Here is a 56,689-nt window from a genome sequence, read left to right as displayed (position 1 = left end):
TGGGAAATCGAATCGTTGAATAAGGAGTTGGAGAAACGAGTCCAGGAAAGAACCGATGAGCTGTACCGGGCCAATGAAGAGCTGAAAAATTTTGCTTACGTGGTATCGCACGATTTGAAGGCGCCGCTGCGGGCGATTAATCAATTGGCAGGATGGCTTGAAGAGGACTATGCTGGGCAATTCGATGAGGAGGGGAGGGAGCAGATGGCTTTGCTCAGGGGCAGGGCCAAACGCATGCACGAAATGATCGATGGCATCCTGCAGTATTCGCGGGTGGGAAGGGTCAGGGACATGCTCGAACCGGTCGATGTCGGTCAATTGGTCGAGGATGTGATTCAACTCATCTCGCCGCCGGAAAAAATAAAAATTCGCATAAGGCCGCCCTTACCTGTTATAAAGGGGGAGAAAGTCAGACTGTATCAGATTTTCCAGAACTTGCTCGATAATGCGGTTAAATACAACGATAAGGAGCAGGGGTTGGTCGAAGTCAGTTGTCGGGAGGAGAGGGATTATTGGCGATTTTGTGTCGCCGACAACGGGCCTGGAATCGACAAGAAATATCAGGAAAAAGTGTTCCAGTTGTTCCAAACCTTGCAGCCCAAGGATCAGAGTCAAAGCACCGGCATTGGCCTGAGTTTGATCGAAAAAATTGTCGATAGTTGGGGCGGAAAGATCTGGATAGAGTCCGAAGCGGGGCAGGGATGCTCGATTTTGTTTACCATCCCGAAAATAATAACAATAAAAGATGAATAAAATTCAACCTATTCTATTGGTCGAAGATGACTTGGTCGATGTGATGACGGTCAAACGTGCCTTCCGGCAATTGGCGGTGCAAAATGAATTGGTGGTCGTCAATAACGGCGAGGAAGCGCTCGCTTATTTAAAACAGCCCACAAAGGGCTTGCCTTGCGTCATTTTATTGGACATCAACATGCCGAAAATGAACGGGCTGGAATGCCTCGACATCGTCAAGGAGCATGCCTTGTTCAAGGCCATTCCCGTCGTCATGATTACCTCGTCGAAAGAACAGCAAGACGTCGACCAGGCATTCATGAAGGGGATTTCGGGCTATATTCTTAAACCGGCAGATTATGACCAGTTTCTGGCATCCATTCAGGTACTGGCGCCCTATTGGACGCGCAACAGCGAACAGGATAGCGCGTAATATTGCCTTTCTGCTAGGGCGACGGGTAGCGGCGATAAAGCCGCTACCCGTCGCTTGCGTTCATCCCAATGTCACCAGCTACCGCTATTCTTCATCGATGCCCAAGGCTCCTGTGGCTCCAGTTTTTCGCCTTTTTGCAACAACTCGATCGAGATATTGTCCGGAGAACGGATGAAAGCCATCCAACCATCGCGTGGCGGGCGGTTAATGGTGACACCGGCATTCATCAATTTCTGGCAAATGGCGTAAATATCGTCGACCTCATAGGCCAAATGACCGAAATTACGTCCGCCGTCATAGTCTTCGGGGTCCCAGTTGTAAGTCAGTTCCAGTTCCGGCGCCTGGACCTTCTCGGCATTCTCCTTATCCAGCGGTGCCGACAAGTAGACCAGGGTGAAACGTCCGGCTTCGCTTTCCATCCGGCGGGTTTCCACCAGCCCTAATTTATTGCAATAGAAATCCAGGGATTCATCCAGGTCCTTGACCCGGACCATAGTATGTAAGTAGCGCATATTATTTACGATTGCTTAAAAATTTTCTGCTATGTTTAGACTTCAACGATTTATCGAGAACGATTACTTTAACCCGAGAAGACAACGAAAACAATGACCGAGTATCCCGAGAAAACCTGTGAAATAGACCGTTTGATTCGCCATCCTAAATTGGTCGAGGCCGCCCTGGCCGGACGCAAAAACCAACAACGGCGGGACGGCCTCTATGCCTATCCGGGTGAAACTTTCCAATTGGAAGGGGTGACGTTTAAGGTGACGGCCGTAACCAGACAGCTACTGGGCGAGATGACCGATGAAGACGCCCGCGCGGAAGGCTATCCCAATATGGCGTTTTACCGCGATTTGATTTTAAAAATGCATGCCGGCATGGACTGGAATGAAGACCATCCGGTTTGGGTGCACTATTTCAGTCGCATTGAGGAACAATGATTCCCTTAGCGGCCATCTCGCGCAAAATCTGCAGACCGCCTTCCTTAACGGCCGCCGGGTTGGGGTGGCCCAGCTCTTGCGCGAATCGAGTCAGCAACGCATCGGTCAAAACGCCGTTGCTTTGTTGGATTCGCTGCAGCAGCGAGAAGGTCATCGCATTGATCTGCAGAAAATGCACCTCGTCATCGTAGTCGCGATAAACCACCAGATAAGTCGGTTGCTCGGGCGGTTGTTCCGGTAGGAATTGCGGCGAAATTTGTTGTACCGGAAATTGATAGGCCAGCGGCCAGGCCAGCGGCGACAGAGCAATATGATGCCGCAATAAATTCTCACCAAAGCCGCTTTCGGGCGGTTCGATATGATCCTGGGCGATGGAGAGCGCCATCTCGACCCATTCGTAATGCGCCAATTCAAGCAGGAAAGGGTAATCGTCCGGATCGTTGCGTTCGTTTTGCAGAAAATCCAGAAATTCTTCCGGTATTTCGGAAAAATACGGCGAACGGCAGGCGTGGCTGCTGAAAAAATCCTGGGCTAGTTCGAACCATTGCCGGTCGTCCAGTATTTTCCGCAGTACCGGGAAATTGCTGCTCAGGAAGCTGTCGACATTATTGAAGAACAGTTCGCGATAAGTCGCCATGCGCTGCCGTTTGACATCGGCCGGGCAAGGATTGTTGGCCGGATCGCGAATAAAGGCGGCGAATTCGGCCTGCTTGTTTTTGAAATCCGATTTAGGCTGAGCGTTGTTCATGCTGATTTCCCCAGGCCTTTTGAATGGCGCGGATGGTGTCGACTTCTTTCAACAACACGTCTAACGGCGGGATATTGAAGTCGCGTTCCAGCAAGGCCGGAAAGACGCCGTAGAGTTCATAAGCCTTACCCAGCAGTTTCCACACCGGATCGATCACCTCGGCGCCGTGGGTGTCGACCAGAAAATCGTCGGCCTCGACATAATGGCCGGCGATATGGGCATAAGCGATGCGTTTTGCCGGAATCGCGCGCAGAAACGCTTCGGCGTCATAGCCATGATTGACGCTGTTGACATAGATATTATTGATGTCGATGAGTACCTCGCAATCGGCTTCCTCGACCACGGCATTGAAAAAGTCGATTTCATCCATTTCCCGGCCGGGAGCGGCGTAATAGGAAACATTCTCGATGGCGATTTTCTGTTCCAGGATGTCTTGCACCCGCCTGATGCGGGCCGCGACATGCTTGACCGCATCGCTCGTGAACGGTATCGGCATCAGGTCGTACAGATGGCCTTCATGGCTGCAGTAACTGAGATGTTCGCTATAAAATTTGATTCCATGCGCTCGCATGAAATTTTTGACCGCACGAACGAAGTCTTCGTCCAGCGGATCGCTGCTGCCTATCGACAATGAAAGGCCATGGCAGACAAAAGGGCAGCGTTCCGTCATGGCGCGGAATTGTTTGCCGAGTTTGCCGCCGATAGTCATCCAGTTTTCCGGCGCGACTTCGTAAAAAGCCACGTTTTCCGGCGGATGTTCGATAACTTCGCTGAGAAAAGACCGGCGCAAACCCAGGCCGGCATCGTGAACGAGATTTTGACACGTGTCCATAAGAACACCTTACTGTTTCAATGTCGGGGCGTGAAATCGGCCATTTCATGCCCCGACTGGTTCGATTTACAAGAAATAAAAGAGGCGGTTATTCGCCGGCCGCTTTATCCGGGTCGACCTTGGCGCCGCAGGACATTTCACCGCCTTTCATCATGGCGCCGCAGGACATCTCGCCCCCTTTCTTGTCGCCTTGCATGCCTTTCATCATGGCGCCGCAGGACATCTCGCCTCCTTTCATGCCGCCCTGCATGCCTTTCATCATGCCACCGCAGGACATCTCGCCTCCTTTCATACCGCCCTGCATCCCTTTACGTTTCATCATGCCGCCGCAAGACATTTCACCGCCTTTCATCCCTTCGTCTTGCTTGCCCTTCATGCCGCCCATTCCCATGCCACAGGACCCTTCCTTGCCCTTCATCATCGCGCCACAGGAATTTTCCATGCCTTTCTTCATCTTGCCGTTTTCCATCATGTCGCCGCACTTGCCTTCGCCGCATTTCCCTTCGGAAGTTTTGGGCTTGGTCTCGCCCATGCCACAGGCGCCTTCCTTGCCTTTCATCATCGCGCCGCAGGAATTCTCCATGCCTTTCTTCATTTTGCCGTTTTCCATCATGGCGCCGCATTGGCCCTCGCCGCAGCTGGCTTCCTTGGCCTTAGTTCCGGACTTGGAGAAGGGTTTGACGGTATAGCCGGGGTTCGACTCGGCTAATTGCATATAACCGTTGTCCAGTTCGGACATTGCAAAAGGATTGGACTCGGCTTGTGCCGAGGACGCGGATAAGGACGTGACCAGTGCGGTTCCCATCGCCGCAGCTAAAGGAGTTTTAGACATTTTATTCATTAGTAATCCTCTTTGTTGGTTTTTATGAAAGAAGCAGATAAAAACGCGTCCAATGCTTTAAATGGAATTATGGGTTATTTGCATGACAAACGTATCATCGGGGACAAGACCGATGCTTTAGCCGGTTCCGGCTTAAACAGGGACAAGGCCTGTTTACCGTTAGCGAACCATCTCTACTAAATATTGTAAGCGTGAAAGCCCTTAGGACTATACAGGAAAATAAAAGGTTCATCCAATCAGGGCGCGCATTAATCCGCTGTTTTGTCTTTATACTCGCACAGGTCGGCAATTACGCAGCTTTGGCAGCGCGGCTTTCGCGCGATGCAGGTATAGCGGCCGTGCAGAATCAACAAATGATGGGCATCTTTTTTATGTTGTTTGGGGACCCATTTTTCCAGTTTCCGTTCCACCTCCAACACCGTTTTGCCGGGGGCGATTCGGGTCCGGTTGGAAACCCGGAAGATATGCGTATCGACGGCGATGGTAGGATGATCGAAGGCCGTGTTCAGGATGACGTTAGCGGTTTTTCGGCCGACACCGGCCAATGCCTCGAGGTCCTCACGCGTTTGCGGAACTTCGCCGTGGTGCTTCTCCAATATAGTTTGGCAAAGTTTGATGATATTCGCGGCTTTGCTGTTAAACAGGCCGATGGTTTTAATATATTCCTTCAGCCCATCCTCGCCTAGCTCCAAGATGGCTTGCGGCGTATTGGCGACCGGAAACAATTTAGCGGTCGCCTTGTTGACTCCCTTGTCGGTGGCCTGGGCGGACAGCACCACGGCAATCAATAGTTCGAACGGGGTGCTGTAGTTCAGTTCGGTGGTCGGTTCGGGTATCGCTTCGGCCAAGCGGTCGAAAATGGCCAGACGTTTTTCTTTGTTCATGTCCTGTTATTGCAAATTGAGAGTAGGTCGTGCCGGGCGCAGCATGTACGACGGCCGAAATGAATGAGTGTCGTCGCCGTTAATTATTGTTATGCCAACATATTCTTCAAATGCGCCAGACTTGCCTTGCCGCGTTCCTTGGCCACTTCCGGGTCCAACTGTTTCTTGTTGGCCCATTCCAGGTCTTCTTCCGGCAATTCGCTCAAAAAACGGCTAGGTTCGCATTCGCTCATTTCGCCATAGCGTTTACGGTGCGTGCAGTAACTGAAAGTACAGCTTTGCTGGGCGCGGGTGATGCCGACATAGGCCAGGCGGCGTTCTTCCTCGATATTGTCGGTTTCGATGCTGTTTTGGTGCGGCAGCAGGTTTTCCTCCATGCCGATCAGGAACACATGGGGAAATTCCAGGCCTTTCGAGGCATGCAGAGTCATCAGGCTGACCTGGTCGCCGGCCTCCTGCTCCTGGTTGCGTTCGAGTATGTCCATCAGCATGATCTTGCCGATGATGTCCGCCAGCGACCGGTCCTCGTCCGGTTCCTTTTCGGCCATGCGCTGCAGCCATTCGATCAGCTCGTAGACATTGCCGATTTTGCGCTCCGCCGCAGCCGGAGTCTTGCTATTTTCCTGCAGCCACTGTTCGTAATTAATTTGCTTGATCATGTCGTGAATCACGGCGAAGGTGTCTTCGCGTTCGATGCGTTCGGCGGTCTCCCCGATCCATTGGCAAAATTTATGCAGCCGTTGCAGCGCCTTCTCCGGCAAACGCTGTTGCAGGCCGAATTCGGTGCAGGCGGCGAACAGGCTGATATGGCGTTCGTTGGCGTAATCGCCCAGTTTTTCCAACGTGTTCGGCCCGATTTCGCGGCGCGGCGTATTGATGATACGCAAAAAGGCGGCATCGTCGTCGGGGTTCGCGATCAGTCGCAGGTAGGCAAGAATGTCCTTGATTTCCGCATAGGCGAAAAACGAGGTGCTGCCGCTGATGAAATAAGGTACGTTGTTTTCCCGTAAACCGCGTTCGAACAAACGCGATTGATGGTTGCCGCGATAAAGGATGGCGTAGTCGGAATACTGATTGCCGTGGCGAAATTTGTGATGGATGATCTCGGAGACGATCTGCTTGGCTTCGGCGATATCGTTTTTATGGCTCAATACCCTGAGGGGCTCGCCGAAACCCAGGCTGCTCCATAGCTTCTTTTCGAATGCGTGGGGGTTGTTGGCGATCAGGTGGTTGGCCACCTTCAATATCCGGCCGGTGGAGCGGTAGTTTTGCTCCAGCTTGATGACCTGTAGCCGGCTGTAATCTTTCTGCAATTGCGCCAGGTTTTCCGGTTGGGCGCCGCGCCAGGCGTATATGGATTGGTCGTCGTCGCCGACCACGGTGAAGCGTCCCAGGTTGCCGGCCAGCAGCCTTACCAACTGGTATTGCGTGGTATTGGTGTCCTGGTATTCGTCGACCAACAGGTAACGGATGCGGTTCTGCCATTTTTCCAGGGTCTTGGCATCTTGTTGGAACAACAGGACCGGCAGCAGAATCAAGTCGTCGAAATCGACCGCGTTATAGGCCTTCAGGCTGCGGTTGAAGTCGTTATAAAGCCGCGCCGCCGGCAGCGTGTCGGCGGAGGCGGTGGCGAGCGACTGTTCCGGCGTGACGAAGGCGTTTTTCCATTGGCCGATCTGCCAGTTGTAATTTTCCACGGCATCGATATCGTAATCCTTGGGAGAGTGGCCGATCAGGTTGCGCAGCAAACTCAGTTTGTCTTGTTCGTCGAACAATGTGATGGCGGATTTGTAGCCCAGCGTTTTATGTTCCTTGCGCAGGATGTCCAGGCCCAGCGAATGGAAGGTGGAGACCCTGAGTCCGCGGCTTTGCGAGTCGCTCAGCAGGCGCGCCACCCGTTCCTTCATTTCCCTGGCAGCCTTGTTGGTGAAGGTGAGCGCGGCGATATGGCGGGCTGGAAGGCCTTGTTGTACCAGATAGGCGATCTTCTCGGTGATGACACGGGTTTTGCCGCTGCCGGCCCCGGCCAGTACCAATAACGGGCGATCGATGGTTTTCACAGCGGCGAGCTGTTGCGGATTCAATTTGGCCATAAATTAAACGCTACGGTCCAGTTTGCGGTAGCCGATGGCTTCGCTTAAATGGGGGATCTCGATGTTAGGGCTATCATCCAGGTCGGCAATGGTTCGGGCCAGTTTCAGGATGCGGTGATAGGCGCGATGAGACAGGCCGAATTTTTCCAGCGCTTGTTCCAGCAGGTTATGGCTGGCGTCGCTCAAGGCGCAGAATCGTTTGATTTCGGCCGCGCTCAGGCGGGCATTGGTTTTGCCGCAACGAGCCAAAGCAATATCGCGAGCGTTGACGACCCGGGCTTTGATCGTCGCGCTCGTTTCCTCGCCCTCCGGAGCGCCCCGACGCAATACGTCCAAAGCCACCCTGGGGACTTCCAGATGCATGTCGATACGGTCCAGCAAAGGCCCGGAGATACGGCCGCGATAGCGGTTGATTTGTTCGGAAGTGCAGTGGCAACGGCCGGAGGAATCGCCCAGGTAACCGCAAGGGCAGGGATTCATCGCCGCGATCAGTTGAAAGCTGGCCGGAAAATCCGCCTGGCGATTGGCCCGGGAAATGGTGATGTGGCCGGTCTCCAGCGGTTCCCGCAGAACTTCCAGCACACGCCGGTCGAATTCCGGCAGTTCGTCGAGAAACAGCGTACCGTTATGCGCCAGCGAGATTTCGCCCGGTTTCGGGTTGCTGCCGCCACCGACCAATGCGACCGCCGAAGCGGTATGGTGGGGGGCGCGGAATGGCGGCCGGCGCCAATGGGCGATATCGAGCCCCTGGTCGCTGATCGACGCGATCGCTGCGCTTTGCTGGGCCTGCCGCTCGGTCAGGTCGGGGAGAATGCTCGGCAGGCGCGAAGCGAGCATCGATTTGCCGGTGCCGGGCGGGCCCAGCATCAATAGATTATGGGCCCCGGCGGCGGCGATCTCGAGTGCCCGTTTGACATGGAATTGTCCATGCACATCGGCGAAATCCAGCGGATAAGCATAAGGCTCGCAGTCTCCCTGGGCGACGGTCGCGCCGATTGGCTGCTGACCACTTAAATGGGCGCATACCTCCAAGAGGCTGTCGGCTGGGATCAGTTCGGTTTGCTTGATCAATGCCGCTTCGGCCAGATTGTCGCGCGGCAGGATCAATTGCCGGCCGGCATCGCGACATGGCATGGCGACCGGCAACGCGCCGCTAATTGCGCGCAGTTCACCGCCTAACGACAATTCGCCGATGCATTCGCAGCGTTCCAGCGCCTCTTTGGGGATTTGTCCGGAAGCGGCCAGGATGCCGAGGGCGATGGCCAGGTCGAAGCGGCCGCCTTCTTTGGGCAGATCGGCCGGGGCCAGGTTGATCGTGATGCGTTGGATCGGAAATTCGAAGTGAGAATTCAAGATTGCGCCACGCACGCGGTCCTTGCTCTCCTTGACCGCCGTTTCCGGCAGGCCGACGATGCTCAATGACGGTAGACCGTTGCTGACATGGACCTCGACGCTGACCTGTGGTGCATCGATGCCGGAGCGGCCGCGGCTATAAACGATGGCGAGTGACATGATCCAATGGTTACACAGGTTTCGGTTCGTGTTTTAGGATTGGTAAAAATATCCTCGAATAACACGTTGGCAGAATTAGGTTAAATACCTCGTCGCGCGACCGTCCAACAAAATGATGCGGAATACGCTGGCGCTTTGTTCGTTTTCCGGTGGGCTTTGGGAGGCCAAACATTATGTTCGGCGATAGAGCAAGGCCCCACGCTGAATACTATGGGTTTACTCGCCCTGATGTTGGTTCAACGGTTGCTCCATCGCCGCGACGCGTTTTTCAAGATCTTCGAGTTTGCTGCGGGTTTTCGCTAACACGGCCTTTTGCACTTCGAATTCCTCGCGGCTGACTAAGTCTAGCTTGCCCAGTGCTCCTTGCAGAATGGCGCGGAAGTTTTTTTCCATGTCTTCCTTCAGGTTGCTGAAACCCGGCGGAACGGCGCCGGCTAAACGGTTGGCGATATCATCGATAGCTTTCGGGTCAAACATGGTCGTCTCTATATGGTTTAAAGTTATGGGGAGCCCTGAATAGGCCTATCCGGGATTATTTTCGACGCTTGAGCAAGGGAAATGCAACTATTACTTGGCCTTTACACTTCGGGCACTGGGTCGTGATCGATGTGGCATATGTTCCACTCTGCTTCGGGAAATACCGAGTAATCGGCAGTTCACAGGCGTTAATCCTCTCGGGAGGACTTATGTTCCCGGCAAATTTTATCGGTGTCGGTCTGTTCCAATGGCAATTGGGTCAATTGGCAATGAAAGTGGTGGTCCACCTCGGTGAAATAGTCGCACGTTCGACACAGACCGAAACTCTTCGAATTATTGGCTCTTTGCAAGGCCGACAGCGTCACATTCAAGGCCGTGCCGATCGAATCGAATTGCTGTGACGTGACCTGCTGTTCGGCCTCGGCAAAGACCTGCAGCGGTTTCAGGCCGGCGATCACTTTTTCCCCTTGTTCGGTCAAAATCAGATGCACGACGCGGCGGTCGTCGGGATCGGGGACTTTTTCGATATATTGCTTGCGTTCCAGTACCTGAATCGATTGCGAAACCGTGCCCTTGGTCGAACCCAGATATTCGGTCACAGCCGCCGGCGTATTGCTGTGTCGGTTGCATTTCGCCAAGTATTCCAATACTTGGCCGTGGACCGGTTGCAGGCCGATAGCGGCGTATTTCTTGCGTTCTTCCGAACGCATTAGCGTGCTGATGCGTTCGATCAATTTAAAGGTGTCTAATTCATGCATGGAGAAATTTTAGCACAAGTCATGCCAAGGTGACGTAATATCGGCCGAAGTTAACTGCTTGATTCCGGGCTCGTCCGTTCTTGGGTTGATTGTTCGACGGGAGCGGCCAAGGCGAGTTCCCGTCTTGCCAAATTTTTCATGAGTTTGATTCGCGCCATGCCGGCACCGGTTCCTGCCGGCGATTATTTCGCTCCCATCGCCTGCTTGAAAAATTCCGGCTGCGCCAGGCTGGCTTTATGGATGTCGCTGTTGTAATAGACGGTAGCGAACGACTTGTCGGCCGCATCCTGTTCGCGGAAAGCGGACAGATCCGACTTGCCGGCGATGGTCGCGCTCCACCAGCCTGACGGATAAACGCATTGCGGGAAAAACAGGGTCTGCAGATGGCCGAATCCGGCCGCGCTCATCGCTTCGCGCATTTCGCCCAGTAATTTTAGATGATACAGGGCCGATTCGCTTTGCTGAATAACCATGCCGTGTTCGCTAAGGCTGCGATGGCAGTCGCGATAGAAGTCCTTGCTGAAAAGTCCTTCCGCCGGGCCGACCGGGTCGGTGCTGTCGACGATGATCAAATCGACGCTACCGGGCTCGGCATCCTTGACCCATTTGATGCCGTCGATGAATTTCAATTGCGCGCGCGGGTCGTCGTTGGATTCGCATAGCTCCGGGAAATACTGTTCGGCGAGGCGGGTGACGCGCTCGTCGATGTCGATTTGCACGACTTCCTCGACGCCGGGATGTTTCAGCACTTCCTTCAACGTGCCGCAGTCGCCGCCGCCGATGATCCAGACTTTTTTCGGGTCGGGATGGGTAAACAGGGCCGGATGGCTCATCATTTCGTGATAGAAGAAATTGTCGCGGCTGGTCAGCATCACGCAGCCGTCGATCACCATCAGATTGCCGAAATTTTCTGTCTCATAGATTTCCAGGTGCTGGAAATCGGATTGTTCCTCGTGCAGTTTGCGTTTGATCTTCAGAGAAAACGCCGATCCGTCGGGCAGCCATTGTTCGGTAAACCATTGTGTAGCGTCAAGCATTGCGGATTCCAGAAAAAGGTAAAAGAATGGCCAGCATTATATTAAAATTTTCGCTAATTTAGCATAGCAGGATGACAAAGTGAGTTCTCAACCATGGTCGATTGAACAATCCGCGGAGGTTTACGCGGTGCAACATTGGGGCAAAGATTATTTTTCCATCAATAGTCAAGGACATGTTTGCGTCAAGCCCCGGGCCGATTGCGACAACGTAATCGATTTGTTCGAGATCGCGCGATCGTTACAGGACAAGAAATTATCGTTCCCGGTGCTGTTGCGTTTTCCCGATATCCTGCGCGATCGGATTGGAAAATTGCAGCAGGCCTTCGATGAAAGCTGCCGCCAGCATGGCTACAATGGCGGCTACACCCCCGTTTATCCGATCAAGGTCAATCAACAGGGTACGGTGGTGGAAAACATCGTTGCCGCCGAACATATCGGCCTGGAGGCGGGCAGTAAGCCCGAGTTGTTGGCGATTCTGGGCATGGCTCCCCGCGGCGGCGTGATTGTCTGCAACGGCTACAAGGACCGGGCCTATATCCGCATGGCCTTGATCGGCCGGCAAATGGGGCAGACCGTCTATATCGTCATCGAGAAACCGTCCGAGCTGGAGTTGATTTTCGAGGAGGCGGACAAGCTGCAAGTGCAACCCCAGGTGGGCATACGCGTGCGCTTATCGACCATCAGCGCCGGTAAATGGCAAAATAGCGGCGGCGAAAAATCCAAATTCGGCCTGCATGCCAACGAGGTGCTGCAGTTGATCGAGCGTCTGAAACAGGCCGACATGCTCGATTGTCTGCAACTGATGCATTTTCACATGGGCTCGCAGATCGCCAACATTCACGACATCAAGCTGGCCTTGAAAGAGGCGGGGCAGTTCTTTTTGCAATTGCGGCGACTGGGCGCCAATATCACCACGGTAGACGCCGGCGGCGGTCTCGGCGTCGACTATGACGGCAGCGCGTCGCGGCGCGACTGTTCCATCAATTACAGCTTGAAGGAATACGCCGAGAATATCGTCAAAAGTTTCGCCGATGTTTGCGCCGTCAACGACTTGCCGCATCCGCATGTCATCACCGAGTCGGGGCGCGCGATCACCGCGCATCATGCCGTACTGATTACCAACGTCACCGAGGTCGAATCGTTACAGGCGGACGGCGAAATGAATGCGGCCATCTTGGCGGAAAGGAACATCGTCGAGGCTTATCATAACGTGCAGTTCGATATCGCCGAGGCGAGGGCCTTGTTTGTGCAAGGAGACTTGACGCTTGCCGAACTGGCGCAGGCGGAAAAGAACTATATTAATGCCTGCCACCAGATCAAGGTGCGGTTGGACCCTGACAATCACAATCAGCGGGAAATTTTGCTGGAACTGGACGAAAAACTGGCCGACAAGGTCTTCTGCAATTTCTCGCTGTTCCAATCGATGCCCGATATCTGGGGGATAGAGCAGATTTTTCCGATCATGCCGATCCACCGGCTGGCGGAACAGCCGGTACGGCGCGCGGTGCTGCAGGATTTAACCTGCGATTCGGACGGCCGAATCGATCATTATGTCGATGAGCAGAATATCGAAAACACGTTGCCAATTCATCCAATCATCCATGACGAGCCTTATCTGATCGGCTTTTTTATGCTCGGCGCCTATCAGGAAATCCTCGGCGACATGCATAATCTGTTCGGCGACACCCATTCGCTGAATATCGAGCTGGATGAAAATGGTTACCGTATCAGCGATTTTCTCGAAGGCGAGCATGTCAGCGATTTATTCGACTATGTGCACATCGATATCGATGGTCTGAAATCGACTTATTACGCCAAGCTGCAGCAGAGCCATTTAAGCAGCGAACAGCGAGAAAACTATTTGCAGGAATTAAGCGCAGGCCTTAAGGCGTATACTTATCTGGAGAAATAACATGAAAGCGGGATTCATTGGACTGGGCGCGATGGGTATGGGCATGGCCCGCAATGTCGCGAAAGCGGGGCTGTTGACGGCGGTTTACAACCGCACCGTCGACAAGGCGCAAGAATTGGTGAACGAATTGGATATCGATCTCTATACGACGCCGGAAGAGCTGGCGGCGCAAGTCGATGTCGTGTTGATCTGCGTCTCGGCCGACGACGATGTGTTGGCAATGGTCGAGGCCGTGGCCGCGACGATCAAGCCGGGTTCGGTCGTGGTTGACCTGTCCACCGTCAGCATCGCCACCGCCGCAGAGGCCGCGGAAATTTTAGAGGAAAAACAGGCGGAATTTCTCGATGCGCCGGTTTCCGGCGGGGTCGAAGGGGCCGACAAGGGCACGTTGGCTATGATGGTGGGCGGCGAGCGTCAGGCGCTGGAGCGCGTCAGGCCGGTGCTGGAAAGCATGAGCTCGCGTTTGATCCATATGGGGCCAACCGGTTCCGGCCAGGCGACCAAGGCGGTTAACCAGATCATGGCGGCCGGCATCAATCAGGCCGTGACCGAGGCCTTGGCATTCGGCCAAGCGCAATGCTTGCAGATGGACAAGGTTATCGAGGTCATCTCCGGCGGTGCGGCGGGCAACTGGTTCCTGGCGCATCGCGGTCTTACGATGACCAAGGGCAGCTTCGAACCGGGCTTCAAGGTGGCTCTGCATCATAAGGATTTGCAGATCTGCCGGCAAATGGCGGAGCAAATCGGTGTCGAAACAACCTTGATCGACATGACATTGGCCGATTACGAAAAGTTGATGGCGCAGGGCCATGGCGACGAGGATATCTCGGCGTTGTATCGCTTAAAACGGAAAGAATAATGACGACGCCTTTTGCGTAATACGCCGGCAGTTAACCCTGCAACTCCGTTTTAACAAGTTGATTGTTCAGAAATAGAGAAAATGGACGCGGGAAATAGGCGATGTTACTCTTGGGTCTAGGTTTCAGAGGGAGTCAATCATGCAAATTTGGGTCGATGCGGATGCTTGTCCGAAAGCGATTCGGGAGATTTTGTTTCGCGCCGCCGAGCGCACTCACACACTAACGACTTTTGTCGCCAATCATTATTTAACAACGCCGCCCTCTCCTCACATCAAGTTTTTGCAAGTCGAGCCCGGCTTCGACGAGGCCGATTTGGAAATCGTTAAAAGAGTGAGGCCTGGCGATTTGGTTGTCAGCGCGGATATTCCGCTGGCCAGCGACGTAATCGATAAAGGCGGCAATGTGATCGACCCCCGCGGCGAACGCTATACCCGCGATAATATCGAAGAGCGCTTAAACATGCGTGAATTAATGGAGACGCTGCGCGCAGGAGGTGTGGAAACGGGCGGGCCGGCGGCATTGAGCTCGCGCGATATCCAGGCGTTCGCCAATCAATTTGATAAGTTCCTGACGCAACAGGGTGTAAATAAATTCCATTGATCTGTATTGACCCTGACATAATCACACAATTTTAAAAGTTGGTTTGAATTGAATTTGACAATGACTGTCCCCGTTTGGCCAGGAGCGGACGGATGGTTTTTCTGACGAACGTCAGTTGATCGATCTATAGCCGCCAGCCGTAATCCCAAAAATTTGCGACTGCCTATAGGTTGTGCCGAGCCATGCGAGGCGCAACGATCGCGAACGGTGCGCCTGACGGCAGCACCCTATATTCTGCGCACCTTATGGCCTTCGGCGAGGATCAGTTCCGAAAAACCCCGGCATCAATATTGTAATGTTTCAATTTCTGATGTACTGCGCGGCGGCTTATGCCGATCTCCTTGGCCACCGCAGTGACATTGCCGTTGTGTTTGGCTAAGGCGTCTTGCAAGATTTTGGTCTCTACTTGGCTAGAGGCCAACCGTTTTTTACTGCGTAGGTTTCTCTCGTCCGTCAAAACACCACCGTCAGAACTTACGTCTACGCTGACCTTGATGATAATTTGTCCGGGTGAAAACAAAAATGCACGTTCCAGTACATTCTCCAGCTCCCTAACGTTTCCCGGCCATTCATAGGCCATAATCTGCTGCCAGGCTTCTTTACTCAGAACCTTCGGCGGCTTGCCATAACGATGGGCAATCTGTTTCAACAGATAATTGACCAATGCAGTAATATCTTCGCGGCGTTCCCTCAAAGGAGATATGTGGATGGTAACGACGTTAAGCCGATAATACAGATCTTTGCGGAATCGCCCTTGGTCGACAAGTTCCACCAAGGGGCGGTTCGAGGCGGTTATGATACGGACGTTGCTATACAAAACCTGTGCGCCGCCGACTCGCTCGAATTCGCCTTCCTGGAGGACACGAAGTAGATTCGCTTGAGAAAGGAGCGGCAAGCTATCGATTTCGTCGAGAAAAAGGGTACCCCCTTCCGCTCGTTCAAAAAACCCGCGTCTGAGGTCTTGCGCTCCGGTAAAAGCACCTTTTTCGTGGCCGAATAAGGCACTTTCGAGCAGGCTTTCCGGAATGGCGCCACAATTAACCGCGATAAATTTCTGTGCGCTCCGATCGCTGAGTGCGTGGATGGCCCGTGCGATCACTTCTTTGCCAACACCGGTCTCGCCGTTAATCAGAACATTGGCTGTGGTGGGGGCGACCAATTCGACTGCCTGCAAGGCTTCCCGCATCACCTCAGATTCGGCGATTAACTCTGGGCGATCCAATCCGCGCTTCTGACCCGAAACAGCCTTTGGATTCCATGTTCGAGCCATTTTTTCCGAAACGCGTGCGGCAACCTCGGCAATAGCAGAACGCGAAACAATCATGCCGCCCTCGTTGAAATATTCATCACCTTCTTCTATCTGGGCGGCTTCACGATCGGTATAGATTGTAACTTCACATTTCCCGTCACCGGTGGCGATGCGCTTGTTGAGCACTACCTTTGCGTAGCCGAAATTTCGGGCCGCAATGCCTCCAAACACCGAAGCGGTGGTGCGACATAGCTCCGGAGCCTCCTTAACGCGCTCGCCGAATGGGCAATGGAAATTTTCCACGCATACGCAGCCTGTCGAGTCGCTTGGAACCTGTGAGAAGCTGCCGCCAATTTGTTTCTTGATATGTGTAATGATCGACGCATATTGTTCAGGGGTGATTTTACCGGGCAGTCTCAACTGACGGCGGGCGTGGGCTTCAAGATAACTGCTGGCAGCCAACCCCAAGTCCTGGATGTGGTTGGCCGTTCCCTTTTCACTGTTGTATTGCCCCGCCAACTTGACGCTTTGGGTAATAAACATCTGTAGGAAAGATATGGCGCTTAGCTCGGGCAATAAGTTGTCGGACATAAATTAAGCTCCTGGGTTTGTTCCTGAACTACTCACTTAAAAGATGGTATTTTAACTTCATGGGCTCAAATGGGCTTGACTAACGCATCCATCTTTCTAAGCTGGATAATCCATAAAGAATCATAGTTTTGTTTAAAATCTGTTATCGTCAGTTCCTCGATCGCATTCTACGGACTGTTTGAGCTTTAACAATCGGTGAATCAGTTCCGCTTTTAGATAATTCCTCCCCAAATTATGTCGTATTATCGAGCCTACGCCTAAAACCTGGTCGGTAAACGTACGGACCGCGTGAAAGATTAACGTTCCGTTCAAGTAAGGCACTGCGCCTAATATATGGTGGGTAGTATTATAAGAATGACTGACATAAAATTGCCTATCAACAACGATTGCCCCTTGCCGTGTTTCTTGAAAAACACGATGACCCAATATAGCGGTAGGCCTATCTTCTAGCGCTCGATTTAACCAATAGTAACTTTCTTCAACGCCTAAAGAAAATCGATTGGGGTGATTGCTTAAATCGTTGAATAAACCGGAAAATAAGCCGGATAAGACTTTGCAACTTTTCAAGGCGCCTTGTAATTCCAGACCAGGTTTAACGTTTTCATTTTCTCTGGAATATTCGGCAATACCCTCGATGCCATGATCTTTGTACTGACGCCAACGGTTGTATAGTATTTTTTGATAGACTTTGGAGATCGAAAAGAGAAGATCTTGCTGTTTAGCGTCGTGTTGATTTTTTCTGATTTCAGACAACTCTTTTATCTCACTTGATGACAAATTAAATTGATCGCCCGACTCGGCATTTAATAAGGCTAACGCTTCAGATGTTTGAGCTTCTTGAAAATAAAAAGCTTTAAATGTGCCTATACTCGCATTATCTGGAATTTTGCCATGGGCCAAAACGTTGTCATGCATGACGGAAAGATAATTGTTTTTTATAAATTCAGTCACCGAGTGTAAAGGGTATTCTAGGTAAATCGTTGTAATGGTTGCCAATTCCTTTTCGCTTTCTTCGCTTATTTCGTGTGAGATGGGTTCTCCACTATTTAATTTCGATATTTGATCGCTATGCAAGCCAATGAGCTTTAATACCTCGTCTGAAGTTGGCATGGCTGCACAAGGAACTAGAGCTGAACAAATTAAAATCGGAAAAATAAAAAAATATTTCATATTACTTTCAGATATTGTATTTTTTATTTTCGCGCAGTGGAGCATGGGCTATTTTTGCTTCCAATACAGGCCCAGATTCCGGCGTTTGTATCGTTTTAGTTTCAATCGCCCCATGGCGACCATGGAAAGCCCCGGCTTCTCCATGAATCCAATACACTAGAAAAACACTGAATGTAATGAGGCCAATTTGCTGAAATACCGATTGTTTTGCAATGGTGGTGCGCTGGTGGAGACTGGGGATAAGATCGGCTATGGCGACATATACAAAGCTTGATGCCGCCAAGGCCAAAATGTATGGCAACAATTCATGCAGATGTGCCAGACTGAAACAGGCCAGCACTCCCCCGACCAGTGTGGATAGACTGGACATCAGGTTATAGCGTAATGCCTCAGTTCGGCCGTAACCGCTTTCAATCAGAATAGCAAAGTCACCTATTTCCTGAGGGATTTCATGAGCTGTTACCGCAATGCTGGTGATGATCCCCAGATGTGTATCGGTAAGGAAAGCCGCCGCGATAAGGACGCCATCGACAAAGTTGTGAATAGCATCACCCAGGATATCAGGGCGCCAGCCGACCGATGGGAATGTCCCTTATTGCGAGCAACGCAACTGCCAGAATGACAGTGCCGCCATAGCAGCAATTTTTCCAGTAGGAAAAAACCGATGATGCCAGCCAAAACCGTCGCCAACAAACTTTGCGCATGCTTTTCTCCGGCAGTGTGTAGTGCATCCGGCAGGAGATCCAGAAAAGCGACGCTCAACAGGGCCCCAACGGCGAAACTAAGCCCATGAGGTAATATTCGTGGGTGGTAGCGATTTGGAATCAGTAAAAATAAGCCTGCCGCGCCGACGCTGAGCAGGCCTCCGGTGAGGGTGAAAATGATGATCCAAACAAGTGTGCTCATGAGCGTGTAGCCTGAATTACTCTCGAACCGGCGATGCGATCCCGACGGCGCATCAGGCGGCAGTTGAAGATGATCTCGTGTTGCTAGTTGCGTGATGATGGCCCCCGCAACATCCACATCCCGGACCATGGCGATGACTAGCCTCTTCGAGGGGGCGTTGAAGCGAAGCCATTGCCTGATTTCTGCCTGCTGCCATGTAACCGTGAATGGCAGGCGCCGATAGAATTCTTTTTTCCATGATGCTGCCGCATTGAAGGCATTGGGGTGCATTACTGTTGACGGAATGGCGAACTTCCATATCAGATCCGCAGTTTTCGCAATGGTAATCATAGGTTGGCATAGAACATTATCTCCAAATATTTAAGACGTAAAAAAGTACGCACGGATTTTGATCGATCCCGGGCTCGCGCCCGGGAAAGTGCTCCGGGATTGAAGCAGATCGATTGTTTTCCCGATCAGCGTTAGGCTGACCAGCGAGAAGGCTGCTTGGCGGTAACACCGAATTGAGCGGCGGTGACATCCGTGCGAGCTCGTTTTTGCGCATCAAAAGTTGGAGCACGCAGACGGCGAGTTTCGACTTCCCACACCCAACCGCTAATCACGACATCTTTCGGAATTAATGGATGGTTGCGAAATGTTTCAACGGTTTTAATGCAGGTTTCGTCGACATCATCCATCATGCCAATCCATTTAGCGAAAGCGCCTTTATCGAGTTTTAGCTCTGACAAAGTCGGGTCTAGCGTTAATGAATCAATATCGACCCCTCTGGCACAAAGCATCTTTTCCAAATCGTTCGCGTTAGCGGAAAGCATGCCGCATTGAGTGTGTTGAACGATAACAATTTCCTTGGTCCCAAAGAAATTGCATGTCAGCATCGCCGAACGGATTGCATCATCGGTAACAATCCCCCCCGCATTACGGAAACAGTGAGCATCCCCACCGCCGACCGGCGAATCCACTTTGATTCCTAGGGCTTCATCAACCGGTAGACGCTCGTCCATACAAGCAAGGACCCATAGACTACGGTCGTTGTGACCATCAGGCCCATATTGACGACGAGAGGCCCAATGATCATAGGCCGCGATACGGGTGGTTAGTTGGTCTTTTAACGATGACATAAACATCTCCTGAATTAGTTATTAGTTCTTGGGTAGGTCCAGACAGCCTGCCCATACCCTCTTTGTTGGCCGTGGCCGTGGTAGCCAGACGGAGATGTAAAATGCATTGAATGTGCCATATCTACATTTAGATAAATATCAATTACTTACGATTCCCTAGCTGCAATAACGTGAGAACTTAAAGCTCCCTATAACCTTATCCGGTTATCCTAAATCATTGGAATCTTGCTGAACCGCTTAAAGTGAGAAGAATAGATTCCCACTGGGAAGCTGTGTTACCTAGCGACTTTTCAAGTTGGGTGGCACTTATTATTATTGAACGCAAAATTTTCGGTAATGAGACGAGAATTTATCGAAAGTTATCATCTCGAATTATTTAAGAGCTACTTTTAGTCAAGAAGGTCATGATTGCTATGGGGCATTGCACCCAACCATAGGCGTCACTGTCTGAAATACGTTCAATCTCCGGCATCACGACTAATTTTTGTCAGTCGGCTTAGGGTCGGTTTTCCCCATTCGACTATGGCGAAGCGTTAACGACCTTTTTTCATAAAAGAGCATGTACTAACTGCTACCTTTTGGTTTGCAAAGCTCGATGTCCAAGAGTTAGCTAGCAAGTGCATAAACTAACGACGGGGGCAGGAGTCGATTAGTCCTAATGGCCCCTACTCTGACGCGTACGGGTGGACTAATGACATACCGGTGCCGACGGCTAATTGATTGTTCCGATGGTCGGTGAGGAGAATGTATGCAGAACCGCTCAGCGGTTTGGGACTCGGAGTGTCTTTGTGTCGGTTCCCACTCAAGAGAGGAAGCCGTGTGGAAGCTAGTTATAACCCAATGTCGACTATTTTGTTGATTTTGTCGTGGTGATTGGGGTCATGGCGATATTGCCCTTTGGTATTTTCACAGCCGTAAAGAAATAGCAAAAGAAAAAGCATCAAGATGGATTGTTTCATGGTCCGCTCCCGGTTTGATACTGACGCAGAGCCAACTTTATCAGTATAGGAAGGTCAAGTGCTAGAGCCAATCATTAGCGGTTCAGGTCATTTAGTCAAGATTTAATTGCCAGCGTGACGATAAAGTCCGTTTCAATTTTCAGTCCTTTGGCGCGCTGAATGTTGCTTTGAGCTTCGCCTTTGGCTCGCCAAGCGAAAGGCGTCATCTGTAACAAGGCCATGCGCTGTTCCTGGTCGGGCGAGATCGTGTAACCGAGGCGCTGGCTTTCGATCTGTTTGAAACCCTCCGGTAAATCGATTTTGACGCTATGCTCTTTGACTTCCCGGTAAATAAATTTCTTCAGCTGCCATAAATGGCGTGGGCCGGGCGTTACCAATAGCAATAAGCCGCCAGTTTTCAACAAACGATCGATTTCGGCGTCATGCGACGGGGCGTAGACGCGGAGGATCAGGTCGAAAAAATGGTCGGCATAGGGCATGCGCTTGTTGCTGGCGACGATGAAACGCGCGTTGGGTTGTTTTTTGGCCGCCGCCAGGATGGCGTTCTTGGCGATGTCGATGCCATGCAGGTCAAGCTGCTCTGGGGACCGGCATAGGGTTTCGATCTGCCGGCTGTAATATCCTTCGCCGCAGCCCATGTCCAGAATATGCATAGGCTGGTCTTTCGTTCTGTGGCTATCTATCAGCGCCGCGATCGCTTGCGCCAAGGGCTGGTAGTAGCCGGCCTCAAGGAAATTGCGCCGCGCGCGCATCATGACCCTGCTGTCGCCCGGTTCCCTGGACTTTTTAAACTGCACCGGCAAAAGGTTCAAATAACCTTCCTTGGCGCGATCGAAGTGATGTTTGTTTTGGCAGTAATAGCCTTGCGACGGTAAATGTTGCCGAAGCGGACTTTGGCAGATGGGGCAAATATAGGGCATGACGATTAATTGCGTTTCGTGGAGCGGCGATTTTAACCGTTTGAGTCGGTGGTGTTAATGGTGTTTAGCCTCGTTTCAAGTTCGCGGGCATTGAAAGGCGCGGCGCATTCGGCGTCGTTGTCAAAATAAACATGAACGCTTTTTTGCTGATGCAACCAGGCTTTAATTCGGCCGGCCCAGTGTTGTAATTGGTCCCGCGTGTAACGGGAAGCATAGGTTTGCGGGTTGCCGTGCAGACGAATATAGACCAGGTCCGTCGTGACCCGTTCCCACAAGGGCCAACCGCCGGCATCGGACAGGCAATTGGCGATATTGGCTTCTTTCAGGCAATCAGCGGTTTCGTCGCTGAACCAGGAAGGATGCCTGAACTCGATGGCATGCCTCGCTTCCGGCCAGCGCGCCAGGGCTTGCAGGAATTCTTGCAGCCTGTCGGGGCTGTCGGCCACGGTTTTTGGCAGCTGCCATAGTACCACGGCCAGTTTCCCCCGTAATGGTGCTGCATGCGTTCGTTCGATTAGCACGGAGCGGGCCGGTTCGAGGAGCTTTTTATTATGGGTCAGATAACGGTTGGCTTTGAGCGCGAACCTGAAACTAGCCGGCGTTTGCTCGAACCAACGTTGCAATGTGCTAGCTTGTTGCAAGCGGTAAAACGTGCCGTTGATTTCGACCGAATTAAAATGTTCGGCGTAAAAGGCCAGCCAGTCTTTACGGGCAACTCCATGGTAGAAACAGGTTTTCCAGTGCTGGTAGCTCCAGCCGCTGGTGCCGATATAAAGCCGAGTCAAGGCATCAGCCTTTAATGCAAATCAACGGCTCCAGCCTGGCCACTTTACGCGCCAGCCCGGCCCGATCGGCCAGATCGACAACGGCGCCGACATCTTTGTAGGCCTTGGGCGCCTCTTCGGCAACGCCGCGCATCGAGCGGCTACGGATGATGATGCCTTGGGAGGCGAGTTGTTCGACCAACGTCTTTCCCTGCCAGTGCTTGCTTGCCTGATGTCGGCTCATCGCCCTGCCGGCGCCATGGCAGGCCGAGCTGAAAGCTCGCTGTTCGCTTGCTGCGCTGCCGCACAAGATATAGGAACTGGTGCCCATCGAGCCGCCGATCAAGACCGGCTGGCCGACCTGCCTGAAGACCTCCGGTAAGGAGGGATGGCCGGGACCGAAGGCGCGGGTCGCTCCCTTGCGGTGGATGAAGAGGTCTTTTGCCTGGCCGTTAATGGTATGGCGTTCCAGTTTGCAGGTGTTGTGCGAGACATCGTATAACAGCGGCATGTTCAGGTCGGGAAATATTGTGGCGACGGCTTGCCGGGTCAAGTGGGTCAGGATTTGCCGGTTGGCCAGTGCGCAATTGATGCCGGCCCGCATCGCGCCAAGATATTCCTTGCCCAGGGGCGAGTCCAGCGGCGCGCAAGCCAGTTCCCGGTCCGGAAGACTGATGTTATAGCGGGGAGCGGTCAGCGCCATTTGTTTCAAAAACTCTGTGCCGATCTGATGCCCCAGGCCCCTGGAGCCGCAATGGGTGCTGATGACGATGGCATCGGTCTTCAAGCCAAAAACATCGGCGATCTCGGGAGCGAATATTTCGGCGACCCGCTGCACCTCCAGATAATGGTTGCCGGAACCCAGCGTGCCCATTTCATCTTTTTGCCGCTCCTTGGCCCGGGCGGAAACATTGCGGGCTTCGGCGCCGGCCATGCGGCCGTGTTCCTCGATGCGTTCCAGGTCTTCGGCAACGCCGAATCCTTGTTCGACCGCCCATTGCGCGCCGCCATGCAACATGGCGTGCATGTCGTGGTGATTAAGATGCAATCGGCCCGTGCTGCCCAGGCCGGCCGGAATGTAGCGGAATAGCGCTTCCGCCAATTGTGGTTTCTGCGGCTGTATGTCGGCTATAGTCAAGCCGGTATGGATTGTGCGGACGCCACAGGAAATATCAAAGCCGACACCGCCGGCCGATATCACCCCGCCTTGCTCCGGATCGAAAGCGGCAACGCCGCCGATCGGGAAACCGTAGCCCCAATGGGCGTCCGGCATCGCATAGGCGGCCTCGACAATGCCGGGCAATGTCGCGACATTGCTGAGCTGTTCGAAGACCTTTTGGTCCATGTCCTGCAGCAATGGCGCGTCGGCATAGATAACGGCCGGTACCCGCATCTTGCCATGTGGCGGGATTTCCCAACAGGTTTCGTCGCGTTGTGTTAATTGATTGAGATCCATGCCGCCCCCTTAAACATCGACAATGCATTGTGCGATCCACAGGCCGTCGGGCCGTTGCCCGACAAAGAGTTCGGTAAAGGTCGCCCCCTTGATTTCGACGGCCGGTTGGTGTTTCTGACGATCGAGCGGCTCGCCGAAAGCGACGGCCGATAACCTGTTCTCAATAATGTCGACCTGATAATGATTAAACAATAACTTATGGACGGCCATCGCGTAAACCAGTTCATTGATCCAATCAAGAAATAGGATTTCGTTGTCTTCGGCGGAGCAATGAATGGCGAAGGAATGTGTTGCGGCGACCCGTCCGGGATCGGTGATTACCGCCGTCATAGCGATAGCCGCCTGGGCGAAGGCTTGTGACAGTGTGGCGTCGATGCCTCGTATACCGATATCGGCAGCGTGTTCGAAATGTTCCCAGGGCATAACTGCATTCCTGATTGAAGGGTTATCGGATTGGGATAAAGGATACTGTATTTAGGGAGAATTGCCGGTATTTATTGCAGAAAGGTGGAATGAAAGCGAGCCGGGGCGGGCAAGGATACAACTCGATCGAGCCGATGTTTAAAAAGCGACCCTAGAGAGAACTATGGCGGGAAAAAGCCCTGAAACGCCCGTTTAATAAGGACGTTTCAGGTTAAGGGGGTACCTTTAAATCATTTCTGATACGCTCGAGGCGGCGCGTTTTACGTCGAGGAAAATTAGACCCAATTTCGCATTCGGTTTGGCCAAGACGGTCAAGACGGCTTCTTTTCCGGCGTGGGTCATTAGCACATAACCTCTGTCGCCTTTGATAAGCACCTGCTCGAGTTCGCCTCTGGCTAATTCTTGAGCGGTTCTGTCACCTAGCGATAACATCGCGGCACTCATCGCGCCGACGCGGTCTTCGTCCATGCCGGCAGGCAGGACCGCTGCGATCATCAGGCCGTCTGTCGAAATAATGCCGGAAGCCTCGATATCGGCGGAGGAACCATTTAACTCGGTGAGTATGGAAGTTAACATATCTGAACGCATAATATTTTCCTGTTGATTTACGCTTTATAGGCATCGGCAAGATTTTTGAACAAAGCACGGCTCATGCCCGAGATTTTCAAGAATTTTTCCAATTCTTCGGCAAGAGTGGCTTCCTGATAGGATTGCTGCATGGTGATCAGGGAAAATCCCGTTACGGCGCTTATCGCGGTCAAAATTTGTCGGCAGCGTTCGGGGTCGTCGCCGAACAGTTCGATTATTAGCGCAATCAGGCGGTTGTTAATCAAGGTCATGCCGCCGGACATAAATTCGACAGGCAGATTGACTTTGACGTGAACGGAGCCGACATTATACATTTGCTCGGTGTAACCGGGGCCGAGGTCGCTGGTAAACAGGCCTTCCATCCATTTGACATGGGTTGCCTTGAGGGCGTCGACGCGTCCTTCCAGAAATTTATTGGCTTCCGGAACGTCCAACAGTTGATTGTAAAACTCTTCGGTGACATCTTTTAATCGCGGCGTGATTTGCGGACCGATTTCTTTCAGTAATGCTTCGAGTTCGGGCGTCAGGCCGGTGAACATTTTGGCATACTGAGTCAATTGGTTGTAATCATGGGCCATATATTTTCTCCTAACTAGCAAGTTGTTTCTTCTTGTTAACTGTCTCAGGCTGGACTATCCTGCCGCCGTTTCCATGACATTAACTATCCAGGTTTGATCAAGGTCGAATAGCTCAAAATGCTTTTTTCAACGCCTTGAAAGGACAAAATCATTTGCAGATTCTATGTGGCAATATTATAGACCCAGTGAATTACTTGGTTTTTTCCTTAGTGACGATTGTGAGTCCTCTCACAATATGTTGCATAGTCGATCACGAGTATGTTACTTGTGTCACATATCGAGCGTAGTTTTTCAGTCCGTGGAGGCAGATTATGAACAGGCATTTGCAGTCAGTCAGAGAGTTTCATACCGCTTATTCCGTGTCTCAGGCCGAATTCGGTCAGGAGGGGCATTTGGCGGACATGGAAATCATTTCCCGTCAGGCGTTATTGATGGAGGAAGCAAGCGAGTTGTTCCAAGCCTTTAAGAGAGGGGACATGGCCGACGTATTGGCCGGGCTGGTTAACCTCGGCTATGCCGCCTTAACCGTTATTGCGCTGCAAGGCGGGGATGTGACGGAAACGCCGGTTGCCTGGAAGCACGATGGCTTGGTGATCTCGATCATGCGGAGCGTATCCGATAAGGTGAATCAATGCTCCTCCGGGAAAAGCGAGGCATATTCTGCGCTTTATTGTCTTTGCGTGCAATTGGCGCGGGATTTTCTGAATGCAGATTTCGATAAGGCGTTTCAGGTTGTTCACGAAAGCCGCATGGCGGCCCTGAAGGAGCATCCGCATCCGTCCCGTCATTTCAAAACGCCGGATTTAAGCGATTGTCTGTTCGAATAGCCGTTATTGTTTTTCCGTGACAAGGTCGAGCACGATACTGCTGGTCAGTTTGTCGAGCTCGATAATACCGGTGAAATGGCCGTCTTCATCGGTGACGGGCAATTCAGACAGGTTTTCATGAGCCATTTTTTCCAGCACTTCACGCTTATTGCTATCGCTGCTGATCGAGCTGCTGATGAGGTCTTTCAGTGGGCTTAGATTTGCCGATTCCAGCATGGTGACGATGTCAAGTTGGTGTGCGCGGAGTTGTTGGTAAAAACTCTTGGCATGAATCAAGGCCTTGAATTTTCCGGTTTGATCGACAAACACGACAAATCGAAAAAAATCGTGTTGGGTCAGACGCCTCAGGTATTCCATCAGGGCGGCACGGTCATAATAGTTCCGGCGATTTAATTGCAAGGTCATCGCCGGGATGCGGTTTTCGATGAATCCGGGGATGGCGGCAAGGCCTGCTTTTTCGTCGGTGGGCAGCACTTCCGGCGTGATTTTGCTGCCGTGAACTTTTAATGAGAAAGGACGGGCAACCGCTTCCCGCAACTTGAAGGCGACCCCGAAGCCGCTTAATTCGGCCAGTTGGCCGGAAGACAGCAGCCAGATGACGGTCGGCGCCAGGGCAATGGCGATCCAGGAGGTTTCGATCTTGAAGCCGCCATTGATTCTGGCGTTGAGTAACGTGATCACGAACAGGATGGCGAAAAAAGAGAAAATCAATAGTCCCAGTATCATGCTCACGTACCTCTGTTTTTGAAAAAAGTATAGCGTACTGCCAGAATAATCGTCTGCGTATCGTTCAGAACAACAGGAAAGGCTATGTCGGGTTTTTTCGCAACGGTCAATCGACTGAAATATATTCAACGTTGGGGATTGAAACGGAACTCGTTCAGCGAGAATGTCAAAGAACACAGCTTCGACGTCTGCGTGATTGCGCACCTTTTGTGCGCGATCAAGAATGAATTTTATGCCGGCGTCATCGACCCCGGCGAAGTGGTGTTGGCCGCGCTGTACCATGATGCGCACGAAAGCATCACCGGCGATTTGCCGACGCCGATCAAGAAATTCAATAGCGATATTTACGATACCTATAAAGGAATCGAGTCAGTGGCCGCGAATGCGTTGGTCGACACGCTGCCGGAACAGTTGAAGGACGATTTGTTCAATTATGTCACCGAGTCTTGCGATATCGAGGTGATGGCTTTGGTCAAGGCGGCCGATACGATTAGCGCCTACGTCAAATGCCTCGAGGAGATTCAAGCGGGCAATCAGGAGTTCAAGGACGCGATGGAGGATGTCGAGAAAAGGCTGAATGCCATCGATTTGCCGGAAGTGGACTACTTCAGGAAATATTTCCTCCCCGAAGTGCATTTGACGGTGGACCAGTTGTACGAACCCTAAACTCTTTTCGAGTGAGAGTAAGAAGCGCTTGATTCCTGGAGGGGGCGCTTACGCTTGCTTAGCGTTGGCGCTGAGCGAGTGATGTTCGTCTCGAACAGGGGCAGCGGTACCGGTTTGCCGAATAAATAACCTTGAAAAAACTGACAGCCGTTTCGTTTTAGATAATCGAATTGAGCTTGGTTCTCGACCCCTTCCGCGACGATCTTAATGCCTAGGGTTTGGCCCAGCGACAGGATGGTTCGTACGATGGCGGCATCTTGTTTGTCGCTGGAAATATCGCGAACGAAGGAACGATCGATCTTCAATTGTTCCAAGGGAAGTTTTTGCAAATAGGATAACGACGAATAACCGGTGCCGAAATCGTCCATCGAGAACGTGACGCCTAGCGCGGCTATCGCCTGCATTTTATCGATCACTTCCTCGACGTTATGCAGGATAAAACTCTCGGTGATTTCCAATTTCAGACGTGCAGGGTCAGCGCCGGTTTCTTGTAATACCGTGCGTACTTGCTCGACGATGTCGGTATGATAAAACTGTTTGGCGCTGACGTTGACCGACAACGTTAAATCCCGCTTCAGCGTATTCTGGGACCAGCTTACTAGGGTTCGGCAGCCTTGCAGCAGCAACCATCGGCCGATTTCATGAATCATGCCGCTTTCCTCGGCAATGGGAATAAATTCATCCGGGGCAATGAAGCCGTGGACGGGATGGTTCCAGCGCAGCAGTAGTTCAGCGCCCAGCGGCTGCTCTTCGCTATCGACCTGGATTTGATAATAAGGACACAATTGTTCTTCATCCAGCGCTTTGCGTAAATCCAGCTCCAGGGCGGCCCGTTCGCTCAGCGTGCGTTGCAGGTCGGGGTCGTAGGCGCGTATCGCGTTGCGGCCCGCATGTTTCGCTTGGTACATCGCCATATCGGCGTATTTCAACAGTTCATCGGTGCTTGAGTCGTGGCTTTGAAACATGACAAAGCCGATGCTCGCCGTCGTGAAATAATGAATACTTTGCTCTTTACCCTTAGGTTGGATTCGGTAACCGAGCGACAAAGACTGGTGGATTTTTTTTGCGATAGCCTTGGCTTGCAAGGCGGCCGTGGTTAGCGTCTTGTCCAGGTCTTCCAAAATAACAACGAATTCGTCGCCGCCTAGGCGTGCCACTGTGTCGGTTTCCCGGACGCAATCTTGTAAACGTTGCGCCACTTGAATCAACAGGGCATCGCCGCTGTCATGCCCTTGGGTGTCGTTAAGGGCCTTGAAACGATCGAGATCCAAAAACATCATGGCGCCGAAGGATTTCGTGCGATGGCTGGTGGTCAAGGCCAGTTCCAGGCGTTCGATCAGGAAACGGCGATTGGGCAGGCCGGTCAATGGATCGTAGAAGGCTAGTTTGCGGATTTGGTCTTCCGCCGCCTTGCGTTGGGAGATGTCGGAAAAAATGCCGACATAATTGGTGATGTCCCCGTCCTGGTTGCGGACGTTATTGATTGTCAGCCATTCCGGATAAACTTCGTTGTTTTTTCTGCGGTTCCAGATTTCTCCTTCCCAATGGCCCTCGCGTTTGATCGTGTCCCACATGCGCTGGTAAAAATGTTCGTCGTGTTTTCCCGATTTCAAAACCGCAGGAGAATTGCCGATGACTTCATCGGCTCGATATCCGGTTAACCGGGTAAACGCCTGATTGACCCGCAGAATTTTGCCTTGGGCGTCGGTGACCAGGATGCCTTCTTCGGTTTCGAAGGCGATGGCGGCGATTTTCAACTCCTGTTCGGCTTGTTTACGGGCAGTGATGTCGGAAAAAACAATGATATGATGAGCGATGTTGCCTCGTTCGCCGATAGCATTGGTGATACTGACCCAGGCTGAATAATGACTGCCATCCTGGCGACGGTGATTGATTTCGCCTTGCCAAATGCCGGTCGTGGAAAAGATTTCCAAAAAGGATTGATAGCGGAGCAGGTCGGCCGGAGCGACGATGGCATCCGCCAGTAGGTTGATCACCTCGCTTTCATGATAGCCTGTAATTCGGGTAAAGCCGTGGTTGACCGAGACGATACGGAAATCGGTATCGGTGATGATGATGCCTTCCTGGCTGTTGTCGAATACGCAGGCAACGAGCTTGAGTTTTTCTTCGGTGATTTTTTGTCGCTGTATCAGGTCGAAATTATCCAGCGCGAAGGAAATATCGTTGGTCAGGCTGTTCATCAGCGAGCTTAACTCCCGATTGAAGAAATTCCGTTCCTTCGAATAAATGGCTAAAACGCCGATGATTCGGCCGGCGCGGAATAGCGGGAAGGCGCCAACCGAGTTGATGTTTTCGGCGCTGGCCGCCTCGTGCCACAGGCGGGAACAGTCAGCCGCGGTAAAATCATTCAATATCCTGGGCTGTCCCTGGCGCACCGCCAGGCCTATTGCTCCTTGCCCCTCCGGCAAATCGGCATCGACGGATACCTTGATTTGGCTTAGATAAGCGGAGTGTTCGGGGCTGGCGGCAACGGGATTAAGCCAGGCGTATTCGTCGATCATGCCGACCCACGCTAATTGCAGGGAAAGCTGCTCGGCAAGGATTTGGCAAATTTGCCGCAAAAATTCCCGCTCCTCGGAGACGCGCACCATGACTTCGGCGCATTGGGTCCAGGCGGCATACACGTTGGTGATCAGCTTGCGTTGCTTCTCGCTGTCGATTAAGGCTTGTAACATCTGATTAAAATTGCCTGCCAATACCGCGACCTCGTCCTGGCCATTGATGGTGACCCGAACATCACGGTGTCCCGCGGAAATTTGATTGGCCGCCGTCATCAGTTGGTTCAAGTTTCTGGTCAGTCGCCTACCCAACACAAACGCGGCCAAGAGTGCGAATAAAGCGCCGAGCAGTGTGGAAAAAATTGCCAGCAAGGACAGCTCCAGTAAATTGCCGTAGGCGCTCTGGCGGGTCAAGGTGATGCGCGCCCAGCCTACATGCCGCTGGCCCGTCATGATCGGGGCGGCAACGTCGATCGTTTTGTAGTTGGCGACTAAAATCTGTGTCTCCGGTGAGGAACACAGCATTTGCTGGCTGAGCGAGTCGACCACGAAACGGCCTATCTCGTCGGGGATAGTAGAGGCCAAAACTTCTCCCTGCAGAGAAAGGACAAAGGCACGTTTTAAATCCGGGGTATCGCTAAAACCCTGCAGCACTTCTTGTAGCCCCACCACGTCATTGGCAAGCACCCAGGAGATACTGCTATCGGCGAGGGCATGAGCGAAGGCGGTCGCTTGTTTAATCGCGGACCGGTCCAAGAAATCCCGTTGTTGAAAAAATAAAAAAGTGCTGAACAGCACCAGGATGGAAATAGTGACGCTGATGAAGGCGAGAATGAACTGTCGTCGAATCGAACGGCGCCAAAAGTTGAATGGTTTGCCGAAAAAGGACTGAATCGGTTTTTTCATCCGGCCTGCTCCAGGGAGCGGACATTTTTGGAGAATTTATCCAAAAATTCTCGGACGGCTCGGTAGGTCTCCTCGGTGGCGGGTTGGAAACGGCTTACCGGAATCCGTGCCAACATTTTTCGACCTTCTTCGCTTCGCTCCAAGACGAATAAGATTGTTTGAAAACGCTCGATGATTACTGCAGGTACCCTGTTGTGGGCAACCCAGCCATTATTCGGCAGAGTGTCGGTTTGCCATTTGATGAACAATTGCTTGGCCCGGTCAGGATGTTGCTCGGCGAAGCTTTTCCATGGCACCGGCCAGGTGGCGCCGGCCGCGACATGGCCCAGCAGTACGTTCATGATCGATGATTCTTGCGAACCGACATAAAGGTTCTTGATGTCGTGATTGATATCGATGCCGTGAGCATGCAGGTAATATTGCGGCATCATAGTCGCTGCCAGCGCGCTGGGAGCCGGATAGGAAAGCGCCTTGCCTTTCAAGTCTGAGACTTGTCTGATGGTGCTGTCACGGCGCAACAGAAGAATGCCGCGAAAATTCTCGTCGTCGCCCATTTTGCCGAAAATCCGGTAACCATGCCGGAGCGAACGCACTGTTTGATAGGGGTTGGGCATCGCGAAATCGAAATGCCCGGCATCCAGCTTTTTTTCGAATTCTTCGTAATTACGCGACGCTTCCAGCTTGAAATGGGCCTCAGCAATATGGGCGTCGAGGTGGTCGACTATCGGGCCGTAGACCTCGAACAACCGTTGTGGGTTATGTAGCGGATGAATGCCGATGATATAGATCGGCACTGCGTTTAACGGCGTGTCGGAGAATTCGGTCTCATAGATTTTCAGGCTTTGGCAACCCGCCAGCCATGGTGCTTTTAATAGGGATTCCAGCGCCTGCCGCAGTTTGTCAAAATGCGAGCCTTGCCTAGTGGTAAAGGTGTCTGAAGCGGAATTTGTCGGAGATTGGGTTTGTTGCCGATGCTCTGTTGCTTGGGACGAAGGACTAAATAAACCGCCAAATCCAATAATCAATATCACAGTGGCCAGTATGCGTCTCGGCAACATGGTTATTTTTTCTCCCATTTTAATGACACGGTAGCGGAGGGATTTTATGAACTATGCCTGCCGTCCATCGATAAATATAATTGCTCCAACAGTGTTGAGCGGAAGGATTCAGTGTCGTGTGAATGCCGCAATAGGGACAAGTTTAGCAGCTTTGTTTCTCTGTGGGGGTAAATGTACATGAAGCCAGTAATTGCTTTAAATCTAGCGTGCGGTCGCCAACAAGTGACAAAATTGCATGGGGCAAGCAGAAAAGGGATCCCCAAGAGCATTTAGTGGCCCGAATAATTGGCAATGGTGATTAACCTTCTTCGGTGCCAGTTAATGTATTTTGACAGCGATAAGCCAGAGCGTGGGCTTTGCCGTTGAAAGCGCCAATGCTGTCGAGATGGTCGATGACCAGATGGGTGGCTCCGGATTGCTCTGCCTGTAATAGTGCTTTGTGTCTGATATGCCGACGCCAATCATAGTGTTTGGCATAACCGCTGTTCACAGATATTTCGTGTACTAAACGATAGCCGCTGATTGATGAGGCATTGGTTAACACGACAGCTGGCGTTGTGTTGTTTTCGGCTGGCACAACAAAAGGCAGCAAGCATAAGCCGGTCGCAATGATTCGTTGGTAGACTGAAGCATGAATCCCCTCGTGTTATATAGCGTTCTTTTGCCGTGGAAAAAGGGGGGGGAAGATCATAAAGCAAGGTATTGATTCAAAACAATAGTGAATCGATTTTATGGCAGAGGGCTAATCGGCAGCCAAATTGCGGCTGGGCAGGCATATTCGCTTATAATCCCAACAAAAAAAGATAAAAAAGGAGGATAAATGCCGCTCGATATACTGCTCACAGTATTAGTTACCGCGATGATACAGTCGCTGTTCGGTGTCGGGGTGTTGCTGTTCGGGACACCCGCGTTGCTATTGCTGGGCTATGATTTTGTCAATGCGCTCAGCGTACTGTTGCCGATTTCGCTGGCGATCAATGCCCTGCAAATCCTGAAACATTACCGCTATATAGATATCGATTTTTTCAAGAATGTTTTGCTATACACGATACCTTTGGTAGTTTGGTTTTTGTTCATCGCCACCTCCAACAAAGTCAATATTGGGCTGTTGGTCGGTACTTTCCTGCTTTTTGTCGCCTTGAAAAGTTTCGTGCCGGCCGTGGAGCGGCTGTTACAAACTTTGGTGAAATACGAAAAAGCCTATTTGGCGGCGATGGGCTTAGTGCATGGCTTAACCAACCTGGGGGGCGCGTTGTTGACCGCTATTGTCCATGGTAAAGGGTACGATAAACACACCACGCGGGTTACCGTAGCGATCTGTTACGCCACATTCGCCGTGTTTCAATTGGCGACTCTGTTGGTCTTGGGCAGCGAATTCGAACTGACTTATTCGCAACATGCGACTTTTTTGCAAATTGGCGTTATTGTATTTCTGTTGACCGAAGAGTTGGTCTACAGTGGCATTGATAATAATAAATACAGCAAATTCTTCGCGGCCTTTCTATTGGCTTCGGGAGTCTTGCTGATAACAAAATCGTTGTGAGGAAGATTACATGAAAAAAGTATTCAATTACTTCTTAATTGGGGTATTGGCGTTTATTCCGGTCGTCGTCATTTTGCAGATCGTTTGGTTCGTCAAGGAACGTTTCGCCGACCTGATCAAAATGGTTTACGGCTATTACGAGAATTATGCCGTGACTTTCACGCTATTTTTCATCAGTTTCGCCTTGTTCGCCTATATCGGTTACAGGGTCAGCATGGGACGCTCTTCCATAATCGCGGCGATCGATGCGATCATCCATCGTATTCCTTTTTTGAATACCATTTATCGGGTGACCAAAAAAATCGTCAACCTGGTTTCCGGCCATGAACCGCAAAAAGCCAGGGAAGTGGTCTATATTGAATACCCTAAAGAAGGTCTATGGGTGCCGGCCTATGTCACCAACAAGGAAAATGATCGCTATATTTTGTTCGTGCCGACTTCTCCCAACCCGACCTCCGGATTTACCGTGATCGTGCACGAATCCAAGGTGCGAAAATCGCAGATGAATATCGAACAGGCGACCAGTTTCATCATCAGTGTCGGCGTGGATTACGATAAGTCGCAAGAGGCCAACGAACTGCCGAAATGAAACAACTGGAGTCCTGGTTAACTGAACTGAGCGCCATCGTCTGGGGGCCGGTCATGTTGGCCCTTTTGTTGGGAATCGGTATCTTCCTGACGGTCGGCTTCAGGGCGTTTCCCTGGCTGTTCGTACCCAGGGCTCTGGTGATTTTATGGCGCAGCAGGAAACTGCATCAAAATGGTGATATCACGCCTTTTCAAGCCTTGATGACGGCCTTGTCCGCCACCATCGGCACCGGCAATATCGCCGGCGTCGCGACCGCGATCGTCATGGGCGGGCCTGGCGCGGTGTTTTGGATGTGGCTGACGGCCTTATTCGGCATGGCCACTAAATATGCCGAAGCGGTGTTGGCGGTCAAATACCGCGAAATCGATGAACTCGGCCAGCATGTCGGTGGCCCTATGTATTACATCAATAATGGCCTCGGTAAAAATTGGCGGTGGTTGGCCTGGCTATTCGCTCTGTTCGGTATGTTGGCCGCGTTCGGCATCGGTAATATGGTACAGGCCAATTCGGTGGCCGACGCGCTGGATACTCAGTTGCAAATCCCTGCTACTCTCAGCGGCGCGGTGATAACGCTGTTGGCGGCTGGCGTCATTGTCGGCGGCATCAAGCGTATCGCCGATGTGGCGGCGATGCTGGTGCCGCTGATGGCATTATCCTATATAGCCGCGTCGCTATATGTGATTGGCGGCAATATTGAACTCGTCCCTGGGGCATTTCGTTTAATCGTCGAAAGCGCATTCAGCGGCACGGCAGCCTTCGGCGGTTTCGCCGGTGCCGGCGTTTGGGCCGCTATTCGTTTCGGTGTGGCGCGGGGCATATTTTCCAACGAAGCCGGTTTAGGTAGCGCGCCGATCGCCCATGCCGCCGCGCAAACCAAAGATCCGGTGCAACAGGGCATGGTTGCGATGCTGGGAACCTTGATCGACACGTTGCTAGTGTGCAGCATGACTGCGTTGGTGATTGTCATCAGTGGGGTTTGGCTGGATGGCGAAAACGGTGCGGCCCTGTCGACGCTGGCTTTCGATCGCAGCTTGCCCGGTTGGGGTGGATATATCGTCGTTTGCGGTTTGTCCGTGTTCGCGTTCACCACACTGTTGGGTTGGAGTTATTACGGTGAACGCTGCGCCGAATATCTATTCGGGGTTAAAATAATCTGGCCGTATCGCTTACTGTGGTTGGTCGCAATTCCCTTTGGCGCGCTGGGCAAATTGACCATGATCTGGTTGCTGGCCGATGTTTTGAACGGCTTGATGGCACTACCAAACTTGCTGGCGCTGGCCTTGTTAAGCCCGGTGTTGTTTCGCCTGACCCGAGATTACTGGAAAACCGCCTAAGCAAAGTAAGGCCGGTTTGTAAATAAAATAACCTACATGCAACAGGATTTCATTTTATATCAATGGGCCATGTGGCCGCCTCTGCAGCCCGACGCGGATCGGGATGCGATCAAGCAAAAAGAGTTGTTGGCCAAAGTGCCGCCCCTGTTAAGACGCCGTTTGAGCCCTTTAGCTAAAACCGTATTTTGCGCCGCGGCACAATGCCTCGATGAGCCGGTTCATGTGCCAGTCGTGTTCAGTTCCACCCATGGCGAGTTGGCTAAATCCTTCGCCATGCTGGAAATGCTCGAAACGGGCGAGGATATATCGCCGACGACCTTCAGCTTGTCGGTGCATAACGCCATCGCCGGATTGTTTTCGATGGCCTGGCAAAACAAACTGCAAAGCACGGTGCTCGCTCCCGGCGAGGAAGGCATGGCGCCGGCCTTCATCGAAGGTTTGGGCTTGTTGCATGAAGGGGCTACGCAAGTACTGTTGGTGTTTTACGACGAACCGGTGCTGCCGTTTTATCCGACCGCCCCTTATAAGATAGCGACAGAGCAAAGTGGCGCACTGGCCTTACTCATCGGCAGCCAAGGAGAAGGCTTGCCGCTGCGGATGGTGTCAATGTCCGAAACAGGCGACGACGGCGAGCAACCCTGGCAATTACCGGCCTTCATTAATTTTTTAGCGGAGGCGCAACAACGCACTTTGACGCTCAGAACGCCTCGGCATAGCTGGCGTTGGGAGAAAGATGCGCAAGCGGCTTGATTACGCCTGGCGCCTATTCTCGACCGGACTCAGTTTTTCCGTTTTCGGTCTCGGCGGCGTCATCCTCTGGTTTCTGGTTTTTCCGTTGTTACATATCGTTCCCGGTAATCGTCGGGAGAAAATGCTGCGGGCGCGGAAATGCGTGCACTACAGCTTCTATTTCTTCATCGGCCTGATGCATCGCCTCGGCATCATGACCTATGAAATAAACGGCCTGGAAAAACTGAACAAACCCGGTCAATTGGTCATCGCCAATCATCCGACATTGATCGACATCGTCTTTTTGATCAGCCGGATTCCCGCAGCGAGCTGCATCGTCAAGGCCAAGTTATGGCATAATCCCTTTACCAGAGGGCCCATCGTCAATGCGGGCTATATCAGCAACGGCGATCCGGTGCAGATGATCGATGACTGCGTCGCCGATTTACAGCAAGGTGGAACCTTGATCATTTTCCCCGAAGGGACCCGCTCGGTTCCGGGGAGACCTTACAAATTTCAGCGCGGTGCCGCGGCCATTGCTTTGAAGGCCAATGGCCTCGTAACGCCGGTAACCCTGACCTGCGTTCCCAGCACGCTGACCAAGGCGGAAAAATGGTATCAAATTCCCAAGCGACCGTTTCATTTGGCGATGCATGTTGGCGATGCGTTAGCGCTGGACGAGTTTCTGGCGATCGAACCCAAGACCGTGGCCGTGCGCCGCTTTAACCGTTATTTGCAGGAATATTTCAGTCAACAAAGAGTACGCTATGAGCAGTTTGGAGAATGAGTTAAAACAATTGATTATCGAATCGTTGGATTTGGAGGATATCGGCGTCGACGATATCGACAGTCAGGAGCCATTGTTCAATGAAGGCTTAGGATTGGACTCTATCGATGCGTTGGAATTGGGGTTGGCGATCAGAAAAAAATATAATGTTCGGATCGATGCCGAAAAGGACGATGTCGTGAAAATTTTCGCGTCGGTCGCCGCGTTGGCTGAATTTATTGAATCTGAACGGAATTGAGGACAGTATGAAAAATCGTGATGACATCCTGCAATTGCTTAAGGACATCATGCAGGAGATGTTCGAAATAGAGTCCGATGAGGTGACGTTGGACGCGCGGCTCTATGAGGACCTGGATTTTGACAGCATTGATGCCGTCGACATGATCGTCAAACTCAAGGAAATGACCGGCAAGGCGGTCAAGCCGGAAGACTTCAAAAACGCACGCACGGTCAACGACGTGGTGGAGGCGGTCTATAAATTGATCAATGCGTGATGGGCAGATTGGTTAACGGCGTAATCGGCGTGTTCACGCTGTTATATCCCGTCGCCGTTTATTACGGTATTCATTATGTTCAGCCTTGGCAGATTGCCGCCGTGTTAGCCCTGTTATTGTTGGGACGCCAATTGAATAAGCCGGCCGTCGACCGGGGCGGTCGATGGTTATTCATCGCCGTCTTGCTCTATTGCGGCTTTGCCGTCTGGAACAATAATCTAGCGACCTTGCGTTTTTATCCGGCCTTGATCAATCTGGGCCTGTTGGCGATATTCGCCGCCAGCCTGTATTTTCCGCCGCCAATTATCGAACGCCTGGCTCGCTTACAACATCCCAATCTACCGCCGAAAGGCGTACGTTATACCCGGAGGGTCACCCAAGTCTGGTGCGGATTTTTTCTAATGAATGGCGCGTTGGCTTTCGCGACCGCCGTATGGGGCAGCTTCGCCTTTTGGAGCCTGTATAACGGTTTGGTCGCCTATCTGCTGATGGGGTTGTTGCTGGTCGGCGAATACTGGATCAGGATCAGGACGCAGGAACATGTGCGCTGAGTGGGTTTCGCTGACCGAGGTCGGTCTATTGAGGGACGACGAACGGACGGTTGCCGTGCATGACGGGCGTACTATCTCCCAGCGGGAATTTTGCGCGGAGGTGTCGGCGTTGTCCTCGGCGTTGCGGCAACAGCCTCAGCCTCAGCAGCGCTATGCCTTGTATTACGAAAATTCCTATCCGTTCGCCGTGGCTTTGTTTGCCTTGCTGCATACCGGCAAGCAGATCTGGATTCCCGGCAATAATCGTCCGGCGATGGCCGAACAACTGAAGGCGTTGGATTGCCGATTATTGGGAGATTGGGCGCAGAGCAACGAAGGACGGATAAGCGTAGCGTCATCCATCGACAACGGTTTTTCCTTGCAACCGTTAGATTTGCATCGGCCGCAACTCACCATTTTCACTTCCGGTTCCGGCGGCGAGCCGAAGGCGATAACGAAGAGTTTATTACAGTTGCAAAACGAAGTGGAGACGCTGGAACGCCAATGGGGAAAATTATTGGGTTCCGCCTCGGCGCTGGCGACGGTCAGCCATCAGCATATCTACGGCCTGTTGTTCCGCCTGCTCTGGCCGCTGGCCGCAGGCCGCACCTTTCATAGCCAAATGTATCTGAGTCCGGAACCGATGCTGAAAGCGGCGATCCTGCCGGCCTATTGGGTAGCCAGCCCGGCCCAGTTGAAACGATTGGACGATCTGACCGCCTGGAATCAACTGGCAAGCTTGACGGCGATCTTCAGCTCCGGCGGTCCCTTGCCGGTGGCGGCGGCCGAATGCATCGAACGAGAGTCCGGCCAACCCGTCATCGAAATCTACGGCAGCTCCGAAACCGGTGGTATCGGTTGGCGCAGCTTGCCAATCGTCCGTCGCTGGATGCCATTTCCCGGTATCGAATTGGGTCTCGACGACCAAGGCCGCTGCCGGCTCGCTTCCCCCTATCTGCCCGAGCCGGGATCTTGCTTGCTCGATGACCGGCTCGAGCTGAACGATGACGGTCGCTTCGAGCTGGCCGGGCGCGTGGACCGCATCGTCAAGGTCGAGGAAAAAAGGCTGTCGCTGGATCAGCTGGAACGCACCCTGCAACGGTCGCAGTGGGTCGAACAAGCCTATTGCCAGCTAGTGGAAGGTAGCCGCGACCGCATCGCGGCGCTGATCGTGTCGACGGAAAGCGGTATGGCGCTATTGCAGCAGGAAGGAAGGTCGGCCTTGATCCGTCGATTACGCCGGCACTTGATGCAGGACTTCGAGACCGTCGTGCTGCCGCGCAAATGGCTGTTCATGGATGCGATGCCGCAGACCGCTCAAGGCAAGGTCGACACCGCGCTGCTGGCCCAGTTGTGGCGCTTGGAACCTAGCAAGTTTCCGCAATTACTCTCCTGCCGGCATAGCGCGCACCAGGTCGTGCTGGAACTGCGCGTGCGTCCCGGCCTGGTTTATTTCGACGGCCATTTCCCGGGACAGCCCATCTTGCCCGGCGTCGCGCAACTGGCCTGGGTCGAGCGCTACGGAAAAATCTTTTTCGCCATCGACAGGCCGTTCTTGACGATGGAAGTGATCAAATTCAAAAAGATCATCCAGCCGGGCGCGCACTTGACATTGACGCTGGAATGGAAACGGGAATCCGGCAAATTGCATTTCGAGGTGGTTTCCGCGCTCGATTCGCACAGTTCCGGGCGTATGGTGTACGGAGAGCGCTCATGAAATACTGCGTGATCATTCCCGTCTACAATCACCAGGAGGCCATCGGCCGGGTCGTTTCGCAGCTGAAACCATATGGTTTGCCTTGTTATTTGGTCAACGACGGCAGTTCTGCGGCCTGCACGCAAGTACTCGGGGAACTGGCTGAGCGGGAACAAGACTGGATCACGCTGCTGGAACGGACTGAAAACGGCGGCAAGGGCGCCGCGGTCATGACCGGCTTGCGCCGGGCAATCGCCGACGGCCATTCGCATGCCCTGCAAGTCGACGCCGACGGCCAGCACAAACTGGACGATATCCCGCGTTTCTTAGAGGCAGCCGAACGACAGCCGGAGAAGCTGATCCTGGGCGAGCCGCGGTTCGATGCAACGGTGCCGAAAGGGCGATTGTACGGCCGCCAGTTCACCAATTTGTGGATTTGGATCAACACGCTGTCCTTGGCGATCGCCGACGGCATGTGCGGTTTCCGTTGTTATCCGCTGGCGCCGGTCGATAAATTGTTGCATTCGGTAAGATTGGGGCGGCGCATGGATTTCGACATCGAAATCGCCGTACGCCTGTATTGGCAGGGTGTCGAGGTGATCAATCTCGATACCGAGGTGCAGTATCCGTTGGACGGCGTGTCGCATTTTCAATTGCTCAAGGACAATCTGCTGATTTCCCGCAAGCATGCGCAATTGTTCTTCGCCATGTTGCCGCGGCTACCAATATTGTTGTTGAGGCACTTGCGATGAAACATTGGGCACAGTTGGAGGAGCGCGGCATCGTCTGGGGCATGCAGGCATTGTTAAAGATCTATTTGTGGTTCGGGCGCGGCGTGCTGCAAATCTTCCTCTATCCGGTGGTCAGCTATTACTGGCTGATCAATCGCAAGGGGCGGCGGGCCAGCCGGAATTATCTACAACGGGTGTGGGCCTATTTGCCGGAAAATTCGCTCAGCACCGGCCTGTACGGCAGTTACCTGCATTTCATTAGCTTTGCCAACGCCATCATCGACAAACTGGCGGCCTGGAGCGGTGCGATCACTCTTAAGGACGTCGACCACTACGGTCGCGAGGCGATACAAGAGCATGCCAGTCGGGGCCAAGGATTGCTGATTCTGGGGTCTCATCTGGGTAACCTGGAAGTCGGCCGGGTGATCGCCTACTTGGGCAAAAAAGTGACGGTCAACGTGCTGGTCCACACCAAACATGCGGAGAAATTCAACACCTTGCTGAACCGTTACGCCAAGCCGGGACGCATGAATCTGTTGCAGGTGACCGAAATCAATTCGGCCACCGCGATGCTGCTGCAAGACAAGATCGAGGCCGGCGAGCTGGTCGTTATCGCCGCCGACCGGACGCCGGTCAGCGGCCAGAGCCGGGTAAGCCGGGCCGAGTTCTTGGGTAAGCAGGCATTGTTTCCGCAAGGGCCGTTCATTTTGGCATCGCTGTTGAAATGCCCGGTTTATACCTTGTTTTGCTTGAAGCGACGAGACAGGCATGTCATTTATTTCGATCATTTCAGCGATGCCGTGACATTGCCGAGAAAACAACGCGAGGAAGCGCTGCAGCGGTATGCCCAGGATTTTGCCGACCGCCTGCAGCAATACTGTTTGAAAGAACCGCTGCAATGGTTCAATTTTTATGATTTCTGGATGGACGAAAATGACTAGACAAACCGTGCTGGTCGATGGAGACAGGCTGACGATCGAGGACATTTGCCGGGTGGCCGACGGCGCCGCGCGGCTGCAACTGAGCGACGCGCCGGCCTTTGTCGAACGCATCGACCGAGGCGCCCGTTTTATCGAAACGCTGCTGCGCGAGGAAGGCTACGTCTACGGCGTCACGACCGGATACGGCGATTCCTGCTCGGTGTCGATTCCGCTGGACAAGGTCGGCGAATTGCCGAAACATCTTTATACGTTTCACGGCTGCGGATTGGGCGAATATTTCGATTCGCAACAGACCCGGGCGATTCTGGCGGTGCGCCTTAACAGCTTGGCTCAGGGCTATTCCGGCGTACGCTATGCCTTGCTTCAGCGGATCGCCGACTTGTTGGAACACGACGTGTTGCCGTTGATTCCGCAAGAGGGATCGGTCGGGGCCAGTGGTGATTTGACGCCGTTGTCCTATTTGGCTGCGGTGCTGGCCGGGGAGCGAGAGGTGTTGTATCGAGGTGAAACGTTCCCGGCCGCGCAAGTGTTGGCAAAACTGAACATCGAAGCGCTGGTGCTGAAACCGAAAGAAGGGCTGGCGATCATGAATGGTACTGCGGCGATGACCGCGGTGGCCTGTCTAGCCTATCGGCGCGCTAGTTATTTGTCTGCGCTGTGTACCCGCATCACCAGCCTGGCCTCGATCGCGTTGAACGGCAACGCTTACCATTTCGACGCCAAACTGTTTTCGGTCAAACCGCATGCCGGCCAGATCAAGGTCGCGGCGCGCATCCGAGACGACTTGCACATAGAGACCGATACGCCGCGCAACGACGCCCGGCTGCAGGACCGTTATTCGCTGCGCTGCGCGCCGCATGTGATCGGCGTGCTGGAAGATTCGCTGCCGTGGCTGCGACAGTTCGTCGAGAACGAGTTGAACAGCGCCAACGACAATCCGATCATCGACGCCGAGGGCGAGCATGTGCTGCACGGCGGCCATTTCTACGGCGGCCATATCGCTTTCGCGATGGATAGCCTGAAAACGGCGGTGGCCAATCTGGCCGACTTGTTGGACCGGCAAATGGCGCAGTTGATGGACCCCAAGTTCAATCACGGCCTGCCGGCCAACCTATCAGCCGCCAAGGGCGAGCAGGCGATGCTGAACCACGGCTTCAAGGCCGTGCAGATCGCCGTCTCGGCCTGGACGGCGGAGGCCCTCAAATTGACCCTGCCGGCGAGCGTGTTTTCCCGCTCGACCGAGTGTCACAATCAGGACAAGGTTAGCATGGGCACGATCGCCGCGCGCGATTGCATGCGCGTCATCAAGCTGACCGAGCAGGCGGCGGCGGCGATGCTGCTGGCGGCAGTGCAGGGCGTCGAACTGCGCGGCGATAGGGGAAGTTTGAGCTCGGCTTTGAGTGAGACGATGGCCCAAGTCAGGGACAAGTTCCCTTTGCTGGAAAGCGACCGCGCCCTGGAAAAGGAACTGCGCCTGTGTCTGCAATTGATCCGCAAGCGCCAATGGAGGTTGTATGACTAAAGGTATCGTTACCTGCGAGGTCGAAGTCGAAGTGCAGTTTTTCGACGTCGACCTGATGGAGATCGTCTGGCACGGAAATTACGTCAAATATTTCGAAATCGCGCGCTGCGCCTTGCTCGACAAGATCGGCTACAACTATATGCAGATGCGCGAATCCGGCTATGCCTGGCCGGTCATCGACCTGCGTGTGCGCTACGCCAAGCCGGCCAAATTCGGCCAGAAATTGATAGTACATGCCGAAATCAGCGAATGGGAAAACCGCCTGCGCATGAATTACCAGGTCATCGACAAAGAGACCGGCGCGCGCCTGACCCGCGGCCATACTTACCAGGTTGCGGTGGATATCGGCAGCGGGGAGATGTGTTACGAATCGCCGGCGATTCTGTGGGAAAAACTGGGACTGACGAAGCCGTGACGGAATACGATGTCATCGTCATCGGCAGCGGCATCGGCGGACTCACCGCCGCCGGATTGCTGGCCAGAGCCGGCAAGGCGGTGCTGGTGCTGGAAAGCCACGACCGCCCCGGCGGTTACGCCCACGGTTTCAAGCGCAAGAAATACCGCTTCGACGCCGGCGTGCATTTGATCAGCGGCTGCGGCCCAGCCGGTTATCGCGGCGGCCAGATCATCCACAAGGTATTGCGGGCACTGGAGGTGGACAAAGAGATTCGCTTTATTCCAGTCGATCCGTTCAGCCACGCCTATTATCCGGGTTTCGATGCCGCTCTGCCGCAAACGATCGAGGCCTTCGTCGCCCAGCTGGGACAACGATTTCCCGAGGAGCGCCGGGGCCTGGAAGAACTGACCCGGTTGTGCCTGCAAGTGGCCCAAGAAATCACCGTGGCCGACGAGATGATAGCCGAGCTCGACCACGAGCGGGCGCTACAATTGCTGCCGGCGCTTTTCGAATACCGTAAGGCGACGCTGGCCGAGGTCGCCAGCAAGTTCATCAAGGAACCGAAACTGCTGGCCTTGTTCGCCAGCAATTGGCCCTATCTGGGCCTGCCGCCTTCGCAAGTATCCTTCGTCTACTGGTCGACGATGCTGATCGGCTACATGGTCGACGGCGCCTATTATTGTCAGGGCGGTTTTCAGCAATTGGCCGACACGCTGGTCCACGGTTTTAGAAAACACGGCGGCGAGATTCGCTTCCGGGCGAAGGCCGAAAAGATCCTGGTCGAGGACGGCCGGGTCTTCGGCGTCGTGGCCGGAGGCCAGCGCCTGTCGGCGCCGGTGGTCATTTCCAATGCCGATATTCGCCATACCGTCTGCGAGATGGTTGGCGAGCAGCACTTTCCGCCGCGCTATATCCGGCGTATCAAGAAGATGCGGCACTCGCTGTCGATCTTTGTCGTCTACATTGCCACCGATCTCGATCTGGCGGCGATGAACCTCGCTCACGAGTCGTTTTGTTATCGCGCTGTCGACCACGACCATAACTTCGCCCGCACCGCCGCCGGCGACATTACCTGGCTCAGCATCACCGCGCCGACGCTGATCGACCCGGAATTGGCGCCGCCCGGCCAGCACCTATTGATGCTGACGACGCTGCTGCCGTATCAGGCGGCCGAAACGTGGAAACAGGCCAAAGCCGGCTATATGAGCAAGATGCTGGAAATCGCCGAACACTATGTTCCCGGCCTGCAACAACATATTCTGTTTATCGAAGGCGGTTCGCCGGCGACGATGCGGCGTTACACGCAAAACTACCAAGGCGCCGCCTACGGTTGGGACGTCTCTCCCGACCAGGTCGGTCCGGCCCGCATTTCCAACCAGTCTCCGCTCAAAGGCCTGTACTTCGCCGGCCATTGGACCTCGCCCGGCGGCGGCGTCTACGGCGTCAGCGTTTCCGGCGTGCAGGCCGCGCAGAAGGTGATTGGGATACGAAAACAGGGGGAGTTTTGGCGGGAATTGCAGGAGAATGAAGAGGCGCCATCGTAGATACTCTCTTAAAACACAAGGCCTATTCGGCTAAAGACTTAAAATCTTCAGCTAGAGGAATCGGCAGGTATCGTATAAAAACGAGAGCCATCGAATTCCTTATTGGTTTTCAACATACCATGGATGGCATGCAACAGTTTTCGCATCACAGCACAAAGGGCTTGTAGCTTCTTCAGCCCGTTGTTTTCAATTAAGTGGTGGTAATTTTGGTTCATAGCGCGTTGCCACTAAAGCGGGCATGTATAGAGCTTGGCGAAGATATTTATTACCCGCCTTGCTAATGCGCGGCTTTTTGGCGACACTGCTGCCGGATTCGTAGTGTCGAGGATCCAGCCCCGCATAAGCCACCCATTGTTTTGCGCTCATGTCTTGAGGCAAGACCAGTAATTCAGCCAAGAGCTGTATCGCGCTGGCCTCGGCAATCCCTTTAATACCGATAATTAAGGTAAAGGCGCACAGCAGTGATTCGTGTTGTCGGATCAGTTCCAAAGCGCTATCTCGATGCGCCTGAACCTGTTTTTCCAGCACGTTGACTAATTCTTCGGTTTGCTCGATCACGATATCTGGCGTGTCCAGTGTTGCTTTTAAGGCGTGGCGTTGATTCTTGGTTTGTGTTTTCAATTTATTTAACGCCGCGATGCGTCGGCCCATGGCCCTTAAGGCGATGACTTCATCGGCCGGACGCTGCCATGCTTCAAACGGCATTCTTTCGCAATAAGCCGCCAAAGTGGCCGCATCAATGGTGTCGGTCTTGCTCCGTTTCATCAAAGCCTGAGCGAAGTTATGCGCGGCTTTGGGATTGATGACCATGACTTCGAGGTCATTGGCCCGACTCAATGCGACGGCTAAATCAAAATGATAAACGCCCGTTGCTTCCAAGCAAATCTGCGTTTCGCCTTTCAATTTGGCCAATAGCCTAATAATCTCCTGGTGTCCGGTTGTTGTATTTTCAAAGCTTTTGGCTGGACCCACTTTACCTTGGGTGTTCACGACGACTAATTCTTTTTGGCTGACATCAATACCGACATAGTTCATGTTTTATCTTCCTAAGATTTATTTGTTATCATGATTGCTGGTTTCCCAACCCTGACACTTCATCTGCCGTCCTTGTGAATGCAGACTCAGAAGCTTCGCTTACAGGTTTCAGATACTCCGCGGCATGGATGACGAGGGTGGGGAGCCAATCTACGCACAAGCTCAAGGCTTCAGGGTGCAACGGCTTCCCCAGAAATCGACAATCACTATAAACTTTTGGGTTTAAATTATCTTGTGTTTGAAGATATCTTTTAATATACAAGGGTGCATTCCATGCACCAGAATCATAGGTTTTATTACTCTGCACTAATCGGTCGGATTTTAAGCAAGGTGCTTTTGATAGACTATATAAGCCGATGATCGTCGACGGTGATTTAACGGAAGCAATCATCGAAACTTCTTAGCGCTTCCCTATTAAGGCTAAAAGTGAAGAGTAAGGTACGAGACTGACTCTCTTCTAAAGTCGCTGCTATTAAGGTTTCACAAATCCAAATCATCCAACGGACTGACGGTACCCTGGCCACCCTGGTTTAGCACATGAGTGTAAATCATCGTCGTTTCCAGATCGTTATGCCCAAGCAACGCTTGAATGGTGCGTATATCCGTGCCGCGCTGCAACAGATGTGTGGCGAAACTGTGACGGAAGGTATGGGCACTGACGCGCTTGGTAATATTTAATCGGCGCACAGCCCCTTTAATGGATTTATTTATAACAGACTGATCGATATGATGGCGGCGGGTGACACCGGATCTAGGGTCAGTCGACAATGTTCTGGCAGGAAACGCATATTGCCAGCCCCATTCTTTCTCGGCATGCGGATATTTTTTATTTAACGCATGGGGCAAATACACTGCACCGTATCCGGCGGACAGATCCTGTTCATGGACTAATTTGACGCGCTGTAAATGGAGTTTCAATTCGGTTTCCAGGCTACTTGGAAATGTCGTGACGCGGTCCTTGTTACCTTTTCCAGAGCGCACAGTCAGTTGCTTATATTCGAAATCGATGTCTTGAACGCGTAATCGAAGCGCTTCGGTTATGCGTAGTCCGCTGCCATATAATAATTTGACGACCAATCGAGGGACGCCTTCCAGCAAGGTGATAATCAGTTTGACTTCATCCTGACTCAGAACGACCGGAATTTTGCGATTTTTACTGGAGCGCACGGCGTCGACTGTTTTTTGCAATGGCGCTTCCAGTACTTGCTTATAAAGAAACACCAGCGCATTCATTGCCTGATTTTGGGTGGAAACAGCAACATTACGCCGAATGGCCAAATTACTGAGAAATTCCTCAACCTTACTTTCAGGGCTAGTCATTAACTCGGAGCGATCATGCATCTTATGAAATTTTACATACTGTTTAATCCAGTCGCAGTAGGTCCTTTCCGTATGGATGGAGTAGTGCTTCAAACGCATAACGTTTCTTACTTCGTCTAGCAATTTGGCATTTTTAGTGGTTGACATTATTTTGGCTAACAAATATGCTGATGCTCAATAATATCAGGTAAATTTGACAGATTTGCCGGTAAATATCAACTTATCAGGGCAAAATGACCTGATATTGGAATATGCTGGCAAATTTGCCCGAAAACACCGGTAATATCAGGTTATCAGGGCGAATTTGCCTGACAATAATAGTTATAAGCTGGGGTCGGCCACCGAGTAATTATTACTCATTTCATTATCAAAACGGGATTCGCCGAGGCTTCGCCGGAGGGGCTCGGCACAAAGCCGACAGCTTCTAAACCGAAAACCAAAGGGGTCAGACTCGATAGTTTTTTCCTTTTAGACTAAAATGCAGTCAGTTCAAATTCGTTTCTCAGCAAAATTATGGCGCGTCTTCCTCGATTTGACCTACCGGGTCAACCACAGCATGTTATTCAACGCGGAAATAATCGGTCTGTCATTTTCGTGGCCGATGAGGATTATCAGTTTTATCTGGAAAAGCTCAATGCCGCTTGCCAGAAGTACGAATGCGATCTTCATGCCTATGTCTTGATGACAAATCATGTCCATTTATTGATCACACCTCATCACACGGGCGCTATCGGTAAAGTCATGCAAATGCTTGGCCGCTATTATGTGCAATACTTCAATCGGCAATATCAACGGACCGGGACTTTATGGGAGGGGCGTTATAAAGCGACTGTATTGGATAGCGACCAATATTTGTTGGTGTGCAGTCGCTATATAGAGCTGAATCCTGTGCGTGCTGGAATGGTGAGACATCCTGGTGACTATCCATGGTCGAGCTATCACTTCAATGCGTTCGGAAAAGAAAACGCTTTATTGTCTCCACACCCGCTGTATCTCGCACTGGGAAACGATGCGACAAAACGACAAGAGGTTTACCAGGAATTATTTGAGCAACATGTTACCGAATCGACGATCAAAGAGATACGAGATGCCACCAATAAGGCTTGGGTTTTGGGAGGTGGAAGATTTCAAGAGGAAGTTGAGCGATTGTTGCAGCGGCAGGCAAAACCGAAGCCGAGAGGTGGCAATAGGCGCTCTAAAAAAGCTAGAAAATAACCATCCAATCGAGTCTGACCCCTTTGATTGTGACCCCTTTGATTGTTAAGTAAGCAGTATTAGAGTCTGACCCCTTTGAATTTCTCTGACCCCTTTGAATTTCTCCTTTGAACTTTTTGCTTAGGCGAACGTTTTTTGACCTGACTTGATCGTTGTTCGAGGCTAGCTGTGGCTCTCCTCTGAATGGGGCATCATCATAACGCTTGTGTCATGCATGATCCAAAGCGTACCTCCTGCCATGATCAAAGTGATCAGTAGGGTAAAGGCAAATGCCTGGACGTTCCAGATTTGTCCGGACGAAAAATTCAAGTGCAGAAAAAAACGCAGGTGTACCAGAATTTGCACGATTGCGAGGATTGAAATGCCGATGACAATATAATCGAGCGGTATTCTTCCGGAGTTTATGACATCACCATAGGATGCGGTATCGGACACGGATTCGCCGGGACTGAAAGGAATATCGGCGCCGTATATGACAATGCCGAAGGCAAGCACCGTCAACAACAGGGCGAGGAAAAAGCCGCGGACATAGATCGCGGGGCCGGAATGGTTCGGAATGGAATGAGTTTTCACGATAATACTCCCATCAGATACACCACGGTAAAAATAAGCACCCACACCAAATCCAGAAAGTGCCAGAACAGACTGAAACGATACAAACGGGAGCGGACCGGTTGGGTCAATCCTTTCACCTCGGTTTGCACCAGCATTACCAGCAGCCAGGTCAGGCCGATACAGACATGCAAGCCGTGCGTCCCCACTAGAGTAAAAAAAGCGGAAAGAAAACCGCTGCGTTGCGGTCCCGCTTCTTGTCGGATTAAACCGTAAAATTCGTTGATCTCCATCGACACGAAGCCAAAGCCGAGCAGAAATGTTATGACGAACCAAATCTGCGCCGACAATTTATCGCCGGCCGCGACATGCAGCATGGCAAAACCGCAGGTCGTGGTGCTGAGCAACAAAAGCAGGGTTTCGTAGAAGGCCTTGTTTAATTCGAACAACTCGCTCCCTGTCGGTCCTCCGGCATAATTATGACTCATGGTTGCGTAGGTAGAAAACAACAGCGCGAAAATGACCGCGTCGCTCATCAGATAAAGCCAGAAACCGTATTCTTTGGCTGGCGGGGATGAGTCCTGCGCTTCGTGCGGTTCTTGTTCGGAATAGGGAAGGGATATATCCGATAACATAAGTTTACTCCTGATAGATAAGGTTGTTTCCGGCAGGCGTTTCGTCACTCGCCGATGCGGAGATCGGCCGATTCATCTTCTGGAGCCGCTCGTTCTCGATGCGTTCGACTTCCTCGGCGGTGATGTAATATTCGGTCTGTTCGTCGAACGAACGGAATACGATGGATGCCAGCATGCCCAGTCCCGATACGATCGCCAGCCACCAGATATACCAGATCATGGCGAAACCGAAGAGGAAGGAGAGCGCCCCGAAAACAAATCCGACGCTGGTGTTTTTAGGCATATGGATATCCTGATAATGGGTTGGACGTTTATAGGCCAGCCCTTGTTCTTTCATCTCCATAAAGGCATCTAGGCTTTCGACTTCCGGAATGATAGCGAAGTTGTATTCCGGTGGGGGCGAAGACGTGGCCCATTCGAGGTTGCGACCGTCCCAGGGGTCGCCGGTCGCATCGCATGCGGTCTGCCGTTCCTTAATGCTGACTGCTAATTGGATGACCAGACAAGCGACGCCGACGGTGATTAAAGCCGCACCCATTGCAGCGGCGATCAGCCACGGTTGCCATTCCGGAATGGCATAATGTTCCATCCGGCGCGGCATTCCCATCAACCCCAGCACATAGAGAGGCATGAAGGCCAGATAGAAGCCGATCATCCAGTTCCAGAAGGCTAATTTTCCCCATTTTTCGTTCAGCGTAAAGCCGAATGCTTTCGGAAACCAATAGCTGTAGCCGGCCAGAAAACCGAATAAGGCGCCGGGAATCAGCATATTGTGGAAATGAGCCACGAGAAATTCGCTGTTGTGCATTACGAAATCGATCGGCGGGACCGCCATTAAGACGCCGGAGACGCCGCCGACGGCAAAGGCGGGAATGAATGCCAGGGACCATAACATAGGGGTGGTGAAGCGTATGCGCCCGCGGTACATGGTTAACAGCCAATCGAAAATTTTCACGCCGGTCGGTACGGCAATAATCATCGTGGCGATGCCGAAGATCGCGTTGACATTGGCGCTGGCGCCCATCGTGAAAAAGTGGTGCAGCCAGACGGTGAAAGAAAGTATTGAAATCACCATGGTGGCATAGACCAGCGATTTGTAGCCGCACAGTTTTTTGCCGGAAAAAGTGGATATGATTTCGGAAAATATGCCGAAGGCCGGCAGGATCAGGATATAGACTTCAGGATGTCCCCATATCCAGAGTAGGTTGATGTAATTCATCAAATTGCCGCCGTCGCCGTTGGTGAAGAAGTGCATTCCCAGGTAACGGTCGAGGCCGAGCAGAATGGCTGCCACGGTGAGCGCGGGAAAGGCGAGCAGCATCAGGATGCTGGTGCATAATGAAGTCCAACAGAACATCGGCATGCGCATGAGCGTCATGCCTGGCGCGCGGTCCAATAAAATCGTGACCATGAAATTGATGCCGGTCATGGTCGAGGCGGCGCCGCTGAGCATCAACGACCAGATCCAGTAGTCCACTCCGACTCCGGGGCTGTATTCAATTCCCGAGTAAGGAGGGTAGCCGGTCCAACCGGCAGTGGAAAACTCGCCTACCGCTAACGATACATTGACCAGCATGGCACCGGCTACGGTCAGCCAAAGGCTGATGGCGTTCATAAACGGAAACGCGACATCGCGTTTTCCGAGTTGCAACGGAACCACGACGTTGAGCAGACCGGTCAGGAAAGGCATTGCCATGAAAATAATCATGATGGTGCCGTGTGCGGTAAAAATCTGATCGTAATGATCCGGGGGCAGATAGCCTTGGTTCTCTCCGACCGACATCATCTGCTGTATACGCATCATGATGGCGTCCACGATGCCGCGTAACAGCATGACCAGCGCCAGTATGATATACATGATGCCGATTTTTTTGTGATCCACGGTGGTGAACCAGTGTTGCCATAGATAGGTCCATCGGCGATGGTAGATAATCAGGCCGACAATGACGAATATCGCCAATAGCATGAAGAGTACCGCATCCATGACGATGGGGTTATTGTAAGGAATGTCTTCCAGACGTAATTTGCCGAACATAATGTATTCCTCCGGAAGCGTTATTCAGTGGTGGTCATAGGAGGGTGAATCGCTTCGCCGTTGAAGCGCTTCAGTACGTTTTGGAACAAATTAGGATTAACCGCGCTGTAATAAATGACCGGATCATTGATGCTGGGTTTGGCTAAACGATCGAAACTGTTCATGTCGAGGGTGTTAGCGGTGAGTTGGGTCGTTTTTACCCAGCTTGTGAATTCTTCGGGGGTGGTGGCGGTCACCTCGAAATTCTGGAAAGGAAAGCCCCTACCGCTGTATTGCGTGTTTTCTCCGAGGAAATACCCGGGATCTTTGGCTAACAGATGTAATTGGGTTTCCGTGCCGGCCATGGCATAAATTTGTCCGCCAAGGTTAGGGATGAAAAAAGAATTCATAACGGTATTTGAGGTGATTTTAAAACTGATGGGGCGGCCGACCGGAATGACCAGTTGATTGACTGCGGCAATGTGTTGTTCCGGATAAACGAACAACCACTTCCAATCCATGGCGATGACTTGTACCTCCAGAGGGGGGGTTGCGGATTCCAAGGGCTTATACGGATCCAGGCGATGCGTGTAAATCCATGTCAATGTGCCCAGAATGGTGATGATTGCAGTGGGAAAGAGCCAGACGATCCATTCGACCCGGTGAGGTGCACCCCAAAGGGGCGCGTACTCGGCTTGCGCGTTCGATGCGCGGTATTTCCAGATAAACCATCCCGTCATGCCGAACACCGGAATCAAGACCAGAGTCATCAATGCCATGGTGATCCAGAAAAGCTGGTTAATCGTGCCCGCTATCGGCCCTGACGGCTCCAATAGCAGCACGCTGTTAAAATCGCAACCTTGAAGAGACATTGCCAGGGCGACGATCGGCACCCAGCGGCTAAACTTAGATATGAATGAGATTGAAAGATTGTTGTTCATGGCTTATTGTCTGCTTATCGGGCTGGAAGCGCTGTATCGAAATGTTGTTTGGGCTTCGAAAGTTCGGTTTCTGTTTATGCCTGCAATGAATGGGAGCCATTGGCGTTACCGGGATTGTCTAAAGACGGGACGGTCCGGCACGACGTTCGAGCTTATATTCGAGGTTTGCAAGCATGACGTTTTAACTTTAAGCATTATCAATGCCATTCTTTTAATTATCCATCATAAGGTTTAAACCACCGGCTTTAGCCGGTCAGCTTTAGCTGCGATAATTTGCCCAAGGAGGTGGCGATGGACTATAGATACGGCAGCCATACGGTTTACCAAATTGAGTATCATTTTGTTTGGGTTACGAAGTATCGTTATAAAGTGCTGAAGGATGAAATAGCCGAACGAGTGAGAGACTTGGTGCGGCAGACATGCGAAGCCTTTGAGATACGGATTATCAAAGGTGTCGTGAGCAAAGATCATGTGCACATTTTGGTGAGTGCGCCGCCGACTATGGCCCCAAGCGAAATCATGAGGCGAATCAAGGGACGAACTTCGAGCTATCTGTTCGAAGAGTTCCCGCACTTGAAAAAGCGATATTGGGGTCGACATTTTTGAGCCCGCGGTTATTTTTGCGCCACAGTGGGGCAAATGACTGATGAGATGATAAAGCAATATTTGGAGCATCACTTTGAACCTAATCCAAACGATAATTTCAAGATGGAGCCCGACTAAGACGCGTCGTTTAGTCGACGCGTATCCGGACTTTCAGTCCGTTATTGGAACCCACCCGCTTGAGCGGGTGGTTGTTTAGTCGTTGTTTTTTATATGGTTTATGGTTATGTGTCGAGTGGTGAGAATGGTCCGATGGGTATTTTTGCACACTATGAATACCGCCATGTGTGAATAATCACCAACGCACAAGTGCGGTAACTTCCCTGCGGGATTGTTGTCGATAATTTGCGCTTATCGCTTGGAACCCCTCTCTGTCTGTGGGTATTTCCGACGATATCATTTTCGTAAGCGTTTTGGATTCAGGTTTAAGCATCGAGCAAGAAATCAGAGGAGTAATCAGAGGGAACAAGTATTTAATCGAGTCTGACCCTTTTGGGCATGCTTTTCTTTTGGGCAGTGAAGGAGGCACTGTGTCCGCCAATAAAAACGAAGCTTCGCGGTAAACGTTGTTTGACAGTTTTGGCAAGATCGATGACTTCCGGCACATTGGCCAGATAATTCAATGAAAACGCAATGATATCGGGTTGCTAGTCATCCAGGTAATGATACAGGTCTTAGTTGCCAATCATCCTTACATAGAAGGTAAGATTGGACAATGTGTTTTCGCGTCAGGCCATCAGGTTTCAAGCGAATACAATTTTCTGCGGCAATCGAAGCCGGTGTTTTTGAGCGGATAAAAGCGAGCAGGATTATCCTGCATAATATTTCCGGCATTCGTCCTCCCGGCCTCTTACGACGCGTTTATCAAGCAAGGAGCCCTTTGTCTCGGTGACTATGGTGTGCTGACCTTCATGATGTTGGTCGTCGTAAAAAAATATGACCACCCAGTCGTCGGTTTTTTTTAATTGGTGGGCGCGCGGCGTATTGGAGAACAAGGCGGTGAAATGCCAGTCTTTTCGCGTAATGTGCATGATCGGCAACCAGGCTTCCTTGTCCGGATTAAACCGTTTCGGTGCGATTTTCGGCAATTCTTCTGCGGCGGCTTTTTTCCGATAAAGAAAATCGATCTGTAACAGCAAAGCAACGGAAGGTTCCGCAATTGCTTCCTGTGGGCGGCTGCTGGACCGACGATAACCGAGCACATGGCTCAGCCAGGCCTGGACTAATTCGACTTTTTTGCTGCTGAAGCCGGGAACCTGTGTCAAGCGGCCGTTATGCGCGGCAACTTCGAGCGCTTCCAGTGTGTCAAGATGTAACACTTCGATCAGCCGATGAGCAAGGGTTGGGCCGATACCGGGAATCTGCTCGAACAGTTCAATCGGATCGTGGCCCGCTTTTAGGCTTTCCAGGCGGCTCATGCGACCGGTGACGACATATTCAAAGATAGAGCGGGCGATGCCTTCGCCGATTGCGGGCAGTTCGGTCAAGCCGGAAAACCCATGCTGTTCGATGATTTCGGCCATAGGACGGGGCCATTGCGCGACGGTGTTCGCGGCTCGCAGATAGGCGTTCGAGCGAAAGGGGTTGGCGCCTTGTTGTTCCAGCAATGCGCCGATTTCTTTCAGTTTTTCGGCGATTTCTTGATTGTTCACAGTAGTCACGCGTATTCGATAGTCGAGGTTATTGAGACAGGTTTTATTGACAAAATAATCATAACGCCTAAATTAATTCTAAAAACAACCGCCTCTCTGTTTAATATTGCCTGGTTGCAATATGCCTGCTTGATAGGTGAAGGTCAATGTACCTTTAACGTGGGGAGGTCAATGTCATAACCGGACAGTCACGTAAACGGACTTTTGCTTGGATTTAACCCAGCCTAAACAAATGTAGTGCTTATGGTCTATGGTATTGAACTAGAAAGATTAAAAGCCATGCCAAACTTTACTTTGTAGTGCAATAATTTTAAAAACTCGGTTAAGCTTCGGCGGGCGGCGGCATACCAACCATTCATGTGTTTTAGATGAGAAAGAGGGCGTCGATGGAAGTTGTTGAAAGAGGAGAAATGATCATGGCCGGTCTCTTGGTGCATGCGCCATTGCAGCGTTTAGGGGAGGAAATACCCAAGGCGTGGCAGCAATTGTTCGAGCAAGCCGCTGAGCTTGAGCGTATTAAGATTGCGTCGTATTTGGATGCTTCGCTCGATATCATTGATTCGAAATATTTGCAGTTAGTGGGTATTGCGGTTCGGCAAGCGGCGAGCATTCCCAGAGACTTAGTCGGTATCCATATTCCGGCCCAGCGCCTGCTGCATCACCGTCATGTCGGGTCTACCGCCACAATCAGAGAAACATTCGGGGCGATGTATTTTTGGGCGGACCAAAACGGATTAAAGCTCAGTGAATTCAAGGTCGACATGGGGTACACGCCCGACGGCGCAGAAAAGGAGCACGACCTTTACATCGGCCTATGGCCCGAAGCCGGCTGGCATTATATCGAGGCGATATGACCCCGTGATGAAATTGTGCTTGTTGATGATTTTATGCCGATATTTTGCGCATGGTTTCAATATGGGTGGCAATGAGCCGGGTAACCTTGCCTACTTTCAAAAACTACCCGAAGATTGCGGCCGGTTCGGCGATCAGAATATGACCGGCCACGGTTTCAACTAGTATTTTAGGACCAATTGATCATTGGCCGGTCCAAAATGCGCTTTATTGGGCTGTAACGCAACATATATGCCTTAGGAAAATAACGAGTCCCACATGCGATCCACTTTGTCGATCACTTCCTGGCTCATGACGATAGGCCGGCCCCATTCGCGGGTCGTTTCGCCGGGCCATTTGTTGGTCGCGTCGAAACCGATCTTAGAACCCAGCCCCGACACCGGCGAGGCGAAATCCAGATAATCGATCGGCGTGTTTTCCAGTATCGTCGTGTCGCGGGCCGGGTCCATGCGCGTCGTCATCGCCCAGATCACGTCCTGCCAGTTACGCGCATCGACATCGTCATCGACGACGATCACGAACTTCGTGTACATGAACTGACGCAGATAGGACCAGGTGCCGAGCATGACCCGCTTGGCGTGACCGGCGTATTGCTTCTTCATGCTGATGACCGCCATGCGGTAGGAGCAGCCTTCCGGCGGCAGGTAGAAATCGACGATTTCCGGAAACTGTTTCTGCAATATCGGCACGAAAACTTCGTTCAGCGCGACGCCGAGGATGGCAGGCTCGTCGGGCGGTCGGCCGGTATAGGTGCTGTGATAAATCGGCGCCTGGCGCTGCGTGATGCGTTCAATCGTGAATACCGGGAATTCGTCCACCTCGTTGTAATAACCGGTATGGTCGCCATAAGGGCCTTCCGGCGCCGTTTCTCCGGGATAGATGAAGCCTTCCAGCACGATCTCGGCGCTGGCCGGGACCTGCAGGTTATTGCTGATGCAGTCGGCGACTT

Annotated in this window: 59 protein-coding genes and 1 pseudogene (2 of these 60 running past the window's edge); 26 read left to right on the top strand and 34 right to left on the bottom strand. The window is 52.2% G+C overall.

Annotated features, from left to right (window positions below; translation table 11 throughout):
* Both EP25_RS0111520 and EP25_RS0111515 read left to right on the top strand, forming a co-directional pair.
* Positions 1-753 carry the 3' portion of an AAA family ATPase gene (locus EP25_RS0111520; protein ID WP_031434026.1) on the top strand. It extends 4,374 nt beyond the left edge of the window, so only the last 753 of its 5,127 coding nucleotides appear in the window; its start codon lies beyond the left edge, outside the window; the stop codon is at positions 751-753.
* A complete protein-coding gene (locus EP25_RS0111515) occupies positions 746-1,165 on the top strand; it encodes a response regulator (protein WP_031434025.1) in 420 nt (139 codons plus the stop codon). The genes EP25_RS0111520 and EP25_RS0111515 overlap by 8 nt, the downstream gene beginning before the upstream one ends.
* A 71-nt stretch (positions 1,166-1,236) precedes the next feature.
* On the opposite strand, the gene EP25_RS0111510 is transcribed toward EP25_RS0111515, so the two are convergent.
* Positions 1,237-1,677, bottom strand: a complete 441-nt coding sequence (locus EP25_RS0111510; RefSeq protein WP_031434024.1) for a VOC family protein — start codon at positions 1,675-1,677, stop codon at positions 1,237-1,239.
* A 93-nt stretch (positions 1,678-1,770) separates the two neighbouring features.
* Between EP25_RS0111510 and EP25_RS0111505 the strand changes: the two genes are divergently transcribed.
* On the top strand, positions 1,771-2,106 hold the full coding sequence (locus tag EP25_RS0111505; RefSeq protein WP_031434023.1) for an ASCH domain-containing protein: 336 nt from the start codon (positions 1,771-1,773) through the stop codon (positions 2,104-2,106).
* Here the strand turns inward: EP25_RS0111505 and EP25_RS0111500 are convergent.
* The 3 genes from EP25_RS0111500 to EP25_RS21955 all read right to left on the bottom strand — a co-directional run bounded on the left by EP25_RS0111500 (position 2,084) and on the right by EP25_RS21955 (position 4,527).
* Positions 2,084-2,854: an HvfC family RiPP maturation protein gene (locus EP25_RS0111500; protein WP_031434022.1), complete on the bottom strand. Its 771-nt coding sequence runs from the start codon at positions 2,852-2,854 to the stop codon at positions 2,084-2,086. The two genes, EP25_RS0111505 and EP25_RS0111500, sit on opposite strands and share 23 nt — an antisense overlap.
* Positions 2,835-3,686, bottom strand: coding sequence for an HvfB family MNIO-type RiPP peptide maturase (locus tag EP25_RS0111495; protein ID WP_031434021.1), 852 nt, complete (start codon positions 3,684-3,686; stop codon positions 2,835-2,837). Before EP25_RS0111495 ends, EP25_RS0111500 begins: the two co-directional genes overlap by 20 nt.
* Before the next feature lie 88 nt (positions 3,687-3,774).
* Positions 3,775-4,527 carry an HvfA family oxazolone/thioamide-modified RiPP metallophore gene (locus tag EP25_RS21955; protein WP_036300495.1) on the bottom strand — a complete coding sequence of 251 codons (753 nt, stop codon included), beginning with the start codon at positions 4,525-4,527 and terminating at the stop codon, positions 3,775-3,777.
* Positions 4,528-4,551: 24 nt separating this feature from the next.
* On the opposite strand from EP25_RS21955, the gene EP25_RS23460 reads away from it, so the two are divergent.
* The gene (locus tag EP25_RS23460; RefSeq protein WP_160172723.1) at positions 4,552-4,707 is read left to right on the top strand and encodes a hypothetical protein; all 156 of its coding nucleotides are present in this window, start codon (positions 4,552-4,554) and stop codon (positions 4,705-4,707) included.
* A gap of 68 nt (positions 4,708-4,775) precedes the next feature.
* Here EP25_RS23460 and nth read toward each other — a convergent pair whose 3' ends face one another.
* The 6 genes from nth to speE all read right to left on the bottom strand — a co-directional run bounded on the left by nth (position 4,776) and on the right by speE (position 11,288).
* Positions 4,776-5,411: an endonuclease III gene (nth, locus tag EP25_RS0111480; protein ID WP_031434019.1), complete on the bottom strand. Its 636-nt coding sequence runs from the start codon at positions 5,409-5,411 to the stop codon at positions 4,776-4,778.
* 89 nt (positions 5,412-5,500) lie between these two features.
* Positions 5,501-7,504 (bottom strand): DNA helicase Rep, encoded by a 2,004-nt coding sequence (rep, locus tag EP25_RS0111475; RefSeq protein ID WP_031434018.1) that lies wholly within the window; start codon positions 7,502-7,504, stop codon positions 5,501-5,503.
* A 3-nt stretch (positions 7,505-7,507) separates the two neighbouring features.
* Positions 7,508-9,016: a YifB family Mg chelatase-like AAA ATPase gene (locus EP25_RS0111470; RefSeq protein ID WP_031434017.1), complete on the bottom strand. Its 1,509-nt coding sequence runs from the start codon at positions 9,014-9,016 to the stop codon at positions 7,508-7,510.
* Between the two features lie 216 nt (positions 9,017-9,232).
* Positions 9,233-9,493: a ubiquinone biosynthesis accessory factor UbiK gene (gene ubiK, locus EP25_RS0111465; RefSeq protein ID WP_031434016.1), complete on the bottom strand. Its 261-nt coding sequence runs from the start codon at positions 9,491-9,493 to the stop codon at positions 9,233-9,235.
* Positions 9,494-9,681: 188 nt separating this feature from the next.
* Complete coding sequence (locus tag EP25_RS0111460) at positions 9,682-10,251, bottom strand: MarR family winged helix-turn-helix transcriptional regulator (RefSeq protein WP_031434015.1); 570 nt, start codon at positions 10,249-10,251, stop codon at positions 9,682-9,684.
* A gap of 182 nt (positions 10,252-10,433) precedes the next feature.
* The gene (gene speE / locus EP25_RS0111455; protein WP_031434014.1) at positions 10,434-11,288 is read right to left on the bottom strand and encodes a polyamine aminopropyltransferase; all 855 of its coding nucleotides are present in this window, start codon (positions 11,286-11,288) and stop codon (positions 10,434-10,436) included.
* Positions 11,289-11,367: 79 nt separating this feature from the next.
* On the opposite strand from speE, the gene speA reads away from it, so the two are divergent.
* The 3 genes from speA (at position 11,368) to EP25_RS0111440 (ending at position 14,660) form a co-directional block, all read left to right on the top strand.
* The gene (speA, locus tag EP25_RS0111450) at positions 11,368-13,200 is read left to right on the top strand and encodes a biosynthetic arginine decarboxylase (RefSeq protein WP_031434013.1); all 1,833 of its coding nucleotides are present in this window, start codon (positions 11,368-11,370) and stop codon (positions 13,198-13,200) included.
* A gap of 1 nt (position 13,201) precedes the next feature.
* Entirely contained in the window at positions 13,202-14,059 is an 858-nt protein-coding gene (locus EP25_RS0111445) for an NAD(P)-dependent oxidoreductase (protein WP_031434012.1), read from the top strand.
* 139 nt (positions 14,060-14,198) lie between these two features.
* Positions 14,199-14,660, top strand: coding sequence for a YaiI/YqxD family protein (locus EP25_RS0111440; RefSeq protein WP_031434011.1), 462 nt, complete (start codon positions 14,199-14,201; stop codon positions 14,658-14,660).
* 262 nt (positions 14,661-14,922) lie between these two features.
* On the opposite strand, the gene EP25_RS0111435 is transcribed toward EP25_RS0111440, so the two are convergent.
* The 12 genes from EP25_RS0111435 to EP25_RS0111390 form a co-directional block, all read right to left on the bottom strand.
* Complete coding sequence (locus EP25_RS0111435; protein ID WP_031434010.1) at positions 14,923-16,500, bottom strand: sigma 54-interacting transcriptional regulator; 1,578 nt, start codon at positions 16,498-16,500, stop codon at positions 14,923-14,925.
* Positions 16,501-16,632: 132 nt separating this feature from the next.
* Positions 16,633-17,670, bottom strand: coding sequence for a hypothetical protein (locus EP25_RS0111430; protein ID WP_152555635.1), 1,038 nt, complete (start codon positions 17,668-17,670; stop codon positions 16,633-16,635).
* Between the two features lie 7 nt (positions 17,671-17,677).
* Positions 17,678-18,187 carry a ZIP family metal transporter gene (locus tag EP25_RS24185; protein WP_327036948.1) on the bottom strand — a complete coding sequence of 170 codons (510 nt, stop codon included), beginning with the start codon at positions 18,185-18,187 and terminating at the stop codon, positions 17,678-17,680.
* Positions 18,130-18,576, bottom strand: a complete 447-nt coding sequence (locus tag EP25_RS24245; RefSeq protein WP_407661361.1) for a ZIP family metal transporter — start codon at positions 18,574-18,576, stop codon at positions 18,130-18,132. Before EP25_RS24245 ends, EP25_RS24185 begins: the two co-directional genes overlap by 58 nt.
* Before the next feature lie 52 nt (positions 18,577-18,628).
* Entirely contained in the window at positions 18,629-18,874 is a 246-nt protein-coding gene (locus EP25_RS24240) for a hypothetical protein (protein ID WP_407661373.1), read from the bottom strand.
* A gap of 163 nt (positions 18,875-19,037) precedes the next feature.
* Positions 19,038-19,694, bottom strand: a complete 657-nt coding sequence (locus tag EP25_RS0111420; RefSeq protein WP_031434008.1) for a beta-class carbonic anhydrase — start codon at positions 19,692-19,694, stop codon at positions 19,038-19,040.
* Between the two features lie 1,054 nt (positions 19,695-20,748).
* Entirely contained in the window at positions 20,749-21,573 is an 825-nt protein-coding gene (gene rlmA, locus EP25_RS0111415; RefSeq protein ID WP_031434007.1) for a 23S rRNA (guanine(745)-N(1))-methyltransferase, read from the bottom strand.
* Positions 21,574-21,605: 32 nt separating this feature from the next.
* Positions 21,606-22,358 carry a DUF72 domain-containing protein gene (locus EP25_RS0111410; protein WP_031434006.1) on the bottom strand — a complete coding sequence of 251 codons (753 nt, stop codon included), beginning with the start codon at positions 22,356-22,358 and terminating at the stop codon, positions 21,606-21,608.
* Between the two features lie 4 nt (positions 22,359-22,362).
* Entirely contained in the window at positions 22,363-23,793 is a 1,431-nt protein-coding gene (locus EP25_RS0111405; RefSeq protein WP_031434005.1) for an RtcB family protein, read from the bottom strand.
* A 9-nt stretch (positions 23,794-23,802) separates the two neighbouring features.
* On the bottom strand, positions 23,803-24,216 hold the full coding sequence (locus EP25_RS0111400; RefSeq protein ID WP_031434004.1) for an archease: 414 nt from the start codon (positions 24,214-24,216) through the stop codon (positions 23,803-23,805).
* Positions 24,217-24,441: 225 nt separating this feature from the next.
* Complete coding sequence (locus tag EP25_RS0111395; protein WP_031434003.1) at positions 24,442-24,804, bottom strand: roadblock/LC7 domain-containing protein; 363 nt, start codon at positions 24,802-24,804, stop codon at positions 24,442-24,444.
* A gap of 17 nt (positions 24,805-24,821) precedes the next feature.
* Positions 24,822-25,382: a protoglobin domain-containing protein gene (locus tag EP25_RS0111390; protein ID WP_031434002.1), complete on the bottom strand. Its 561-nt coding sequence runs from the start codon at positions 25,380-25,382 to the stop codon at positions 24,822-24,824.
* Between the two features lie 311 nt (positions 25,383-25,693).
* On the opposite strand from EP25_RS0111390, the gene EP25_RS0111385 reads away from it, so the two are divergent.
* Entirely contained in the window at positions 25,694-26,209 is a 516-nt protein-coding gene (locus EP25_RS0111385; protein ID WP_031434001.1) for a nucleoside triphosphate pyrophosphohydrolase family protein, read from the top strand.
* A 3-nt stretch (positions 26,210-26,212) separates the two neighbouring features.
* On the opposite strand, the gene EP25_RS0111380 is transcribed toward EP25_RS0111385, so the two are convergent.
* Complete coding sequence (locus EP25_RS0111380; RefSeq protein ID WP_031434000.1) at positions 26,213-26,935, bottom strand: CBS domain-containing protein; 723 nt, start codon at positions 26,933-26,935, stop codon at positions 26,213-26,215.
* Positions 26,936-27,019: 84 nt separating this feature from the next.
* Between EP25_RS0111380 and yfbR the strand changes: the two genes are divergently transcribed.
* Entirely contained in the window at positions 27,020-27,601 is a 582-nt protein-coding gene (gene yfbR / locus EP25_RS0111375; RefSeq protein ID WP_031433999.1) for a 5'-deoxynucleotidase, read from the top strand.
* Here the strand turns inward: yfbR and EP25_RS22485 are convergent.
* The 3 genes from EP25_RS22485 to EP25_RS0111360 form a co-directional block, all read right to left on the bottom strand.
* The gene (locus tag EP25_RS22485; RefSeq protein ID WP_051906592.1) at positions 27,598-31,026 is read right to left on the bottom strand and encodes an EAL domain-containing protein; all 3,429 of its coding nucleotides are present in this window, start codon (positions 31,024-31,026) and stop codon (positions 27,598-27,600) included. The genes yfbR and EP25_RS22485 overlap by 4 nt on opposite strands.
* Positions 31,023-32,102, bottom strand: coding sequence for a phosphate/phosphite/phosphonate ABC transporter substrate-binding protein (locus EP25_RS0111365; RefSeq protein WP_200875024.1), 1,080 nt, complete (start codon positions 32,100-32,102; stop codon positions 31,023-31,025). Before EP25_RS0111365 ends, EP25_RS22485 begins: the two co-directional genes overlap by 4 nt.
* Positions 32,103-32,382: 280 nt before the next feature.
* A complete protein-coding gene (locus EP25_RS0111360; protein WP_031433996.1) occupies positions 32,383-32,574 on the bottom strand; it encodes a hypothetical protein in 192 nt (63 codons plus the stop codon).
* A gap of 330 nt (positions 32,575-32,904) precedes the next feature.
* On the opposite strand from EP25_RS0111360, the gene EP25_RS0111355 reads away from it, so the two are divergent.
* Genes EP25_RS0111355 through EP25_RS0111290 form a run of 14 tightly spaced genes read left to right on the top strand, consistent with a single transcriptional unit; the run spans position 32,905 to position 44,921 of the window.
* Positions 32,905-33,627: a hypothetical protein gene (locus EP25_RS0111355; protein WP_031433995.1), complete on the top strand. Its 723-nt coding sequence runs from the start codon at positions 32,905-32,907 to the stop codon at positions 33,625-33,627.
* A gap of 10 nt (positions 33,628-33,637) precedes the next feature.
* On the top strand, positions 33,638-34,216 hold the full coding sequence (locus EP25_RS0111350; RefSeq protein WP_031433994.1) for a DUF502 domain-containing protein: 579 nt from the start codon (positions 33,638-33,640) through the stop codon (positions 34,214-34,216).
* A complete protein-coding gene (locus tag EP25_RS0111345; protein ID WP_031433993.1) occupies positions 34,213-35,550 on the top strand; it encodes an alanine/glycine:cation symporter family protein in 1,338 nt (445 codons plus the stop codon). The genes EP25_RS0111350 and EP25_RS0111345 overlap by 4 nt, the downstream gene beginning before the upstream one ends.
* A 36-nt stretch (positions 35,551-35,586) precedes the next feature.
* Positions 35,587-36,300, top strand: a complete 714-nt coding sequence (locus tag EP25_RS0111340; RefSeq protein ID WP_051906590.1) for a beta-ketoacyl synthase chain length factor — start codon at positions 35,587-35,589, stop codon at positions 36,298-36,300.
* A complete protein-coding gene (locus EP25_RS0111335) occupies positions 36,284-37,066 on the top strand; it encodes a lysophospholipid acyltransferase family protein (RefSeq protein WP_031433991.1) in 783 nt (260 codons plus the stop codon). The genes EP25_RS0111340 and EP25_RS0111335 overlap by 17 nt, the downstream gene beginning before the upstream one ends.
* Complete coding sequence (locus EP25_RS0111330; protein WP_031433990.1) at positions 37,047-37,304, top strand: phosphopantetheine-binding protein; 258 nt, start codon at positions 37,047-37,049, stop codon at positions 37,302-37,304. The genes EP25_RS0111335 and EP25_RS0111330 overlap by 20 nt, the downstream gene beginning before the upstream one ends.
* Positions 37,305-37,311: 7 nt before the next feature.
* Positions 37,312-37,560, top strand: coding sequence for an acyl carrier protein (locus EP25_RS0111325; protein WP_031433989.1), 249 nt, complete (start codon positions 37,312-37,314; stop codon positions 37,558-37,560).
* Positions 37,560-38,111: a COG4648 family protein gene (locus EP25_RS0111320; RefSeq protein ID WP_031433988.1), complete on the top strand. Its 552-nt coding sequence runs from the start codon at positions 37,560-37,562 to the stop codon at positions 38,109-38,111. Before EP25_RS0111325 ends, EP25_RS0111320 begins: the two co-directional genes overlap by 1 nt.
* Complete coding sequence (locus EP25_RS0111315; RefSeq protein WP_031433987.1) at positions 38,101-39,807, top strand: AMP-binding protein; 1,707 nt, start codon at positions 38,101-38,103, stop codon at positions 39,805-39,807. Before EP25_RS0111320 ends, EP25_RS0111315 begins: the two co-directional genes overlap by 11 nt.
* Positions 39,804-40,538, top strand: a complete 735-nt coding sequence (locus tag EP25_RS0111310; RefSeq protein WP_031433986.1) for a glycosyltransferase family 2 protein — start codon at positions 39,804-39,806, stop codon at positions 40,536-40,538. Before EP25_RS0111315 ends, EP25_RS0111310 begins: the two co-directional genes overlap by 4 nt.
* Complete coding sequence (locus EP25_RS0111305; protein WP_031433985.1) at positions 40,535-41,458, top strand: LpxL/LpxP family acyltransferase; 924 nt, start codon at positions 40,535-40,537, stop codon at positions 41,456-41,458. Before EP25_RS0111310 ends, EP25_RS0111305 begins: the two co-directional genes overlap by 4 nt.
* On the top strand, positions 41,451-42,980 hold the full coding sequence (locus EP25_RS0111300) for an HAL/PAL/TAL family ammonia-lyase (protein ID WP_031433984.1): 1,530 nt from the start codon (positions 41,451-41,453) through the stop codon (positions 42,978-42,980). Before EP25_RS0111305 ends, EP25_RS0111300 begins: the two co-directional genes overlap by 8 nt.
* Positions 42,973-43,395, top strand: a complete 423-nt coding sequence (locus tag EP25_RS0111295; protein WP_031433983.1) for an acyl-CoA thioesterase — start codon at positions 42,973-42,975, stop codon at positions 43,393-43,395. Before EP25_RS0111300 ends, EP25_RS0111295 begins: the two co-directional genes overlap by 8 nt.
* Positions 43,392-44,921 carry a phytoene desaturase family protein gene (locus EP25_RS0111290; protein WP_051906586.1) on the top strand — a complete coding sequence of 510 codons (1,530 nt, stop codon included), beginning with the start codon at positions 43,392-43,394 and terminating at the stop codon, positions 44,919-44,921. The genes EP25_RS0111295 and EP25_RS0111290 overlap by 4 nt, the downstream gene beginning before the upstream one ends.
* A gap of 186 nt (positions 44,922-45,107) precedes the next feature.
* Here the strand turns inward: EP25_RS0111290 and EP25_RS21940 are convergent, their stop codons facing one another.
* On the bottom strand, positions 45,108-45,956 hold the full coding sequence (locus tag EP25_RS21940) for an IS110 family RNA-guided transposase (RefSeq protein WP_051906584.1): 849 nt from the start codon (positions 45,954-45,956) through the stop codon (positions 45,108-45,110).
* A 480-nt stretch (positions 45,957-46,436) separates the two neighbouring features.
* The gene (locus EP25_RS0111280; RefSeq protein ID WP_031433981.1) at positions 46,437-47,423 is read right to left on the bottom strand and encodes an integron integrase; all 987 of its coding nucleotides are present in this window, start codon (positions 47,421-47,423) and stop codon (positions 46,437-46,439) included.
* Between the two features lie 366 nt (positions 47,424-47,789).
* Between EP25_RS0111280 and EP25_RS0111275 the strand changes: the two genes are divergently transcribed.
* Complete coding sequence (locus EP25_RS0111275) at positions 47,790-48,491, top strand: transposase (RefSeq protein ID WP_031433980.1); 702 nt, start codon at positions 47,790-47,792, stop codon at positions 48,489-48,491.
* A 162-nt stretch (positions 48,492-48,653) separates the two neighbouring features.
* Here the strand turns inward: EP25_RS0111275 and EP25_RS0111270 are convergent, their stop codons facing one another.
* From EP25_RS0111270 to cyoA, 4 genes are read right to left on the bottom strand one after another with little or no spacing between them, the layout of a single operon-like run.
* Complete coding sequence (locus EP25_RS0111270; protein ID WP_051906582.1) at positions 48,654-49,064, bottom strand: cytochrome o ubiquinol oxidase subunit IV; 411 nt, start codon at positions 49,062-49,064, stop codon at positions 48,654-48,656.
* Positions 49,061-49,678: a cytochrome o ubiquinol oxidase subunit III gene (gene cyoC, locus EP25_RS0111265; protein WP_031433978.1), complete on the bottom strand. Its 618-nt coding sequence runs from the start codon at positions 49,676-49,678 to the stop codon at positions 49,061-49,063. Before cyoC ends, EP25_RS0111270 begins: the two co-directional genes overlap by 4 nt.
* Before the next feature lie 4 nt (positions 49,679-49,682).
* Positions 49,683-51,713 (bottom strand): cytochrome o ubiquinol oxidase subunit I, encoded by a 2,031-nt coding sequence (cyoB, locus tag EP25_RS0111260; protein ID WP_036300491.1) that lies wholly within the window; start codon positions 51,711-51,713, stop codon positions 49,683-49,685.
* 20 nt (positions 51,714-51,733) lie between these two features.
* A complete protein-coding gene (gene cyoA / locus EP25_RS0111255) occupies positions 51,734-52,633 on the bottom strand; it encodes a ubiquinol oxidase subunit II (protein ID WP_036300485.1) in 900 nt (299 codons plus the stop codon).
* A 291-nt stretch (positions 52,634-52,924) separates the two neighbouring features.
* On the opposite strand from cyoA, the pseudogene tnpA reads away from it, so the two are divergent.
* A pseudogene (tnpA, locus tag EP25_RS0111245) lies at positions 52,925-53,356 on the top strand (IS200/IS605 family transposase).
* Between the two features lie 689 nt (positions 53,357-54,045).
* Here tnpA and EP25_RS0111225 read toward each other — a convergent pair.
* Positions 54,046-54,888, bottom strand: a complete 843-nt coding sequence (locus EP25_RS0111225) for a helix-hairpin-helix domain-containing protein (protein ID WP_031433974.1) — start codon at positions 54,886-54,888, stop codon at positions 54,046-54,048.
* A gap of 386 nt (positions 54,889-55,274) precedes the next feature.
* On the opposite strand from EP25_RS0111225, the gene EP25_RS0111220 reads away from it, so the two are divergent.
* Entirely contained in the window at positions 55,275-55,742 is a 468-nt protein-coding gene (locus tag EP25_RS0111220; RefSeq protein ID WP_160172721.1) for a GyrI-like domain-containing protein, read from the top strand.
* 234 nt (positions 55,743-55,976) lie between these two features.
* Here EP25_RS0111220 and ubiD read toward each other — a convergent pair whose 3' ends face one another.
* A protein-coding gene (gene ubiD / locus EP25_RS0111210; RefSeq protein WP_031433972.1) for a 4-hydroxy-3-polyprenylbenzoate decarboxylase crosses the window boundary here: on the bottom strand, positions 55,977-56,689 show its end. Its footprint extends 751 nt past the window's final position; 713 of the gene's 1,464 nt are visible here — the last part of the coding sequence; the start codon falls outside the window, past its right edge; it ends in the stop codon at positions 55,977-55,979.

The sequence above is a fragment of the Methylomarinum vadi genome (genome assembly GCF_000733935.1).
In the GTDB taxonomy this organism is placed as follows: domain Bacteria; phylum Pseudomonadota; class Gammaproteobacteria; order Methylococcales; family Methylomonadaceae; genus Methylomarinum; species Methylomarinum vadi.
The sequence above is the reverse complement of the archived record's forward strand: the minus strand, read 5'-3'. Positions and strand labels throughout refer to the sequence as shown.

Coding starts and splice junctions, on each gene's coding strand:
- EP25_RS0111325 (WP_031433989.1), top strand. CDS start 37,312: ATGAAAAATCGTGATGACATCCTGCAATTGCTTAAGGACATCATGCAG.
- nth (WP_031434019.1), bottom strand. CDS start 5,411: ATGAACAAAGAAAAACGTCTGGCCATTTTCGACCGCTTGGCCGAAGCG.
- yfbR (WP_031433999.1), top strand. CDS start 27,020: ATGTCGGGTTTTTTCGCAACGGTCAATCGACTGAAATATATTCAACGT.
- EP25_RS24240 (WP_407661373.1), bottom strand. CDS start 18,874: ATGGAAGTTCGCCATTCCGTCAACAGTAATGCACCCCAATGCCTTCAA.
- EP25_RS0111435 (WP_031434010.1), bottom strand. CDS start 16,500: ATGTCCGACAACTTATTGCCCGAGCTAAGCGCCATATCTTTCCTACAG.
- rep (WP_031434018.1), bottom strand. CDS start 7,504: ATGGCCAAATTGAATCCGCAACAGCTCGCCGCTGTGAAAACCATCGAT.
- EP25_RS0111515 (WP_031434025.1), top strand. CDS start 746: ATGAATAAAATTCAACCTATTCTATTGGTCGAAGATGACTTGGTCGAT.
- EP25_RS0111510 (WP_031434024.1), bottom strand. CDS start 1,677: ATGCGCTACTTACATACTATGGTCCGGGTCAAGGACCTGGATGAATCC.
- EP25_RS0111395 (WP_031434003.1), bottom strand. CDS start 24,804: ATGCGTTCAGATATGTTAACTTCCATACTCACCGAGTTAAATGGTTCC.
- cyoB (WP_036300491.1), bottom strand. CDS start 51,713: ATGTTCGGCAAATTACGTCTGGAAGACATTCCTTACAATAACCCCATC.
- EP25_RS24245 (WP_407661361.1), bottom strand. CDS start 18,576: ATGAGCACACTTGTTTGGATCATCATTTTCACCCTCACCGGAGGCCTG.
- EP25_RS0111405 (WP_031434005.1), bottom strand. CDS start 23,793: ATGGATCTCAATCAATTAACACAACGCGACGAAACCTGTTGGGAAATC.
- EP25_RS0111220 (WP_160172721.1), top strand. CDS start 55,275: ATGGAAGTTGTTGAAAGAGGAGAAATGATCATGGCCGGTCTCTTGGTG.
- EP25_RS0111320 (WP_031433988.1), top strand. CDS start 37,560: ATGGGCAGATTGGTTAACGGCGTAATCGGCGTGTTCACGCTGTTATAT.
- EP25_RS23460 (WP_160172723.1), top strand. CDS start 4,552: ATGAAAGAAGCAGATAAAAACGCGTCCAATGCTTTAAATGGAATTATG.
- EP25_RS0111495 (WP_031434021.1), bottom strand. CDS start 3,686: ATGGACACGTGTCAAAATCTCGTTCACGATGCCGGCCTGGGTTTGCGC.
- EP25_RS0111295 (WP_031433983.1), top strand. CDS start 42,973: ATGACTAAAGGTATCGTTACCTGCGAGGTCGAAGTCGAAGTGCAGTTT.
- EP25_RS0111430 (WP_152555635.1), bottom strand. CDS start 17,670: ATGAAATATTTTTTTATTTTTCCGATTTTAATTTGTTCAGCTCTAGTT.
- EP25_RS0111350 (WP_031433994.1), top strand. CDS start 33,638: ATGAAAAAAGTATTCAATTACTTCTTAATTGGGGTATTGGCGTTTATT.
- EP25_RS0111315 (WP_031433987.1), top strand. CDS start 38,101: ATGTGCGCTGAGTGGGTTTCGCTGACCGAGGTCGGTCTATTGAGGGAC.
- EP25_RS0111500 (WP_031434022.1), bottom strand. CDS start 2,854: ATGAACAACGCTCAGCCTAAATCGGATTTCAAAAACAAGCAGGCCGAA.
- EP25_RS0111505 (WP_031434023.1), top strand. CDS start 1,771: ATGACCGAGTATCCCGAGAAAACCTGTGAAATAGACCGTTTGATTCGC.
- EP25_RS0111420 (WP_031434008.1), bottom strand. CDS start 19,694: ATGTCATCGTTAAAAGACCAACTAACCACCCGTATCGCGGCCTATGAT.
- EP25_RS0111460 (WP_031434015.1), bottom strand. CDS start 10,251: ATGCATGAATTAGACACCTTTAAATTGATCGAACGCATCAGCACGCTA.
- cyoC (WP_031433978.1), bottom strand. CDS start 49,678: ATGTTATCGGATATATCCCTTCCCTATTCCGAACAAGAACCGCACGAA.
- EP25_RS0111390 (WP_031434002.1), bottom strand. CDS start 25,382: ATGGCCCATGATTACAACCAATTGACTCAGTATGCCAAAATGTTCACC.
- EP25_RS0111445 (WP_031434012.1), top strand. CDS start 13,202: ATGAAAGCGGGATTCATTGGACTGGGCGCGATGGGTATGGGCATGGCC.
- EP25_RS0111305 (WP_031433985.1), top strand. CDS start 40,535: ATGAAACATTGGGCACAGTTGGAGGAGCGCGGCATCGTCTGGGGCATG.
- EP25_RS0111330 (WP_031433990.1), top strand. CDS start 37,047: ATGAGCAGTTTGGAGAATGAGTTAAAACAATTGATTATCGAATCGTTG.
- EP25_RS0111440 (WP_031434011.1), top strand. CDS start 14,199: ATGCAAATTTGGGTCGATGCGGATGCTTGTCCGAAAGCGATTCGGGAG.
- EP25_RS0111275 (WP_031433980.1), top strand. CDS start 47,790: ATGGCGCGTCTTCCTCGATTTGACCTACCGGGTCAACCACAGCATGTT.
- EP25_RS21940 (WP_051906584.1), bottom strand. CDS start 45,956: ATGAACTATGTCGGTATTGATGTCAGCCAAAAAGAATTAGTCGTCGTG.
- EP25_RS0111345 (WP_031433993.1), top strand. CDS start 34,213: ATGAAACAACTGGAGTCCTGGTTAACTGAACTGAGCGCCATCGTCTGG.
- cyoA (WP_036300485.1), bottom strand. CDS start 52,633: ATGAACAACAATCTTTCAATCTCATTCATATCTAAGTTTAGCCGCTGG.
- EP25_RS22485 (WP_051906592.1), bottom strand. CDS start 31,026: ATGAAAAAACCGATTCAGTCCTTTTTCGGCAAACCATTCAACTTTTGG.
- ubiK (WP_031434016.1), bottom strand. CDS start 9,493: ATGTTTGACCCGAAAGCTATCGATGATATCGCCAACCGTTTAGCCGGC.
- EP25_RS0111470 (WP_031434017.1), bottom strand. CDS start 9,016: ATGTCACTCGCCATCGTTTATAGCCGCGGCCGCTCCGGCATCGATGCA.
- EP25_RS0111365 (WP_200875024.1), bottom strand. CDS start 32,102: ATGGGAGAAAAAATAACCATGTTGCCGAGACGCATACTGGCCACTGTG.
- EP25_RS0111385 (WP_031434001.1), top strand. CDS start 25,694: ATGAACAGGCATTTGCAGTCAGTCAGAGAGTTTCATACCGCTTATTCC.
- EP25_RS0111335 (WP_031433991.1), top strand. CDS start 36,284: ATGCGCAAGCGGCTTGATTACGCCTGGCGCCTATTCTCGACCGGACTC.
- EP25_RS0111355 (WP_031433995.1), top strand. CDS start 32,905: ATGCCGCTCGATATACTGCTCACAGTATTAGTTACCGCGATGATACAG.
- EP25_RS21955 (WP_036300495.1), bottom strand. CDS start 4,527: ATGAATAAAATGTCTAAAACTCCTTTAGCTGCGGCGATGGGAACCGCA.
- rlmA (WP_031434007.1), bottom strand. CDS start 21,573: ATGCCCTATATTTGCCCCATCTGCCAAAGTCCGCTTCGGCAACATTTA.
- EP25_RS0111300 (WP_031433984.1), top strand. CDS start 41,451: ATGACTAGACAAACCGTGCTGGTCGATGGAGACAGGCTGACGATCGAG.
- speE (WP_031434014.1), bottom strand. CDS start 11,288: ATGCTTGACGCTACACAATGGTTTACCGAACAATGGCTGCCCGACGGA.
- EP25_RS0111280 (WP_031433981.1), bottom strand. CDS start 47,423: ATGTCAACCACTAAAAATGCCAAATTGCTAGACGAAGTAAGAAACGTT.
- EP25_RS0111380 (WP_031434000.1), bottom strand. CDS start 26,935: ATGATACTGGGACTATTGATTTTCTCTTTTTTCGCCATCCTGTTCGTG.
- EP25_RS0111340 (WP_051906590.1), top strand. CDS start 35,587: ATGCAACAGGATTTCATTTTATATCAATGGGCCATGTGGCCGCCTCTG.
- EP25_RS0111310 (WP_031433986.1), top strand. CDS start 39,804: ATGAAATACTGCGTGATCATTCCCGTCTACAATCACCAGGAGGCCATC.
- EP25_RS0111400 (WP_031434004.1), bottom strand. CDS start 24,216: ATGCCCTGGGAACATTTCGAACACGCTGCCGATATCGGTATACGAGGC.